The organism is Christiangramia sabulilitoris, assembly GCF_007050985.1.
Classification (GTDB): Bacteria; Bacteroidota; Bacteroidia; order Flavobacteriales; family Flavobacteriaceae; genus Christiangramia; species Christiangramia sabulilitoris.
This window is the reverse complement of the sequence record NZ_VHSF01000003.1, coordinates 229,389-287,059: the sequence shown is the minus strand read 5'-3', so window position 1 is coordinate 287,059 and position 57,671 is coordinate 229,389. Positions and strand designations below refer to the sequence as shown.

Annotated in this window: 54 protein-coding genes and 1 riboswitch (2 of these 55 cut by a window edge); of the genes, 41 read left to right on the top strand and 13 right to left on the bottom strand. The window is 39.7% G+C overall.

Annotated elements, in window-relative coordinates:
- The 4 genes from FGM01_RS11490 to FGM01_RS11475 form a co-directional block, all read left to right on the top strand.
- On the top strand, nucleotides 1-427 hold the 3' end of the coding sequence (locus tag FGM01_RS11490) for a pyruvate dehydrogenase complex E1 component subunit beta (RefSeq protein ID WP_143411319.1). It extends 551 nt beyond the left edge of the window; only the last 427 of its 978 coding nucleotides appear in the window; the start codon falls outside the window, past its left edge; it ends in the stop codon at nucleotides 425-427.
- Between the two features lie 59 nt (nucleotides 428-486).
- A complete protein-coding gene (locus FGM01_RS11485; protein ID WP_166435221.1) occupies nucleotides 487-2,979 on the top strand; it encodes a DUF5686 family protein in 2,493 nt (830 codons plus the stop codon).
- A 68-nt stretch (nucleotides 2,980-3,047) separates the two neighbouring features.
- Nucleotides 3,048-3,560, top strand: a complete 513-nt coding sequence (locus FGM01_RS11480; protein ID WP_143411317.1) for an inorganic diphosphatase — start codon at nucleotides 3,048-3,050, stop codon at nucleotides 3,558-3,560.
- Nucleotides 3,561-3,693: 133 nt separating this feature from the next.
- The gene (locus FGM01_RS11475; protein WP_143411316.1) at nucleotides 3,694-6,102 is read left to right on the top strand and encodes a sodium-translocating pyrophosphatase; all 2,409 of its coding nucleotides are present in this window, start codon (nucleotides 3,694-3,696) and stop codon (nucleotides 6,100-6,102) included.
- 56 nt (nucleotides 6,103-6,158) lie between these two features.
- On the opposite strand, the gene FGM01_RS11470 is transcribed toward FGM01_RS11475, so the two are convergent.
- On the bottom strand, nucleotides 6,159-6,626 hold the full coding sequence (locus FGM01_RS11470; RefSeq protein ID WP_143411315.1) for a hypothetical protein: 468 nt from the start codon (nucleotides 6,624-6,626) through the stop codon (nucleotides 6,159-6,161).
- A gap of 323 nt (nucleotides 6,627-6,949) precedes the next feature.
- Between FGM01_RS11470 and FGM01_RS11465 the strand changes: the two genes are divergently transcribed.
- From FGM01_RS11465 to FGM01_RS11450, 4 genes are all read left to right on the top strand, one after another.
- Nucleotides 6,950-7,198, top strand: coding sequence for a DUF7218 family protein (locus FGM01_RS11465; RefSeq protein ID WP_143411314.1), 249 nt, complete (start codon nucleotides 6,950-6,952; stop codon nucleotides 7,196-7,198).
- Nucleotide 7,199: 1 nt separating this feature from the next.
- Nucleotides 7,200-7,970 (top strand): non-homologous end joining protein Ku, encoded by a 771-nt coding sequence (gene ku / locus FGM01_RS11460; protein ID WP_143411313.1) that lies wholly within the window; start codon nucleotides 7,200-7,202, stop codon nucleotides 7,968-7,970.
- A 3-nt stretch (nucleotides 7,971-7,973) separates the two neighbouring features.
- On the top strand, nucleotides 7,974-10,397 hold the full coding sequence (gene ligD / locus FGM01_RS11455; protein ID WP_143411312.1) for a DNA ligase D: 2,424 nt from the start codon (nucleotides 7,974-7,976) through the stop codon (nucleotides 10,395-10,397).
- 82 nt (nucleotides 10,398-10,479) lie between these two features.
- Complete coding sequence (locus FGM01_RS11450; RefSeq protein WP_143411311.1) at nucleotides 10,480-11,517, top strand: App1 family protein; 1,038 nt, start codon at nucleotides 10,480-10,482, stop codon at nucleotides 11,515-11,517.
- A gap of 55 nt (nucleotides 11,518-11,572) precedes the next feature.
- Here the strand turns inward: FGM01_RS11450 and FGM01_RS11445 are convergent, their stop codons facing one another.
- The 5 genes from FGM01_RS11445 to FGM01_RS11425 all read right to left on the bottom strand — a co-directional run bounded on the left by FGM01_RS11445 (nucleotide 11,573) and on the right by FGM01_RS11425 (nucleotide 15,631).
- Nucleotides 11,573-12,241: a sterol desaturase family protein gene (locus FGM01_RS11445; RefSeq protein ID WP_143411310.1), complete on the bottom strand. Its 669-nt coding sequence runs from the start codon at nucleotides 12,239-12,241 to the stop codon at nucleotides 11,573-11,575.
- Nucleotides 12,242-12,253: 12 nt separating this feature from the next.
- Nucleotides 12,254-12,868 carry a deoxynucleoside kinase gene (locus FGM01_RS11440; protein ID WP_143411309.1) on the bottom strand — a complete coding sequence of 205 codons (615 nt, stop codon included), beginning with the start codon at nucleotides 12,866-12,868 and terminating at the stop codon, nucleotides 12,254-12,256.
- A gap of 257 nt (nucleotides 12,869-13,125) precedes the next feature.
- Entirely contained in the window at nucleotides 13,126-13,476 is a 351-nt protein-coding gene (locus tag FGM01_RS11435; protein WP_143411308.1) for a DUF6122 family protein, read from the bottom strand.
- A 20-nt stretch (nucleotides 13,477-13,496) separates the two neighbouring features.
- Nucleotides 13,497-13,823, bottom strand: a complete 327-nt coding sequence (locus FGM01_RS11430; protein ID WP_143411307.1) for a DUF202 domain-containing protein — start codon at nucleotides 13,821-13,823, stop codon at nucleotides 13,497-13,499.
- The gene (locus FGM01_RS11425; RefSeq protein WP_143411306.1) at nucleotides 13,820-15,631 is read right to left on the bottom strand and encodes an SLC13 family permease; all 1,812 of its coding nucleotides are present in this window, start codon (nucleotides 15,629-15,631) and stop codon (nucleotides 13,820-13,822) included. The genes FGM01_RS11430 and FGM01_RS11425 overlap by 4 nt, the downstream gene beginning before the upstream one ends.
- 103 nt (nucleotides 15,632-15,734) lie before the next feature.
- Here FGM01_RS11425 and FGM01_RS11420 point away from each other — a divergent pair, with 103 nt between their 5' ends.
- On the top strand, nucleotides 15,735-16,253 hold the full coding sequence (locus tag FGM01_RS11420; RefSeq protein ID WP_143411305.1) for a DinB family protein: 519 nt from the start codon (nucleotides 15,735-15,737) through the stop codon (nucleotides 16,251-16,253).
- Here FGM01_RS11420 and FGM01_RS11415 read toward each other — a convergent pair.
- The 5 genes from FGM01_RS11415 to metK all read right to left on the bottom strand — a co-directional run bounded on the left by FGM01_RS11415 (nucleotide 16,250) and on the right by metK (nucleotide 21,418).
- The gene (locus FGM01_RS11415; protein WP_143411304.1) at nucleotides 16,250-17,191 is read right to left on the bottom strand and encodes a pyridoxal-phosphate dependent enzyme; all 942 of its coding nucleotides are present in this window, start codon (nucleotides 17,189-17,191) and stop codon (nucleotides 16,250-16,252) included. The two genes, FGM01_RS11420 and FGM01_RS11415, sit on opposite strands and share 4 nt — an antisense overlap.
- A 62-nt stretch (nucleotides 17,192-17,253) precedes the next feature.
- The gene (locus FGM01_RS11410) at nucleotides 17,254-17,700 is read right to left on the bottom strand and encodes a universal stress protein (RefSeq protein ID WP_143411303.1); all 447 of its coding nucleotides are present in this window, start codon (nucleotides 17,698-17,700) and stop codon (nucleotides 17,254-17,256) included.
- Between the two features lie 18 nt (nucleotides 17,701-17,718).
- Nucleotides 17,719-18,648: a 2-hydroxyacid dehydrogenase gene (locus FGM01_RS11405; RefSeq protein ID WP_143411302.1), complete on the bottom strand. Its 930-nt coding sequence runs from the start codon at nucleotides 18,646-18,648 to the stop codon at nucleotides 17,719-17,721.
- Between the two features lie 17 nt (nucleotides 18,649-18,665).
- Nucleotides 18,666-20,030 (bottom strand): acyl-CoA dehydrogenase family protein, encoded by a 1,365-nt coding sequence (locus tag FGM01_RS11400; RefSeq protein WP_143411301.1) that lies wholly within the window; start codon nucleotides 20,028-20,030, stop codon nucleotides 18,666-18,668.
- Between the two features lie 125 nt (nucleotides 20,031-20,155).
- Nucleotides 20,156-21,418 carry a methionine adenosyltransferase gene (metK, locus tag FGM01_RS11395; protein WP_143411300.1) on the bottom strand — a complete coding sequence of 421 codons (1,263 nt, stop codon included), beginning with the start codon at nucleotides 21,416-21,418 and terminating at the stop codon, nucleotides 20,156-20,158.
- Between the two features lie 181 nt (nucleotides 21,419-21,599).
- Here metK and FGM01_RS11390 point away from each other — a divergent pair, with 181 nt between their 5' ends.
- The 19 genes from FGM01_RS11390 to FGM01_RS11300 all read left to right on the top strand — a co-directional run bounded on the left by FGM01_RS11390 (nucleotide 21,600) and on the right by FGM01_RS11300 (nucleotide 42,413).
- Nucleotides 21,600-21,938 carry a hypothetical protein gene (locus FGM01_RS11390; protein WP_143411299.1) on the top strand — a complete coding sequence of 113 codons (339 nt, stop codon included), beginning with the start codon at nucleotides 21,600-21,602 and terminating at the stop codon, nucleotides 21,936-21,938.
- A gap of 416 nt (nucleotides 21,939-22,354) precedes the next feature.
- A complete protein-coding gene (locus FGM01_RS11385) occupies nucleotides 22,355-23,647 on the top strand; it encodes an O-acetylhomoserine aminocarboxypropyltransferase/cysteine synthase family protein (protein ID WP_143411298.1) in 1,293 nt (430 codons plus the stop codon).
- 205 nt (nucleotides 23,648-23,852) lie between these two features.
- Nucleotides 23,853-24,896, top strand: coding sequence for an alpha/beta fold hydrolase (locus FGM01_RS11380; protein WP_143411297.1), 1,044 nt, complete (start codon nucleotides 23,853-23,855; stop codon nucleotides 24,894-24,896).
- 13 nt (nucleotides 24,897-24,909) lie between these two features.
- Complete coding sequence (locus FGM01_RS11375; RefSeq protein WP_143411296.1) at nucleotides 24,910-26,127, top strand: trans-sulfuration enzyme family protein; 1,218 nt, start codon at nucleotides 24,910-24,912, stop codon at nucleotides 26,125-26,127.
- A gap of 34 nt (nucleotides 26,128-26,161) precedes the next feature.
- Complete coding sequence (locus tag FGM01_RS11370) at nucleotides 26,162-26,578, top strand: RrF2 family transcriptional regulator (protein WP_143411295.1); 417 nt, start codon at nucleotides 26,162-26,164, stop codon at nucleotides 26,576-26,578.
- A 197-nt stretch (nucleotides 26,579-26,775) separates the two neighbouring features.
- Nucleotides 26,776-26,952 (top strand): DUF2061 domain-containing protein, encoded by a 177-nt coding sequence (locus FGM01_RS11365; RefSeq protein ID WP_341476478.1) that lies wholly within the window; start codon nucleotides 26,776-26,778, stop codon nucleotides 26,950-26,952.
- Nucleotides 26,953-26,954: 2 nt separating this feature from the next.
- Nucleotides 26,955-27,584: a phosphoadenosine phosphosulfate reductase domain-containing protein gene (locus FGM01_RS11360; RefSeq protein ID WP_143411293.1), complete on the top strand. Its 630-nt coding sequence runs from the start codon at nucleotides 26,955-26,957 to the stop codon at nucleotides 27,582-27,584.
- Nucleotides 27,585-27,594: 10 nt separating this feature from the next.
- The gene (gene cysD / locus FGM01_RS11355) at nucleotides 27,595-28,494 is read left to right on the top strand and encodes a sulfate adenylyltransferase subunit CysD (protein ID WP_143411292.1); all 900 of its coding nucleotides are present in this window, start codon (nucleotides 27,595-27,597) and stop codon (nucleotides 28,492-28,494) included.
- Nucleotides 28,495-28,604: 110 nt separating this feature from the next.
- Nucleotides 28,605-29,849 (top strand): sulfate adenylyltransferase subunit 1, encoded by a 1,245-nt coding sequence (locus FGM01_RS11350; protein WP_143411291.1) that lies wholly within the window; start codon nucleotides 28,605-28,607, stop codon nucleotides 29,847-29,849.
- 340 nt (nucleotides 29,850-30,189) lie between these two features.
- Nucleotides 30,190-32,283, top strand: coding sequence for a HEPN domain-containing protein (locus FGM01_RS11345; protein ID WP_143411290.1), 2,094 nt, complete (start codon nucleotides 30,190-30,192; stop codon nucleotides 32,281-32,283).
- Nucleotides 32,276-33,067 (top strand): uroporphyrinogen-III C-methyltransferase, encoded by a 792-nt coding sequence (gene cobA, locus FGM01_RS11340; protein ID WP_143411289.1) that lies wholly within the window; start codon nucleotides 32,276-32,278, stop codon nucleotides 33,065-33,067. The genes FGM01_RS11345 and cobA overlap by 8 nt, the downstream gene beginning before the upstream one ends.
- Before the next feature lie 92 nt (nucleotides 33,068-33,159).
- Nucleotides 33,160-33,753, top strand: coding sequence for a precorrin-2 dehydrogenase/sirohydrochlorin ferrochelatase family protein (locus tag FGM01_RS11335; RefSeq protein WP_143411288.1), 594 nt, complete (start codon nucleotides 33,160-33,162; stop codon nucleotides 33,751-33,753).
- Nucleotides 33,746-34,810 carry an NAD(P)/FAD-dependent oxidoreductase gene (locus tag FGM01_RS11330; protein ID WP_143411287.1) on the top strand — a complete coding sequence of 355 codons (1,065 nt, stop codon included), beginning with the start codon at nucleotides 33,746-33,748 and terminating at the stop codon, nucleotides 34,808-34,810. Before FGM01_RS11335 ends, FGM01_RS11330 begins: the two co-directional genes overlap by 8 nt.
- A gap of 155 nt (nucleotides 34,811-34,965) precedes the next feature.
- On the top strand, nucleotides 34,966-35,388 hold the full coding sequence (locus tag FGM01_RS11325) for an OsmC family protein (RefSeq protein WP_143411286.1): 423 nt from the start codon (nucleotides 34,966-34,968) through the stop codon (nucleotides 35,386-35,388).
- Between the two features lie 76 nt (nucleotides 35,389-35,464).
- Nucleotides 35,465-35,568, top strand: a riboswitch (SAM riboswitch).
- Nucleotides 35,569-35,619: 51 nt separating this feature from the next.
- The gene (locus FGM01_RS11320; RefSeq protein WP_143411285.1) at nucleotides 35,620-36,636 is read left to right on the top strand and encodes a homocysteine S-methyltransferase family protein; all 1,017 of its coding nucleotides are present in this window, start codon (nucleotides 35,620-35,622) and stop codon (nucleotides 36,634-36,636) included.
- Between the two features lie 2 nt (nucleotides 36,637-36,638).
- Entirely contained in the window at nucleotides 36,639-39,317 is a 2,679-nt protein-coding gene (gene metH, locus FGM01_RS11315) for a methionine synthase (protein WP_143411284.1), read from the top strand.
- 223 nt (nucleotides 39,318-39,540) lie between these two features.
- Nucleotides 39,541-40,497, top strand: coding sequence for a methylenetetrahydrofolate reductase [NAD(P)H] (metF, locus tag FGM01_RS11310; RefSeq protein ID WP_143411283.1), 957 nt, complete (start codon nucleotides 39,541-39,543; stop codon nucleotides 40,495-40,497).
- Between the two features lie 60 nt (nucleotides 40,498-40,557).
- On the top strand, nucleotides 40,558-41,661 hold the full coding sequence (locus tag FGM01_RS11305; RefSeq protein ID WP_143411282.1) for an acyloxyacyl hydrolase: 1,104 nt from the start codon (nucleotides 40,558-40,560) through the stop codon (nucleotides 41,659-41,661).
- Complete coding sequence (locus tag FGM01_RS11300) at nucleotides 41,658-42,413, top strand: head GIN domain-containing protein (RefSeq protein ID WP_143411281.1); 756 nt, start codon at nucleotides 41,658-41,660, stop codon at nucleotides 42,411-42,413. Before FGM01_RS11305 ends, FGM01_RS11300 begins: the two co-directional genes overlap by 4 nt.
- 149 nt (nucleotides 42,414-42,562) lie before the next feature.
- On the opposite strand, the gene gldA is transcribed toward FGM01_RS11300, so the two are convergent.
- On the bottom strand, nucleotides 42,563-43,483 hold the full coding sequence (gene gldA / locus FGM01_RS11295) for a gliding motility-associated ABC transporter ATP-binding subunit GldA (protein WP_143411734.1): 921 nt from the start codon (nucleotides 43,481-43,483) through the stop codon (nucleotides 42,563-42,565).
- A 344-nt stretch (nucleotides 43,484-43,827) separates the two neighbouring features.
- On the opposite strand from gldA, the gene FGM01_RS11290 reads away from it, so the two are divergent.
- The 4 genes from FGM01_RS11290 to FGM01_RS11275 are packed head-to-tail and all read left to right on the top strand — an operon-like array spanning nucleotide 43,828 to nucleotide 47,756.
- A complete protein-coding gene (locus FGM01_RS11290) occupies nucleotides 43,828-44,655 on the top strand; it encodes a prephenate dehydratase (protein ID WP_143411280.1) in 828 nt (275 codons plus the stop codon).
- A complete protein-coding gene (locus FGM01_RS11285; RefSeq protein WP_143411279.1) occupies nucleotides 44,652-45,797 on the top strand; it encodes a pyridoxal phosphate-dependent aminotransferase in 1,146 nt (381 codons plus the stop codon). The genes FGM01_RS11290 and FGM01_RS11285 overlap by 4 nt, the downstream gene beginning before the upstream one ends.
- Nucleotides 45,794-46,678, top strand: coding sequence for a prephenate dehydrogenase (locus tag FGM01_RS11280; protein ID WP_143411278.1), 885 nt, complete (start codon nucleotides 45,794-45,796; stop codon nucleotides 46,676-46,678). Before FGM01_RS11285 ends, FGM01_RS11280 begins: the two co-directional genes overlap by 4 nt.
- Nucleotides 46,668-47,756: a bifunctional 3-deoxy-7-phosphoheptulonate synthase/chorismate mutase type II gene (locus tag FGM01_RS11275; RefSeq protein WP_143411277.1), complete on the top strand. Its 1,089-nt coding sequence runs from the start codon at nucleotides 46,668-46,670 to the stop codon at nucleotides 47,754-47,756. The genes FGM01_RS11280 and FGM01_RS11275 overlap by 11 nt, the downstream gene beginning before the upstream one ends.
- Before the next feature lie 55 nt (nucleotides 47,757-47,811).
- On the opposite strand, the gene FGM01_RS11270 is transcribed toward FGM01_RS11275, so the two are convergent.
- Nucleotides 47,812-48,459, bottom strand: coding sequence for a hypothetical protein (locus tag FGM01_RS11270; RefSeq protein WP_143411276.1), 648 nt, complete (start codon nucleotides 48,457-48,459; stop codon nucleotides 47,812-47,814).
- A gap of 85 nt (nucleotides 48,460-48,544) precedes the next feature.
- Between FGM01_RS11270 and rsgA the strand changes: the two genes are divergently transcribed.
- The 9 genes from rsgA to rlmN form a co-directional block, all read left to right on the top strand.
- The gene (rsgA, locus tag FGM01_RS11265) at nucleotides 48,545-49,492 is read left to right on the top strand and encodes a ribosome small subunit-dependent GTPase A (protein ID WP_143411275.1); all 948 of its coding nucleotides are present in this window, start codon (nucleotides 48,545-48,547) and stop codon (nucleotides 49,490-49,492) included.
- The gene (gene dtd / locus FGM01_RS11260; RefSeq protein WP_143411274.1) at nucleotides 49,493-49,945 is read left to right on the top strand and encodes a D-aminoacyl-tRNA deacylase; all 453 of its coding nucleotides are present in this window, start codon (nucleotides 49,493-49,495) and stop codon (nucleotides 49,943-49,945) included. It begins immediately after the preceding gene.
- Nucleotides 49,946-49,997: 52 nt separating this feature from the next.
- Nucleotides 49,998-51,914 carry a transglutaminase family protein gene (locus tag FGM01_RS11255; RefSeq protein WP_143411273.1) on the top strand — a complete coding sequence of 639 codons (1,917 nt, stop codon included), beginning with the start codon at nucleotides 49,998-50,000 and terminating at the stop codon, nucleotides 51,912-51,914.
- Nucleotides 51,915-51,917: 3 nt separating this feature from the next.
- A complete protein-coding gene (locus tag FGM01_RS11250) occupies nucleotides 51,918-53,978 on the top strand; it encodes a DUF3857 domain-containing protein (protein WP_143411272.1) in 2,061 nt (686 codons plus the stop codon).
- Nucleotides 53,944-54,270, top strand: a complete 327-nt coding sequence (locus tag FGM01_RS11245; RefSeq protein ID WP_143411271.1) for a nucleotide pyrophosphohydrolase — start codon at nucleotides 53,944-53,946, stop codon at nucleotides 54,268-54,270. Before FGM01_RS11250 ends, FGM01_RS11245 begins: the two co-directional genes overlap by 35 nt.
- Nucleotides 54,270-54,524, top strand: a complete 255-nt coding sequence (locus tag FGM01_RS11240; protein WP_143411270.1) for a hypothetical protein — start codon at nucleotides 54,270-54,272, stop codon at nucleotides 54,522-54,524. The genes FGM01_RS11245 and FGM01_RS11240 overlap by 1 nt, the downstream gene beginning before the upstream one ends.
- A gap of 29 nt (nucleotides 54,525-54,553) precedes the next feature.
- A complete protein-coding gene (locus tag FGM01_RS11235; RefSeq protein WP_143411269.1) occupies nucleotides 54,554-55,780 on the top strand; it encodes a 3-phosphoshikimate 1-carboxyvinyltransferase in 1,227 nt (408 codons plus the stop codon).
- A gap of 84 nt (nucleotides 55,781-55,864) precedes the next feature.
- Nucleotides 55,865-56,914: a tRNA preQ1(34) S-adenosylmethionine ribosyltransferase-isomerase QueA gene (gene queA, locus FGM01_RS11230; RefSeq protein ID WP_143411733.1), complete on the top strand. Its 1,050-nt coding sequence runs from the start codon at nucleotides 55,865-55,867 to the stop codon at nucleotides 56,912-56,914.
- 116 nt (nucleotides 56,915-57,030) lie between these two features.
- Nucleotides 57,031-57,671, top strand: the 5' portion of a protein-coding gene (gene rlmN, locus FGM01_RS11225) for a dual-specificity RNA methyltransferase RlmN (RefSeq protein WP_143411268.1). 403 nt of this gene lie beyond the right edge of the window; only the first 641 of its 1,044 coding nucleotides appear in the window; its start codon is at nucleotides 57,031-57,033; its stop codon lies beyond the right edge, outside the window.

Below are 57,671 nucleotides of genomic sequence, written 5' to 3'. Positions count from 1 at the left end.
CGAGGATGAATACCTAATAGAAATAGGTAAAGCAGATATTAAAAGAGAAGGTAGTGATGTAACCATCGTTTCATTTGGTAAGATCATTAAAGAAGCATATAAAGCGGCAGATCAACTGGCAGAAGAAAATATTTCCTGTGAGATCATCGATCTTAGAACGATTCGTCCAATGGATCATGATGCCATTCTGGAGTCGGTTAAAAAAACCAACCGCCTGGTAATCCTGGAAGAGGCCTGGCCATTTGGAAACGTAGCTACAGAGATCACTTATCAGGTGCAATCCAAAGCATTTGACTATTTGGATGCTCCAATTGTTAAACTTAATACCGCAGATACACCTGCTCCTTATTCACCTGTTCTTTTAGAAGAATGGTTGCCAAACAGCGAAGATGTTGTTAAAGCTGTGAAAAAGGTAATGTATAAGTAAGCTTAATCAACTTATCTTTGAAACTTCATCTTCACGATGAAGTTTTTTTTTATCCTATAATGAACAGATACACTTATTTTTTCCTAATTCTTCTTTTTGGTTTCAGCGGTCTAAATGCACAGACGAAGGTGGGAGGCGTGGTTAACGACAACACGGGAAAAACAGTACCCTTTGCCAATGTGGTCTTTGCGAATTCCACTACCGGTACCACTACTAATGAGGAAGGAGAGTTCTATCTGCAGGCCGACGACAATTTTGATACCCTTGTGGTCTCCTTTATAGGTTATGAGACTTTGAGAATTCCTTTAGATTCCAGGGTGAATCTAAATATGGAAATTACCCTGGAAGAATCTGCTTCTACTTTGGAAGAGGTGGTCATCTATCGCGGAAAGACCTCCAAGAAGAACAATCCTGCCATAGATATTCTCAAAAAGGTCTGGGCCAACCGGCGAAGTAACGGAATAAGAGCTTTCGATCAATATTCATATAAGGAATACGAAAAACTGGAGTTCGATATAAATACTATAGACAGTACACTCATTAATAGCAGGATCTTCAACGGGATGGAGTTCATCTTCGACTATGCCGATACTAATAAAGTTACCGGGAAAACTTACCTGCCAATGTTTATCAATGAGTCTGTAAATAAGGTCTACGGCGATAATATTCTGAATGAAGAAAAAGAAGTGTTGCTGGGAAATAAAAATTCCGGATTTAACCAGAACAGGAACCTTATTGATTTTGTAAAGGATATCTATGATGATTATGACATATATAAGAACTACATAAAATTTTTTGATAAGAGTTTTGTAAGTCCTATCTCAACAACCGGGATAGATACATATAATTATATATTATCGGACAGTGCATATGTAGATAATAAGTGGTGTTACAACATTGTTTATTATCCCCGCCGAGAAAATGAACTAACTTTTAAAGGTGATTTCTGGGTGAATGATACAACCTGGGCAGTCAAAAATATAAACCTGGAGACTACGAAAGATGTAAATATTAACTGGATCAAACAGGTTTATATTGAGCAGGATTTCAAAGTTCTAAGTGATTCGGTATTCCTCATCACCAGGGACTTTTTTATGGCAGATTTCGGCTTAAACAAAAAGAAAAGTTCCCGGGGTGTTTATGCCAAGCGTACCATGCTTTATGATGAATATGAGTTTAATAATAAGCGACCGGCTTCATTTTATCAGCAACCAGTTTATAACCCGCAATCGCAGGCATACAACCAAAGCGAGGAATTCTGGTCTGCAAACCGTCTGGAAAAACTGAACGAGGATGAAGAAGGTATTTATATAATGCTGGATAGTCTTACCAAGACAAAAGCATTTAACCGGCTTTACAATGTCGCCACGATCGTACAATCCGGATATGTTGAGTTTGATGGCTGGGATTATGGCCCGATCTATTCCACGTTTGGTTTCAACGATGTGGAGGGGGTGAGAACGAGATTTGGAGGGCGTACCTATTTTGGCCAGAGCGATCCCTGGCGAATTGAAGCATACGGTGCTTATGGTTTCAAAGATCAGAAATTTAAATATGGCATATCGGGAAAGGTATTGCTGGATCCTAAATCACGATTGATCATTAGTGGCGGAAACAGAAGAGATGTGGAGCAACTTGGAACCAGCCTTACCAATTCTACAGATGTTCTGGGACGCAGTCTTGCCTCATCCTCCCTTTTGAATATTGGAGATACCGATAAATTAAGTAGTATCAACCTGAGTGTTTTTTCTGTAGAAATGGAACCTCTCAAGAATTTTACGGTAAGATTTGGTGCGAATTATCGCGAGCTTAGTCCGGCTTCCCCAGATTTCAGCCTGGATTATTATGTAAATGAGGAAAGAACTGAAATCGCTTCAGAAATTCACCAGACTGAATTCTCTACTATACTTACCTGGATGCCGGGTAGAAAGGTCTCCGGGTATGGGGTGGAAAGGAATGTGGTGAATGAAGAGGATTTTCCAACACTGTTCCTCAATTACAGCCTGGGCGTTAAAGACGTGTTTGATAGTGATTTCGACTACAAAAAAATCCAATTCTTTTATAATCAGCCATTGCTAATCGGGGGCGTAGGGTTCTCAAATATTAGCCTGGAAGCAGGTAAGACCTTTGGCGCTGTACCTTTAGGGCTTTTAAGTGTGGTTCCCGGAAACCAGACCTATTTTGAACTTTATAATACATTTCCCACCCTTGATTTCTATGAGTTCGTAACCGATAGTTATTCTGCAATTCATATTGGCCATAATTTTAACGGTAGGATTTTTTCCAGGATACCTCTTCTAAGAGAACTCGATCTACGGGAATTAATTGGCTTTAGGGCAGTTTACGGAGACATCTCAGAAGAAAGTAAAAAGATAGATGCTTCCGGTTTGCCACTAACAGCTCCAGATTCCGATCCCTTTTACGAATACAGTGTAGGTATAGGAAATATCTTAAAAGTGATGAGGTTTGATGTGCACTTCAGAGGTAACTATTTCCAGAATCCAGACGCCAGATCTATGGCATTTACAATTGATTTCGGATTTCACTTTTAGTTAATGATTTAACAATCAGAAATAACTATATTTGCAGCCCTTAATTTTAATGAAGAAAACAAAGAAAAATGTCTGATACTTTTGATGTATTGATCGAGATCCCAAAAGGGAGTAGAAACAAATACGAATATGATTTTGAACTGAAAAAAGTTCGCTACGACAGGATGATCTTCTCTTCGATGATGTATCCTGCAGATTATGGCTTCATTCCTAACACTTTAGCTTTGGATCAGGATCCTTTGGATGTACTGGTATTGGTTTCAGAACCAACATTCCCGGGGATTGTAATGGAGGTAAAACCTATTGGTGTATTCCATATGGCCGATGAAAAAGGACCGGATGAGAAGATTATCTGTGTACCGGTTTCAGATCCTATCTGGAACAGGCTAAACGATCTTAAAGAATTGAACGGTCACATGATTAAGGAGATCGAGCATTTCTTTAAAGTATATAAAGATCTTGAAAAGAAAAAAGTGGATACCGGAGATTTCGGTGATGCAGAAGAAGCCAGAGAGATTATCAGACAATGCGTAGAGCGTTTTGAGAATTATGAAGGCGATAAATCACGCTTCGGTATATAATCATAAATATTCTCCCTTTATTTTGAGAAATTAAAAGCAATAACCTTAAAAAGTTATTGCTTTTTTAATTATTGCCAATTTTACTACATTAGCGGGCATTAATAATTTATTAACAAATTAACCTAGCTAATATATGGAAGCAATAATGATTTATATGCCAGTAGTACTGGCGATAATCGGACTCATTTTTATGTGGGTCAAAAGATCCTGGGTCATGAAACAGGATGCCGGAGACGGAAAAATGAAAGATATTTCAAACCATATCTATGAAGGCGCCCTGGCCTTTTTAAATGCAGAATATAAATTATTGGCCATCTTCGTGGTCGGCGCCAGTATCGCTCTGGCTGCAATTGCTTATTTCGTCCCAACTACACATTATCTAATTATTGTTGCATTCATTTTTGGAGCATTCTTTTCTGCCCTCGCAGGAAATATGGGAATGAAGATCGCAACCCAAACAAACGTGCGTACCACCCAGGCTGCACGTACCAGTTTACCTAAAGCCCTGAATATCTCTTTTGGTGGTGGAACAGTAATGGGACTTGGGGTTGCCGGTCTCGCAGTTTTAGGTCTTACAGGATTCTTTATCCTCTTTTTCCATTATTTCATGGGTGGAGAATGGACCAATACAGATCAAATGACCATAGTGCTGGAAACTCTGGCAGGTTTCTCTTTAGGCGCAGAATCCATCGCTCTTTTTGCCCGTGTGGGTGGAGGTATCTATACCAAGGCGGCAGATGTTGGAGCCGACCTTGTAGGTAAAGTGGAAGCTGGAATCCCAGAGGATGATCCGCGGAATCCTGCTACGATCGCAGATAATGTTGGTGACAATGTTGGGGATGTGGCCGGGATGGGAGCCGATCTTTTTGGTAGTTATGTAGCGACTGTCCTTGCCGCGATGGTTCTTGGTAACTATATTATTAAGGATATGGGAGGTGATATTACTGCGGAAGGTTTCGGCGGAATAGGACCAATTCTTTTACCTATGGCCATTTCCGGTGCGGGAATTATCATTTCTATCATTGGTACCTTACTGGTAAGAATAAGTTCCAATGACGCCAAAGAAGCCGAGGTTCAAAAGGCACTGAATATCGGGAACTGGGTTTCTATTATTTTAGTGGCTATTGCCAGTTATTTCCTGGTAACCTGGATGCTTCCGGCAAATTCCATGACCATGGGATTCTTTGTTGGGGGTGAAGCAGGTTTCGAAATGAAAACGATTAGCTCTCTAAACGTTTTTTATGCCTCTTTAGTAGGAATAATCGTAGGAGGAGTGATCTCAGCCGTTACCGAATACTATACCGGGCTTGGTAAAAAACCGGTAATGAGTATCGTTCAGAATTCAAGTACAGGGGCGGCGACCAATATAATCGCAGGACTTTCCACCGGTATGATCTCTACGTTCTACTCAATTTTATTATTTGCTATTGCGATCTGGGCATCTTATGCTTTTGCAGGTTTCTATGGTGTAGCACTTGCTGCTTCTGCTATGATGGCCACTACAGCCATGCAGCTGGCCATTGATGCTTTTGGACCTATCGCAGATAATGCGGGTGGTATTGCAGAAATGAGCGATCAGGAACCAATAGTTAGAGAGCGTACAGATATTCTGGATTCAGTAGGAAATACTACTGCCGCTACCGGTAAAGGATTCGCGATCGCATCTGCAGCGCTTACTTCACTGGCTCTTTTTGCAGCTTATGTGACTTTCACCGGTATAGACGGGATCAATATATTCAAAGCACCTGTACTGGCAATGCTATTTATTGGTGGAATGGTTCCGGTAGTATTTTCAGCATTAGCGATGAGCTCTGTTGGAAAAGCAGCCATGCAAATGGTGCGCGAAGTTAGAAGGCAGTTTAAAGAAATTCCAGGTATCATGGAAGGAACCGGAAAGCCTGAATATGATAAATGTGTTGCTATATCTACGGAAGCTGCGCTTAAGGAAATGCTTTTACCGGGTGTGATAACCATTGGATTCCCGATTTTGATCGCTTTCCTGCCGAAGATCTTTGGATACGAAAATATGTTAATTGCCGAAATGCTAGGTGGATATATGGCCGGAGTAACGGTTAGTGGTGTATTATGGGCGATCTTTCAGAACAATGCCGGAGGGGCATGGGACAATGCAAAAAAGTCTTTTGAGGCTGGTGTGATGATCAATGGTGAAATGACCTACAAGGGTTCAGATGCTCACAAAGCTGCCGTTACAGGTGATACCGTGGGAGATCCATTTAAAGATACTTCCGGGCCATCCATGAATATTCTAATTAAACTAACCTGTTTGATCGGCTTAGTTCTGGCCCCGATTTTGGGTGGACATACTGAGGGTGATATTCCTAATCTTGAAGAAACTGCCGTGGTGCAGTCTTCTGAAGTACTGGTTGAAAAAGAGATGAAAGTGGATATGTATACTGAAGATGGGCAAACGGTGGCAGATGTAGAAGTTATTACCACGAAAGATGGCGCTTCTGAATCCAAAGAATATACTTTTAAAGGAACCGAGGAAGAAGTTAAAGCTAAAGTAGATGCTTTGAAATAGACTTTAGTCCTTAAATGAAAAATAAGAACTCCGCTTTTTGAGCGGAGTTTTTCTTTTTAGGCGATAGGGAATTTCATAACCGAGGAAACCTGCATTTGGTTGAGGTTCTCTTTTATTTTATGCTTATGATCCAAAAATAGTTCCCGTACACAGGCATGACTGGTTTTAGAAAGATATTTCTGGTATTTTTCGAAGCCTTTTAATTCCCTTTTCTGAATATCAGCAAAACGAAGCCTCAATTTATATTTCAGGTAATTTTTGCCTAAAATACATTTCCTTCTCTGGTAAAACGAAAGTAATTTTGGATCCTTAAGAGGTGATATTTCTTTTTTTAGCTGTTCTATAGTGTCCTCGATTTCTTCAAGAAATTTTACTTTCTGCTCATACAGTTTATAATACATATTTTTTAAGAGCAAACGTTTTTCCCGTTCCATGGTAATCTTATAAATGTAAGCGCTCTTTTTGTTAAATACTCTCAGTTTTTCCAGCAATTCAATGGTTCTCTTCTTCTCAACTGTTCGCATGATTTTTTCCTCCAGTAAGTTGGTTTATAAATTACATTTTGTAAGGAATTCAGTTAGGCAGTAAATATAGTTTCAGACTTTCAATCGAACTAAAAATTTAACCTAATTAACTGATTTTAATAATTTTGACAGTTCGTTTTAAGTTACGGCTTCCCCCTAATTCAGTGGCTATACAGTTTTCCAGAAGTATTGACTTTAACATGCTCTTAAGGAATGTTTAAAGTTGTTAAAATTCATAGTTAAACTCTAGTTAATCAGGTTTTTAAACCTAACGCTTTAGGGACTAAAATCGTAGTTTTAAAGAGTAACTAAAACGCATAAAAATGGCAAAAGATCACGGTCCAAGTATTAAAAATGATGAACAGTATGAGAAATTGGTCGATGAGGGCATGAGCAGGGAAAAAGCTGCTAGGATCGCCAATGATCCAAATTCCGGAAAGAAAGGTGGCAAGGCTTCAAAATATGAAGATAGAACTAAGGAAGAATTATACGAAAAAGCCAAAGAAATTGGAATAGAGGGCAGAGGTGACATGACTAAGGATGAATTAATAGAAGCCTTAAGAAATCACTAAGATGAGATCGATCTGGAATGGTTCAATTAGCTTCGGGTTGGTTTCTATCCCTATCAAGATGTATTCAGGTTCAGAAGACAGGAAACTGGATCTTGATATGCTGGATAGAAGGGATAATGCACGCATACGGTATAAACGTGTAAATGAAGACACAGGTAAAGAAGTGGAATGGAAAGATATCGTAAAGGGTTTTAAAAAGGATGAGGATTATGTCGTGCTTGAAAAAGAAGATTTTGAGCAGGCGAATATGAAGAAAAGTAAAACCATAGATATCGAGGAATTTATAGATGAAGCTGAGGTTGCCGATGTTTTATTTAAGAAACCATACTTTCTGGAACCACAGAAGGAAGGGGGTAAGTCTTATAATCTCTTACGGGATGCCTTAAAGAAAACCGGCAAGCTGGGTGTTGCTACTTTTGTGATGCGGCAAAAAGAACATTTAAGTTTAATCGGGGTATACAAAAATGCCCTCGTTTTACATGTGATAAGGTTCGTGGATGAAATCAGAGATCCGGGCGATCTTAAATTACCAGATACCAAAATCAGTAAGAAGGAGGTAGATATGGCAGTATCCCTGATCGAGCAGTATACTTCAGATTTCGATTTCGATAAATATAAAGATGTCTATAATGATCAATTAATGAAGATCATCAATTCTAAAGCTACGGGGAAAATAGCAAAACCGGAGAAATTCGAAAGCAAACCTACTCCGGCCAAGGATCTTATGGCGCAACTTAAAGCAAGTCTGGAAAAAAAGAAAAAGGCTTCCTGATAAATGGGATTAGATGAGTATATAAAAAAGAGAAATTTCTCTGATACTCCAGAACCTGGCGGCGATTATGACAAATCTGATAAACACAGGTTCGTTTTTCAAAGACATCGAGCCAGCAGGTTACATTATGATCTGCGTTTAGAAATGGAAGGAGTTCTTAAAAGCTGGGCAGTTCCCAAAGGTCCTTCAATGAACCCCGGTGATAAACGCCTGGCAGTACAAACTGAAGATCACCCCATCAAATACCTCACATTTGAAGGTGTAATACCCAAAGGAAACTATGGCGCTGGCAAAATGAAGATCTGGGATTCCGGAACTTTCAGATCTGCAATTAGTGAAAAATCATTATCCCAACAATATAAGGAAGGCAATCTCAAACTTTTGTTCCGTGGAGAGAAGGTTAAAGGGGAATTTGCCCTGTTAAAAACAGAAAGGGAAGGCCAGCAGAATCATTGGTTACTCATAAAGAAAAAAGACACCTATTCTACTGATCTCTTATATGATGCCGAAGATTATCGTGGAGATATTACCGAAGAAAACAGAATTGACCCCAAAGTTAAGAAGCTGGATCCTAGGGCCGTAATCAAACCTATGCTGGCCACTACAGCTAAAAAAATTTTTAATCATCCCGACTGGATCTACGAATTGAAATGGGATGGTTACCGAATGATCGCTCATATTGAAAATTCTAAGGTTTCCCTGACTTCACGAAACGGAATTTCTTATGATTCCAGGTTTCCAGATCTGGTGCGGGACCTGCAATCTATTCCCCATGAAGTCATCCTGGACGGGGAGGTTGTGGCATTGAATGAAAAAGGATTACCTGCTTTTCAGGAATTACAGAATTATTCTGAATCCTCGGGATATGAACTGAAATATTATGTTTTTGATATGCTTTACCTGAATGGTCATAGTATGCTCGACCTTCCCTTATTGGATAGAAAAAGTCTGATCCCGGAAATTCTTCAGGATACAAGTCTTAGTCTTTATTGCGATCATATTGAAACTATGGGTACTGCTTTTTATGAAAAAGCAATTGAAGCAGGCATGGAAGGAATTATTGCTAAAAAAGCCAGTTCAACTTATGTGCCGGGATACCGCTCTGAGAACTGGTTAAAGGTGAAAGCTTTTGAAAGTCAGGAGGCGCTTATCTGTGGATATACCGAAAGTAAGGGAGCTTTGTTCGGTTCCCTCATACTTGGAATGTATAAAAATGGTAAACTTGAATATATAGGTAACGTTGGAACGGGATTTTCGGCAAAAGATCAAAAGGATATTCTTGAAAAACTTCAGTCTTCTAAAACCGGAAGGAGTCCTTTTGAGGAAAAGATAAACTTAAAGGGGAGAATTGCCCATTGGGTTAATCCACAATTAATCTGCGAGGTTCGTTTTTCTGAATGGACCAGGACCGGAAAAATGAGGCATCCGATATTTAAGGGTTTAAGGGAAGACAAAGAAATTACCGAGGTAACAAAGGAGAATCAGGCCGACCAAACCCAGGATACGCCGGTATCCATATCATCCAACTCTCTGGAGATTGGCGGTCGTAAAGTAAATATTACCAATCTGGAAAAAATATACTGGCCGGATTCCGGCCTTAGAAAATATGACCTTATTGATTATTACCTTCATGTTTCTGATTATATCCTGCCGTATTTAATAGACCGTCCCCAGAATTTACACCGGCATCCAAACGGGATCAACAAACCGGGGTTTTATCAAAAGGACAATGAAGGCTTACTTGCAAAATGGTTGAACACCTTTAAGATCTATTCAGCATCTTCAAAAAGGGATATTGACTACCTGCTTTGTCAGGATGAGGCCAGTCTTTTATATATGGCCAATCTTGGTTGTATAGAACTAAATCCCTGGAACTCAAAAATTAATGAGCTGGATTCACCAGATTATGCTGTAATAGACCTGGATCCTTCGCCAAAGAATACTTTTAAGCAGGTTATAGAAGTGGCTCAGGTATCCAAAGAAATTCTGGATGCTGCAGATATTCCTGCTTTTTGTAAAACCAGTGGTTCCAGCGGACTGCATATTTATATTCCCTTAAATGCAAAATACAGTTATGACGAAGCCAGGGATTTTATTAAGCTACTTTGTTATTTTATTAATGAGCGCACCAGGGATTTGACTACGATGGAGCGCGCACTAAAAAAGAGAAATGGAAAGATTTACCTGGATTATTTGCAGAACCGTCGTGGACAGACTTTAGCTTCTGCCTATTGTGTGAGACCTAGACCTGGAGCGCCGGTATCTGCCCCTATACAATGGGATGAGTTAAATACAGACTTGAGAATTAAGGATTTTAATATTCAGAACATGCCGGCGAGATTGCAGGATAAAGGGGATCTTTTCCAGGGTGTTTTATCTGGTAATATTGATATGGAGGCAGCGTTGGAACGCCTTAACCGCCTGTAAATATTAAATATTCCCTAAATCTGGGGAACTCCTAAAAGAATTTTTGCAATAAAAACTAACTTGAAAAAAACTAACCACCTTAATGCGAAAACGTTTCAAAAAAGTACTTGGCAGGTATAAAAATCTGGATCAGGTTTATATTTTGCCTTATAGAAGTTACGGTACTTATTCCCATTTATATATAAAAGGCCGGGTTCTGGATAATGAACCTTTACATATCATTAAAGACCAATCTCTGTGGAAAACGATTAAAAATACCTGGAAGCAATTTGATAGTTTCGAGATTCCCGATGCCAAGATGCAATTGATACTGCGGGATAAAGTTAATCTCACGGGAACTACAAATGATGAAGGCTATTTTATTTTTGATAAAACTATTGAAAAGAATTTAGCCGAACATGCAGACCGGGAAGGCTGGTTAGAATATGAAATTTATTATAAAAATAACCTCGCTCCAAAAACTGAATTATTGAATGATCCCGCCATAGGTGAATTTCTGGTGCCTCAGGTAGATGCTGAATATGGTGTTATTAGTGATATTGATGATACAATTTTACAAACGGGGGTGACCTCATTTTTAAAACTACGTCTGCTCAAAAATTCACTTTTAACCAATGCCTATGAAAGGATTTCTTTTAAAGGTGCTCCGGGTCTCTATCAAAAATTACATGAGGGTGTTAAGAAAGAATCCAAAAACCCTATTTTTTATTTAAGCAACAGTCCCTGGAACCTTTACGAATACCTTAAACTATTTTTAGACCATAATGGCTTTCCTAAAGGGCCAATTCTTTTAAGAGATTTTGTCACTCCATTCGATAGAACTCTGAAACCTGAAAAACCTCATAAGCAAAAGGAGATCACCAATATTTTAAAAACCTATCCTGATATGAAATTTATCTTGATAGGGGATAGTGGAGAGCATGATGCAAGTATATACACTGATATCGCCGCACAGTACTCAGACAGGATCCTGGCGATTTACCTTCGAAGCGTGAAGCATAAAAAGCAAATGGCAAGGGTGCGTAGCTTAATAGATAATTTTGATACTGTACCGGTACTTATGGCTGAAAATTCTACCGAAGCCGAAAAGCACGCCCGTGAAAATGGTTTCATTCAGTAGAAAAAAAAAAGATCCCGGCGTTACCAGGATCTTAAATACATTTTATTTTTAAATTTTAACTTGGATCAATATTGGTTCCTACGGCTGCACGCTGGCTACCAGGTGCTTTTCTGGGCATGGTTCTAAAGATCTGATCCCATAATGGAGAAGAAACTCCAAAAGCCCTGTCGGGCTCACGGTAATGGTGGATGCTGTGATGGTGCCATAAGATCTTCAAAAAGTTATTAGGAACCTTGAAAGCGTGCACAGAATAATGTACCGCCAGGTATCCGGCATATCCAATCAGGAATCCGGCCAGAAATCCAAAAACATAATCTCCCAGTACTGCGCGGTAAATAATAAATAATATGGTTGCGATCACCAGACTTAAAACAGGTGGCATTGCCAACCTTGATTTATCTTTTGGATAATCATGATGCACCCCATGCATTGTATAGGATAATTTTTGTTTTCTAGGAGTTGTTGCCGGGATATGATAAAGATATCTGTGCATCACATATTCGATAAAGGTAAAGAAGAACAGCCCGGCGAGAAACAATCCAACCATTGCAGGTACTTCAAATCCCTTCTCGATAATTCCGTAATAAATCAGGGCTGCCGCGATCACCCCAAAGATGATCAGGGGGATCGATATATGGGTGTGGGTTAGCTTTTCAAGAATAGGATTATTGAAAAGTTTAGGCGAACCTTTATGTTTTGGCCTTTTCAGTTTGGTCGATTCCATAGTCTTATACTTTTAAAAAAGTCCGTGTAACTCACCATCGATCCTGTTAATAATATCCCCAAGATCTTCAGGATTGTCTACAAAGTTAATATTATCTACATCAATAATTAATAAATTTCCCTTGTCATAGTTATGTACCCAGGCTTCATATCTTTCATTAAGTCTGCTTAAATAATCAATAGAGATCGTATTTTCATAATCCCTCCCGCGGCTATGAATCTGAGCTACCAGGTTGGGAATACTACTTCTAAGATATATTAGCAGATCTGGTCCCTGTACCACGCTTTCCATCAGGTCAAAAAGAGATTTATAATTTTCAAAATCCCGGTTGGTCATCAGTCCCATCGCATGCAGGTTAGGGGCGAAAATATATGCATCCTCGTAGATCGTTCTGTCCTGGATAATCTTTCTGCCACTTTCCCTGATCTGTAAGATCTGTCTGAACCTGCTATTTAAGAAATAGATCTGCAGATTGAACGACCAGCGTTCCATTTTGTTGTAAAAATCCTCCAAATATGGATTCTCCAGAACGTCTTCAAATTGTGGTTCCCAATTGTAATGTTTGGCTAATAATCTTGTGAGAGTGGTCTTTCCTGCACCAATGTTTCCGGCGATGGCTACATGCATAATTTTGTTTTCTTAGGCTGAATTAAGGTCTGTAAATATAAAATAATTGATTTAAAATTGGTGCTCTATTATACATAGTGCAGAGATTTTATCTAAGCTGATTTGTAATTCACAGGTAATTTTTTACAGATTCCTGAAAAATAGAAATTTAAAGCTGAAAGTGCCTGTAAAATCTGAAAATCATATCATAAGATCTAAGATTTTCTTATGATGCTAGATTCAGTAAAAAATATTTTGTGACGGTTATTACTGAAAATTCAAAAGATATCTTGCAGGCAGGTGGCACATTTTGCATAAGTCCAGATACAGTCAATAAAATCTGTAAGCATGTGAAAGAAAAGACCTATACAGATCAATCTTATGACCCTCTGTTTGATAAAGATCATACCCAGAACATAAACAGTGATGGCGATTTGCGAATGTAGGGGATGAAAACCTATGCTGCACCTCTCTGAATCAAACATTGGTACAGCCAGTAGGTGATCCAGGTCAACAAGCATTGTAGCTGCGAGAACGATCCAGTATTTAATCCAGTTGTTTTTATCGTAGAAGTAGGCGATGAGGCCTATGACCAGAAAATGGAGGGAATAGTGTACTATTTGTTGCAAAAGTGCTTCTTATTTAGAAATTATTTATCCCTTTCCAGCTCTTCATCCGGTTGAAGTAATTTATTTAGTTTTCTTTCCAGGGCAATATACCTTGAAAATCCAACGATAATGAAAAGTACACATATAAAAAGGGAGAGATAACCTACCCACATCAGGCTTATACCTTGATATTCCTTGATTTGTAATAGTGCCAGCCCGCTAATGAGGAGATAGATTGAAGCTCTGATATATGAAAGTAAGGTACGTTCATTAGCCAGCTTTGTCCTTTCTAAAGCGAGGTGTTCCCGTACCAGTTTTTCATCAATGATCCTTGTCTTAAAAGGATTATGCAATTTTACTCTTCTCATACTTCAAACGGAAAAAAGATTGGTATAACAAAGGATGCTGCGATCCAGATGATAAAGTTAAGTGGTGTGCCGAACTTTATGAAATCCCTGAACCTATAATTTCCGGGAGCATATACCATGGTGTTGACCGGATAACTTACCGGGGTCATAAATGTTAGGGAACAGGCAAACATCACCCCGATCAAAAAGGGTTTCTCGCTTACCTGCATAGCCGCCGCGAGACTAATCACAATGGGCGTCATTAAGGCGGCAGCAGCTTTACTGGAGAGGACGTTGGTGGATAAGAAGGTAAACAGAAAGATCAGGCTTAGCGTCCACCGGGGATCGAGTCCGCCGAGAGACTCATAGATATACTGGGAAATGATCTCTGAGCCACCGGTCTTTTCCAGAGCCTTACCCATAGAGAGTACTCCTGCGATCATAAATATTACTTTCCACTCAATGGCCTCATAAGCTTCCTGAGGTTTTAAAATGGTAAGGGTTACCAGTAGTAAACTTCCAATCATGGCACTTATCAGGATTGAGGTAATATTAAATGCGGCTGCACTTACCACTCCAATAACGATCAATAATGCCGGAATGGCTTTTTTATAATTCACACTTCTTCCCTGGTATTCTGAGAGGGTGACGATCAGTTTCTCTGAAGCTAACAGTGAAATAGCCTTTTCTGAAGCGAATAGAAGCATCATGTCTCCTTCCCTTAGAACGACCTGGGACACGTCTTCTGTAATAGTTTCTTTTCTGTGTCTAATGGCAAGGACCGAAGCATAGTAGGTACTTCTGAAATTTATTTGTTTAATAGATCTTCCCGCGAGTTCAGATCCATAAGGAATCATAACTTCATAGATCTTTTTTTCTTCTGTTGGCGGGGTGGAGTTTGGAGTAAGGGTGTCTTTGGGTTCAGCAATGTGTACATTTTCTTTGTCTCCCTTTACAGAAAGGCCTTTTTTTACTTTTAGCTTGGCCAGGTTTACAGGGTCCACCAAAATTCTAACGAGGTCGTTTTCCCTTAATACCGTTTCCCCGTTAATTTCGTATACCCGGTAATGCTTCCGCTTTATCCTGAGAATTTGGACTTTATAATCATTTACTAGTTTTGATTCTGAAATAGATCTGTCTACATCGTCACTATCTTCAAGTAGTTCGATCTCGGCCATATATTTTTCTGCTTCTTTCTTTAGCCCGGCATCATTTGGAGAATCTCGCTTTGGGAGCATTATAGGTCCTACGATAAAAATATAGGCCATCCCTATAGACAGAAGGCATAAGGCTGCCAGTGAGAATTCGAACATCCCAAACGCCTCAGAACCCAGTTTTTCAGCATAACTGCTTACAAGGATATTAGTAGAAGTACCAATTAATGTACAGGTGCCACCAAAAAGAGCCGAAAAAGATATTGGAATTAGCAACCTCGCGGGACTTATCCCTGCTTCCCTGCATACCAGTAGAGCGACCGGTATTAATATGGCTACTACCGCAGAATCATTGATGAATGCCGAAAGTACTGCCGAGGTGACACAAAGTGAAACCAGGGCAAAAAAGTAGTTGATCCTGGCAATTTTTATCAATTTTGCGCTTAAACCATCTATAAGCCCAGATTTAAATACAGCTGCACTTACTACAAACATACAACCCAGTGTGATCGTAGCGGGATGATTAAAACCTGAAAAACCTTCCTCTGGACTTAATACTCCAGATACAATAAAAAGTGCCATGATTACAATGGAAGTAGTATCTATCGAAAAATAATCACGCACAAAGAGAATGATCCCTATGATAATAATTGCGACGGTTAGATATAATTCCATTTGCTAACAGGTTGATAGTTGGGCCTGTAGGCCTACTTAAAGATAGCATTTCTTTTATATCCCAATCCTAAAAACTAAATTTCAGCCAAAAAAATAAGGTAGGATGGAGAAAAATACAGAATTGGAGAACTGGCTTCGGGGTCCGGTACCGGGTGTCAACAGATTGCTGCAGCCTGCAGCGCATGCCTTTTTACAATCAAAGGAAGAAGCATCTGTATATTTAAAAGATTTTCCAATTCATCTTTTATGGATAACGCCCGCGGGCAGAGCATCATTAGGGTTTCATCTTCAGCATATTGCCGGTGTAACCGATAGATTGATCACATATTCTCAGGGAATGGAATTGACCAAAGAACAATTTGATCAATTCAGAAGGGAAGGTGAACCAAATAATAAAATCACCCCAGAACAGCTTTTAATGAATCTTGAACAATCTATTCAAAATGCGCTGGAACATTTAAAAAATATAGAGGAGGATGAATTGCTGGATACAGTTGAAATAGGCAGGAAAAAGATTCCATCTACCAGGATTGGAGTTTTATTTCATGCTGCAGAACACTCGCAGAGACATATAGGACAGATGCTGGTAACTATTTCCGTTTTAAAAGAAGGATTATTTTAGAAAGGTAAATTTTCCAGGTCTACATTTCCACCAGAAATGATTATTCCTATCTTCTTATGCTTAAATCTTTCTTTCTCTTTAATAACAGCAGCAAGGGCCACAGCGCTTGAGGGTTCAACAATGATCTTCATACGTTCCCAGATAATTCTAAGCGCCTCTTTGATTTCTGCTTCGCTAACCCGTATTATTTCCTGGACATGCTCCTTAATAAAAGGAAAATTTTTATCTCCTAATTGTGTTTTAAGACCGTCGGCAATGGTATTTACGGTTTGATTAGTTTCAATTTTGCCGCTTTTTAGTGAACGCCATGCATCATCTGCTTCCTCCGGTTCTGCCCCGATACAGGTACAATTATGACCAAAATGTTTTGCTGCCAGTGCCGTTCCTGCGATCAATCCACCACCACCAACAGGAGTGAAAATGAAATTCAGTTCCGGTTTGTCTTCAAGCAATTCCATGGCCGCTGTTCCCTGGCCTAATATAACGTCCATATCATTGGAAGGATGAATAAAGGTGGCCCCGGTGTTTTTCTGGATCATGGCAGCCGTTTCTTCACGATCTTTTATTGTTGCAGGGCATTCGGTAATGATTCCTCCATAAGATCTAACGGCCGCTTTTTTTACCGCCGGTGCAGAATCTGGCATAACGATGTATGCAGGAACACCAAGGCTTTTTGCAGCCAGGGATAGCGCCTGAGCGAAATTACCGGAAGAATGGGTGACCACACCTTTGTTTTTCTGCTCTTCCGTTAAATTTAAGATCGCGTTGGTAGCTCCACGCATTTTAAATGCTCCCATTTTCTGAAAATTCTCGCATTTAAAAAAAAGATCGGCCTCTGCGATTTCGTTGATTAAACCTGAGGTAAGCACCGGGGTACGGTGAATGTATGGTTTTATTTTTTTTGAAACCTCTTCCAGTTCTGACTTTCCTACTTTCAAAATTTCTCAATTTTGACTGAAAATAAAAAATCCCCGGGACTTCCAGGGATCTTTCTATTCTTTTAATCTTCGATTGGAATGGTGAGCATGGGTATTTCTGCCTGCTTAAATAGCTCCAGAGAAATACTTTCCTGTAGTAAATTGTGCAGGAAGCTATATTTATGTGTTCCCACGATCAACAGGTCTATATTCAATTTCTGAGCTTCTTCTAAAACAGTTTCCACGGTGGATCCCTGGATTAATAAGGCTTCAGATTTAATTTCGGCACTTATGAAATTTTTGCAAATTTCCTGAAGTGCTCTGTGCTCTTCACGGTATTCCTCGGCTTTTATATCGCGAATATATTGCGGTCCTGGTTCGTAACCTACAAAATCCGGTTCTGGTTCAGCGACGTGTAAAACCCATATTTTTGATTCAAATTTCTGAGCCAGACTTTCTGCATAAACCATTAACTCCCCAATGCTGTCATTAAAATCTACAGCGACCATAATATTTTTAAAAGTGTCCATCCGCAATTATTTAAATTATCAATAACCTTTCTCCATCTCCACTTTGTTTTTGAGTGGTTCATCTTCCTTCATCCGGTCATAGTTCTCAGCGATCTGGGCTACGACAGATTCAGGCTTGGTTAAGCTTGCAATATGGGGTGTAATATTGATTCTAGGGTGATCCCAAAATGGGTGTTCATCCGGCAATGGCTCTTCTCTGAAAACATCCAGAGAAGCTCCTGATAAATGACCGTTATCGATCATTTTCATCAGGTCGTGTTCCACCAGGTGTTCTCCCCTGGCCACATTAATTATATACGCACCTTCCGGCAACATGTCAAAAAGGTCTGCATTAAGAATATCACAGGTATCGTCTGTTAAAGGTAATAAACAAACCAGAATTTCAGAATTTTCCAGAAATTCCTGTAATTGATCCTTACCGTGAAAGCTGGTCACATTGTCACAATTCTTCTCTGTTCGGGACCATCCGTATACTTTGAAAAAATTTTTATGGAGCTTATCTGCAACGGCATTTCCCAGTACTCCCAGTCCCATGATACCAACTTTTGTATTTTGGGGTCTTTTATACTGGAACTTTTCCCATTGCTTTTTCTGTTGATTTTTCACATAATGATGTAATCCTCGAATATGGTTCATGACCTGGCTTAACACAAAATCTCCCATATCTTCGGTTAGGGTATCATCCACAATTTTGGTAACCTCCACATTGTCTGGTAATGCGGCATCACTTAAAATATGATCTACTCCCGCTCCCATACTGGCGATGACCTTAAGATTTGGATAATTTTTAAATAAACCTCTGGGATGATTCCAGGTGATAGCAAATTCCACTTCTTCTGTATCATGCTCCTCCGGGTAGACATATACATTCATTCCCGGATGTTGATTTTTTAAAGCTTTTACCCAATTTTCCGGATCCTTTCCGGGACATACTACTAATACTGACATAAATTTTTCTTTTCATTTTAGCTCACAAACGCGCTGTAACCGGTAATTGCACGGCCCACGATTAGTGAATTAATTTCTTTTGTTCCTTCATAACTGTAGATCGCTTCGGCATCTGCCACAAAACGAGCCACATCATATTCCAGTAAAATTCCGTTTCCTCCCATTACTTCCCGGGCCTGGCTAACCACGTCCCTCATTCTCATACTACAGTATACTTTTGCCAGGCTTGCATGCTCATCCTTTAGCATATCCTGGTCCTGCATTTCTGAAAGCCTGAAGCATAAAGTCTGCATAGAAGTAAGGTTGGATAGCATTTCCACGAGGTGATTCTGTATTAATTGAAAGGATGCGATAGGCCTTCCAAACTGCTCCCTCTTTTTTGTGTATTTTAAGGCGCTCTCATAGGCTCCTCGGGCACATCCTACCGCCTGCCAGGCTACCCCAGCTCGGGTCATTCTTAGGACATTTGCCGTATCTTTAAAAGAGTTAGCGTTCTGGAGCCGGTCGCTTTCGGGAATTTTACAATCGGTCAAAGTAATAATGGCATTCTGTACAATTCTCAGCGCCATTTTATCTTTGATCTTTTCGGTTTTAAAACCAGGATTTTCTTTCCTTACCAGGAATCCTTTTACCTGGTTAGAATCAAGGTCTCTCGCCCAGATGATCGTAACATCGGCAAAAGTGGCGTTACCAATCCATTTTTTCTGACCGTTTAACACCCAGTTCTCTCCGTCAAATTTACAGGTGGTTTCAAGGCCGCCGGCGACTCCCGAGCCTACATTAGGTTCAGTTAGGCCAAAAGCACCAATCTTTTCCATTTTTTGCATTTTTGGTAGCCATTCCTGCTTTTGCTCTTCGCTTCCGCAGAGATAGATCGAGCCCATAGCCAGGCCGCTATGCACCCCGAAAAATGTTGAAATGGATACATCTACTCTGGCGATCTCCTGAGCCACGATACCTTCCATCAAAAACGGAAGGTTGGGGCAGCCATACCCTTCATAAGGTACACCTACAATATTTAGATCGCGGAATTTCTCTATAACCTCAAATGGGAATTGATCCTTTTTCCAGTATTCATTTACTAATGGTCTGATCTCGTCTTCCATGAAATTGCGGACTTTCAACTGGATTTCCCTCTGTTTTTCCGTCAATTTCAGGTCCAGGTTATAAAAATCGCCGTCAATGGGAGGGAGGTCGTGCTGGCCTTTTTTCCGTTTGGTTTTTAACATTTTCATCAATCCGGCCAATTGACGGTCATCTAAATTCCCTAATGTCTTCATTGCATCGGCCAGATCAATTTTTTGATTAATCCTGGCTAATTGATCCATGTCAACCGACTTTAGGAGGTTGATCGTGTTTCTTACTTTTTTAAATAAAGACATAGGAAAACCGGTTGGTGAGTTTTAAAAGTAGGAATTAATAGAGCTCACCGCTGTTAAGGTTTTCCGAAGAAATTATAAAAAAAGCCACGCAATTGCGTGGCTTCAGAATTTATACCTGTTATTTTTTAATTGTTGAGGGTAATCGCTTCTTTCACTTTATCTACATAATCCAGTTTCTCCCAGGTGAATAATTCTACCTCCTTGGTGATTTTCCCATTATACGGACTTTCAAAAACCTTTGAAACTGTTCTAGATTCTTTACCCATATGGCCATAAGCAGCAGTTTCGCGATAGATAGGATTTCTTAGCTTCAACCGGTCTTCGATAGCAGCCGGACGCATGTCAAAGATCTCCTTCACTTTTTCGGCGATCTGGCCATCGCTTAAGTCTGTATTTTTCTTTCCGTAGGTATATACCGAAATCGAAGTTGGCTCTACCACTCCTATGGCATAAGATACCTGAACCAGAATTTCCGGAGCAACGCCTGCGGCAACCAGATTTTTAGCGATATGTCTGGATGCATAGGCTGCAGAGCGATCTACCTTGGAAGGATCTTTCCCGGAAAATGCTCCACCACCGTGTGCCCCTTTTCCACCGTAAGTATCTACAATGATCTTTCTACCGGTTAATCCTGCGTCCCCATGTGGTCCGCCAATTACAAATTTCCCGGTTGGATTAATGTGGTAAACAATATCGTCATTAAACAATTCCTGCACATATTCCGGCAATTGTTGTTTTACTCTCGGGATAAGAATTTCAAGCATGTCTTTCTTGATCTTCGCCAGCATCTTCTCATCATCAGGATCAAAATCATCATGCTGGGTAGAAACCACGATCGCTACTATTCTTTGCGGAACATTATCATCGCTGTATTCAATAGTCACCTGGCTCTTAGAATCGGGTCTCAGGTATTCAATATCTTTACCTTCACGTCTAAGTTTGGCCAGTTCTATTAGAATTTTATGAGAGATGTCCAGGGCCAGTGGCATGTAATTTTCAGTTTCGTTGGTTGCGTAGCCAAACATCATTCCCTGGTCTCCGGCACCTTGCTCTTCTTTTTTTCCACGGTCAACTCCCTGGTAAATATCCTGAGATTGCTCATGTATCAAAGAGATCACCCCACAGGAGTCACCGCTAAATTTATATGCGCCTTTAGTATATCCAATATCATTGATCACATCCCGGGCAATATTCTGTACGTCTAAATAGGTATTACTTCTCACTTCACCAGCAAGCACGACCTGTCCCGTAGTTACCATCGTTTCACAGGCAACTTTAGACTCACCGTCAAAGGCAAGAAAATTATCTAGTAAAGCATCACTAATCTGATCTGCAATTTTATCTGGGTGCCCTTCAGAAACACTTTCTGAAGTAAATAAATAAGCCATTCAATTACTTTTTTAATTATAAGAATGGAAAAATTTGACGTGAAGAGCTAAGTGGAGTGTAGTATACATTCTGCTTTAGCATTTTAAAATACTTCTTCAAAGTATAATAGGGTTGCAATCAGTCAAATCTATCCCTTTCAATATGTTGGGTACAAATGTATAAAAATTCAATTCATGGCAAATGCATTTAACGGCATTTTATCCAATTTGGATCTTTTATAGGTTTTGTTCAACCCCGGTTACTATATTATCAAAGCTAATGCGGGCGTTGCGCGACGCCTTAAGCGGCTTGCGCCGGGCTTTTGCGGCTCGCTTCCCAATGAAAAAATTGGGAGAGCTCAAACAAACCGCTCAATCCCTAACGCAAAAAAGATTTTCAGATAACTCAAAGAAACCACAAAAAAATTCCGGAATGATCAGTAAAATGAATAATTACGTTATTTTCAATAATTCTTTTCTAATTGCTTGGATATTAAAAATTTCCGTGCATATCTTTGTAATTCAGATAGTGAAAAAATGATCAGTAGAATTTGTAATATGATGTGTATGATGCCGGAAAACTCCGCAGCGCATTCTATTGCATAGAAACTGAAAAGATATACATGCAAAAAGCCGCTGCCAACCGTAGCGGCTTTTTTTGTACCCGAAATTGTCATCCTGAGCGTAGTCGAAGGATTTCTTAAAAAATTGAATTAACGTAACTCGGAGCTCAGGCGAAGGGAAGCCAAAGTATAAAAGCAAAAAATGAAAAATAGAGTAATAGCAAATATGATGATGTGTATGGACGTGATGTGTATGTGTCGCATGCGTAGCTATTACCAAAACTTGAGAATTTAGAATCTGGTTAAAATATTCAATTCATAAAGTCCCCCTGGTAATAGCAAATCAAGGGGACTTTTTTATTAGTGAAATAATCAACTTTAAAAATCAAATATTATGAGTACTAAAAATTTTTCAACCAAGGCTTTACATGCAGGACACGATGTTACACAGAACGGAGGAACCAGAGCAGTTCCAATTTATCAGACCACTTCTTACGTGTTCAATAATTCAGACCATGCCGCTAATCTTTTTTCATTAGCCGAACCGGGATTTATTTACACCAGGATCAATAATCCAACCCTGGATATTCTTGAGCAGCGACTGGCGGCACTGGAAGGTGGGATAGCCGCAGTAGTTACCGCCTCGGGAACAGCTGCAACCAGTACGGCGTTGCTAACTCTATTAAAAGCAGGGGATCACATAGTTTCCTCGAATAGTCTTTATGGCGGAACTTACAATCTTTTCAAGAATACCCTGCCTCGCCTGGGCATTACCACCACCTTCGTAGATCCTACAGATCCTGAAAATTTTACCAAAGCAGCCCGGGAAAATACAAGAGTATTTTTTGCTGAATCTGTGGGGAATCCAAAACTTGATGTGCTGGATCTTAAAGGCATTTCAAAAGAAGCAAAAGCTTTCAAAGTTCCATTTATTGTGGATAACACGGTCGCTACTCCATATCTGCTGAACCCTATCGAGCATGGTGCAGATATAGTGCTGCATTCACTAACGAAATATATCAATGGTAACGGAACTGCCCTGGGTGGAGCGATCATCGATGCCGGGAACTTTGACTGGGCCAATGGAAAATTCCCTGAATTCACCGAGCCTTCTCCAGGTTATCATGGCCTGGTTTATCACGAAGCTCTTGAGGAAGCAGCCTTTATTGCCAAGGTTAGAATTGAAGGCTTAAGGGATTACGGTGCGGCCTTGAGTCCGTTCAATGCTTTCCAGATAATTCAGGGACTAGAAACTTTAAAGATCAGGATCAAAGAGCACAGTAAAAATGCCCTGGAACTGGCGAAATGGCTTCAGGAGCAGGAAGAAGTGGAATGGGTGAATTACCCGGGGCTTGAAAACAGTAAATATTATAAACTGGCTAAAGAATACCTGCCAGAGGGCCAAAGCGGACTTGTGACCTTCGGGGTGAAAGGCGGGTTTGAAGCTGCAAAAACTGTGGTAGATGAAGCTAAGGTATTTTCCTTGCTCGCCAATATTGGGGACACCAAATCTCTAATTATTCATCCGGCGAGTACTACGCATCAGCAGTTAACCGAGGAGGAGCAGGCGTCTACGGGAGTGACTCCAGATCTAATCAGGTTATCTGTTGGATTGGAAGATGTGGAAGATCTTAAGTCTGATCTAAAAGAAGCTTTCGCCCAAATTAAAAAGAGATCATTGGTTTAATGAATGTCATTAAAAGCGTAGCGAAGTAGAGCGATGAATTTCTTAGAATTTGGCTTTTCAGGAGATTCCTCACTTCGTTCGGAATGACACGATAAAAAATTGTCATTCAGAGTGTAATGAAAAAAGCGAAGAATCTCTAATATGCTTTTGATTATTCAAAGAGATTCTTCGCTTCGTTCCAAATGACATAAATATAATTACTTAGATGCTTCAAGAGATTAAAATAGAAAACTTTAAAAATTCCGCAGGAACGGTTCAGGATATCCACCTGAGTTACCAGTTTTTCGGAAAAAAACCAACGGATGCCCCCATTATTCTCGTGAATCATGCACTTACCGGGAACTCACTGGTGACCGGTAGTAAAGGCTGGTGGAAAGATCTTATTGGTAAGAATAGATGTATCGATATTGATAGGTTTTGTGTGCTGGCTTTTAATATTCCGGGAAACGGATTTAAAGGACATGAAGATCAGTTCTTTGAAAATTATAAGGAATTCAGATTAAGAGATATTGCTGAGATACAGGCCCAGGCTTTGGAAAAGCTGAATATCCTTAAACTTTTTGCAATCATAGGCGGAAGCATAGGTGGAGCATTGGCCTGGGAGCTGGCAGCGCTTAAACCGGAATTAGCTGAAAATATAATTCCCATTGCCTGCGATTATAAGTCGACAGACTGGCTGGTGGCGAATTGCAGGATCCAGGATCATATTCTGAATAATTCTTTAGATCCGGTTCACGATGCAAGGATGCATGCGATGACCTTTTACCGCACTCCGCAGTCGCTGGCCCAAAAATTTGAAGGTAAACGAAATAAGGACAACCAGGCTTTTGAGGTAGAGAACTGGCTTTTACATCATGGGGAAAAGCTTAAGAACAGGTTTACCCTTCCTTCCTATAAACTGATGAACCATTTGCTCACCACTATAGATATAAGTGACGGCTCCCAGAATTACCTGGAAGCGGCGAGCAGGATCAAAGGTGATATCCATATTGTAACAGTGAATTCAGACCTTTTTTTCCTGGCCGAGGAGAACTGGAATACCTATGTGGAACTATCGCTGTTAAAAGGTAATATCAGCATTCATGAGATCAGGTCTATTCATGGTCATGATGCTTTTTTGATCGAAACCGGGCAGTTGAATAGTTTTTTAAAACCGGTTTTTCAGCAAACGAAGGCAATACTGAATAATAACTCATCACGGATTACGCGAGATGGCAGCATTGATACTGTAAATATAACTACACGATAAAATTGAAATTATCATGGAAAACCTACAAGCTATAGAAACTGAGAAGAACGGACTTAATGCTCATCATGAGGAACATTTTGAGACCATCGCTGTTCGTACTCAAAGTGAAAGAACGCAATATCAGGAGCATTCGGTGCCGCTATATCTAACTTCGAGTTATGTGTTTGAGGATTCAGAAGATATGCGGGCGAGTTTTGCGGAAGAGAAAGAGCGTAATATATACAGTAGGTTTACCAACCCCAATACCTCGGAGTTTGTAGAGAAAATAGTGAAAATGGAATCTGCAGAAGCAGGTTATGCTTTTGCTACCGGAATGTCCGCAGTATTTTCCACTTTGGCCGCCTTGCTGAATAGTGGAGATCATATAGTTGCGGCGAGATCTGTTTTTGGATCGACTCATGGCCTGTTCACGAAGTATTTTCCGAAATGGAATATTTCCCATTCCTATTTTGATGTGAATGAACCGGAAACGATCGAGAGTTTCATTAAACCTGAAACTAAAATCTTGTTTGCAGAGTCACCAACAAATCCCGGTGTGGATATTCTGGATCTTGAAAACCTGGGTAAGATTGCGAAAAAGCATGATTTGATTTTGATCATCGATAACTGCTTTGCCACACCCTATATTCAGAACCCGATAAAATTTGGAGCAGACTTGGTTATACATTCGGCTACAAAATTAATCGACGGTCAAGGTAGAGTTCTTGGAGGCGTTACCGTGGGAAGGGAAGATCTTATTAGAGAGATTTATTTGTTCAGCAGAAATACCGGGCCGGCGCTTTCACCATTTAATGCCTGGATACTATCAAAAAGCCTGGAAACCTTATCGGTTCGTTTAGAAAAGCATTGCGAAAATGCGCTGAAAGTGGCCGGGTTTCTAGAAGAAATAGAGCAAAAGGAGCATGTGAAATATCCATTTCTAAAGTCGCATCCGCAATATGAAGTTGCTAAAAAACAGATGAGATTAGGCGGGAATGTAGTAGCCTTTGAGATCAAAGGAGGAATTGATGCAGGTCGCAGGTTTATTGATAAACTTCAGCTTTGCACACGCTCCGCAAACCTGGGAGATACGCGGACCATAGTGACGCATCCGGCTTCAACAACTCATAGTAAACTGAGTGAAAATGAGCGCCTGGAAGCAGGGATAACTGACGGACTGGTAAGGATATCGGTAGGACTGGAATATATAGAAGATATTATTAATGATTTAAAGACAGCATTAAAGAATTAAGGAAGGCAAGTGAAAATATTTTTATATTCGTCCCATGCTTTCCAAAAAAACCAAGTACGGTATAAAGGCCCTGGCGTATATCGCCAGGAAAAAAGACAGGAAACCGGTCCAGGCTTCAGAGATTTCAGAAAATGAGAATATTTCACAGAAATTTCTGGAGAGCATCATGCTTGAGTTGAGAAAATCGGGATTTCTCGGATCTAAAAAAGGTAAGGGCGGAGGCTATTATCTTATTAAAGAACCTGGTGAAATAAGGATGACCGCTGTAATCCGTGTGCTGGAAGGTCCCATAGCAATGGTCCCTTGTGTGAGCCTTAATTACTATGAAAAATGTGATGATTGCCCGGATGAGAACACCTGTTCAGTTCATAAGTTGATGATCCAGGTTCGGGACGCCTCACTACAGGTACTTGGTGAAAACACTTTGGAAGATATTGCCAGCCTGCAATAGGGAGAAGTGTTAAAATAAGATTTTTATTAGAGAAATAATTGGTGTTTAAAATAGTGAAGTCTAGTTTTGTTTAAAACCTAGTAAACCGATAGGATTATAGTTTTAATGAAGAGAATATGTTGATGTTACTAAATCATACAAACGCAAAAAGCACATATAAAAAGGATAAAACAACTGAACGCCCTTTTCGAAGTATTTTGAAAACGATAAGTTGGAGAATAGTTGGAACTATAGATACTATAATCATATCATGGATCCTTACCGGGCAGATAGAGACCGCCCTAGCTATTGGTTCAGTAGAACTGGTAACAAAAATGATCCTGTATTTCGGGCATGAAAGGATTTGGAATCTAATACCATATGGGAAAGAATAGTTATGAAAAGGATAAATGATACAGAGCTAAAAGAGCTGAATAAAAAATTCAAAAAGGCTAAACCTGAAGAGATTATCAGGTGGGCAACTAAGGAAGCAAAATCACCTGTGGTTACAACTAATTTTCGTCCTTATGAAGCTGCAATAATTTATGCCTGTAATTCGGTAGGACCAGGTATTAAAGTGATCTGGTGTGATACCGGTTACAATACACCACAAACCTACAAACATGCCAAGGAATTAATCGATTCTTTGGAACTGAACATTTTCTTGTATACTCCTGTTGAAACAGCCGCCTACAGAGATGCAGTTAATGGAGGGATTCCATCAGTAGATAGTTCTTTTCATGCTGAATTTACAAAACAGGTGAAGCTGGAGCCTTTTCAAAGAGCAATGGCAGAACATGAACCGGATGTTTGGTTCACCAATTTGAGAAAGGGTCAGACTGCTTTCAGAGACAGTATAGATATTTTGAGTTATAGTAAAGATGGAGTATTAAAGGTTAGTCCATTTTATCATTATTCAGATAATCAACTTGATGAATATTTAAAGGAAAATGAATTACCGAACGAATTCAAATATTTCGATCCAACTAAAGTATTAGATAACAGAGAATGTGGTTTACACGCGTAAAAAGATATAAATGAGTTCAATTTTAAATCAAAATACACTAGAAAGCGAAGCTATATACATTTTCAGGGAAGTGGTAGCGCAATTTGAAAATCCGGTACTCTTATTTTCAGGAGGGAAAGATTCTATAACACTGGTTAGACTTGCCCAAAAGGCTTTCTACCCGGCAAAAATCCCCTTTCCGTTAATGCATATAGATACGGGGCATAATTTTCCGGAAACTATAGAATTCAGGAATCGCCTTGTTAAAGAACTTGGATTGAATCTGATCGTAAGAAGAGTTCAGGACGATATTGATAAAGGAATTTCTATTGAAGAAAAAGGAAAATATTCCAGTCGGAATTCTCTTCAAACCAATACCCTCTTGAATGCGATCGAAGAATTCAAATTTGATGCTTGTATAGGCGGAGCCCGAAGGGATGAAGAAAAGGCAAGAGCTAAAGAACGGATTTTTTCAGTTAGAAATGATTTTGGAGAGTGGGATGAAAAGAACCAGCGTCCGGAAGTTTTTGACATGCTTAATGGGAGAATTGATATTGGCCAGAATGTTAGAGTTTTTCCAATTTCAAACTGGACTGAACTGGATGTTTGGAGTTATATAGAATCGGAAAACATTGATATACCATCCATCTATTTTGCTCATGACCGGGAAATATTTGAAAGAGATGGTTTGATCTGGACAGCCTCAGAATATGTTTACAAAGAAGATCACGAAACCACACAAACAAAACGTGTGAGATTCAGAACTGTTGGTGATATAACCTGTACAGCGGCTGTAGAGTCTGATGCTGATACAGTTCAAAAGATCATACAGGAAGTAAGAGATTCAGCAATTTCAGAAAGAGGAGCCAGGATTGACGATAAAAGATCTGAAGCCGCGATGGAAACAAGAAAACAACAGGGGTATTTCTAATGCCTCTAAATCCCCCAAGGGGACTATATAAAACCTATTAAAATGATATTATTAACTATAAAAAATACCCATAAAACTCCCTCTCTTCTGGAGAGGGCCGGGGAGAGGCTATGGAAGTTTTAAAAATAGCAACAGCAGGAAGTGTAGACGATGGTAAAAGTACCCTTATTGGAAGGTTGCTTTACGATACAAAATCGCTTACTTCAGATAAAATTGAGGCAATTGACAGAGTGAGTAAGAAAAATGGGCTTGATTATCTTGATTTTTCACTTGCTACAGATGGTCTCGTAGCCGAAAGAGAGCAAGGTATAACCATAGACGTAGCCCATATTTATTTTTCGACACCTAAAAAAAGTTACATAATTGCCGATACTCCAGGACATATTGAATACACAAGAAACATGGTGACCGGAGCTTCTACTTCTCAGACATCGATCATTTTAATTGATGCCAGGAAAGGGGTGATCGAACAGACTTACAGGCATTTCTTCATTAATAATTTATTGAGAATAAAAGAAGTGATCGTGGCTGTAAATAAGATGGACCTGGTGAATTATTCCGAAGAGGTATTTAATGAAATTGTTCAGGACTTTGAAGAATTGAGAGCGAAAAGTGATTTTAAAGATCAGAAGATAACTTTTATTCCTGTAAGTGCACTTTGGGGTGAGAATATTGCGGAAAAATCTACTGCGATGCCATGGTATAATGGTCAAACAATTCTGGAACATTTGGAGGCACTAAAAGCTGAAGATTTTGAAGAACAAAGTCAGGCCAGATTTTCAGTTCAAACAGTGATCAGGCCAAAAACCGATGAATTTCATGACTACCGTGGATATGCCGGTAAAATTAGTGGGAATAGCTTTAGAATTGGTGACGAGATAACAGTACTTCCATCTTTAACTACTTCTACTATTAAGGATATTCAGTTTTTTACTGAATCTTTTAATGAAGCTCCCGCAGGTAGTTCAGTTACTATAAGCCTTGCAGACGATATTAATGTTGCTAGAGGGGATATGTTGGTGAAATCGAATGAAGTACCTCAAGAAACTAAAGTCCTCGATGCAATGGTTTGCTGGATGGACAATAAGGCCTTGGTTCCGGGAACTAAATATGTGCTACAGCACAATACAAATGGTATACTGGCTAAGATCGATAAAGTTGAAGGTCATGTTGATACCAATTTTGGAGCGGAAGAAGAAGTGTCATCTTTAAGTTTAAATGATATTGGTAGCGTAAAGATCAAATTAAGCAAACCAATTTTTGCAGATAGTTATCATGATAATCGAGCTAATGGAAGGTTTATTCTAGTTGATACCCTTACTAATACAACCGCAGGAGTTGGCTTTATAAAATAAAATCAGGAAACAGTGAAACTATTCATTATGAACATTTTGTCTAATATGTGTATGTGCTATTCGCCTCACACTTAGAAGCCTATTTTATAAACTGAATTATAAAAAGTCCTTTTAAGTGATCCACCTAAAAGGACTTTTTTCATTTAAAGAGTTTTGAATAGTAAGAAGCGTCATGCTGAATTTATTTCAGCATCTCAGCTAGATGAAATCGATTAGTGAAAATGACGGTCGGGAAAAGAAGTGGGAAGCTCTAGAAAAATAACGTCATGCTGAACTTGTTTCAGCATCTCATTAAAAGCTGATTAGAACATTAAGAGACAAGAATTTAAATAATAAGATAATGCAAAGTTTTAGAACCGAAATTGAAAATCCCATTGTCGAACAGGACATTCTGGATTTAGAAAAGAAGATAAGGTTGTTCCGGGAAGGAAAGGCTGATGAAGAGAAATTCCGAAGCCTGCGTCTTGCACGTGGAGTTTACGGGCAAAGACAATCGGGTGTACAAATGGTTCGTATAAAACTGCCCTTTGGAAAAGTAACTTCAGAACAGCTACATCGAATCGCTGATGTTTCCGATGAATATTCCAAAGGACGATTGCATATAACCACCCGGCAGGATATCCAGATCCATTATGTGAGTCTTGATAGAACTCCGGAGCTTTGGGCACAGCTGGAAAAAGATGATGTTACCTTAAGGGAGGCCTGTGGAAATACGGTAAGAAATATTACCGCCTCTCCAACCGCGGGCATAGACCCAAATGAACCGTTTGATGTGTCCCCCTATGCTCACGCTGCCTTTCAATTCTTTCTTCGGAATCCGATCTGTCAGGAAATGGGAAGAAAATTTAAAATGTCATTCTCATCTTCAGATGAGGATACAGCCTTAAGTTATATACATGATCTTGGTTTTATTGCCAAGCTGAAAGATGGAAAACGCGGTTTTAAAGTGATGCTAGGTGGCGGTCTAGGTTCCCAGCCGAGACATGCCGATGAACTTTATGATTTTCTTCCTGCTGAAGAGATCATTCCCCTAATTGAAGGTGTGCTTCGAGTTTTTGATCGTCATGGCGAACGTGCAAAACGATTGAAAGCAAGAATGAAATTCCTGATCAAGGATATAGGGAAAGATGCTTTTATGGAACTGGTGGAAGCTCAGAAAACAGCTTTGTCTCAAAAACAACCAAAGTTCGAAATTGAGAAATTTGAAGCTGCTCCGCCATTACAGGACGTAAAAGTTCCTTCAGTGGAAATTGAAGATCAGAAAGATTTTGAAACCTGGAGGCAAACCAATGTCTTTAAACAGAAGCAGGAAGGTTTATATGCTATTGGAATCCGGGTTCCGTTAGGTGATTTTTACACAGGTGGCGCCAGGCAGCTGGCAGATCTGGTGAAAAAATATGCTGGTAATGAGCTAAGGTTAACCCTTAGACAGGATATTTTGATCCGCCATGTGCGCGAAGAATTTCTGGCATTCTTCTATTCGGAATTAAAAAAACTGGGCTATGCTGAAACCGGTTATAATAAAACAGTCGATATCACCGCCTGCCCTGGAACCGATACCTGTAATCTTGGAATTGCCAGTAGTACCGGAATTGCAGATGTACTTGAAGATGTTTTAAAAGAAGAATATCCTCAATTTATCAACGGTAAGGATATTACCATAAAGATTAGCGGATGTATGAATGCCTGCGGGCAGCATAATATGGCTGAAATTGGATTCCAGGGAATGTCTATCAAGGTTGGAAAAACTGTGGCTCCCGCACTTCAGGTGTTGCTTGGTGGTGGAACTTTAGGAAATGGTCAGGGAAGATTTGCAGATAAAGTGGTGAAAGTCCCGAGTAAAAGAGGACCGGAGGCACTAAGGCTCTTACTAAACGATTTTGAAGCGAATTTAAATGCAGATGAAAAATTTGCGGAATATTATGACCGTAAGCAGAAAACCTATTTCTATGATCTGCTGAAAGACCTTGCTGATACTTCAAATCTCAGCGAGAATGATTTTGTTGACTGGGGCCATGAATCTCCATATATAAAGGCGGTTGGCGTTGGTGAATGTGCGGGAGTGGTGATCGATTTGATAGCGACGCTTTTATTCGAAAGTGAAGAAAAGATCGATAATGCAAAATCTGCATTGGAGAGAAAGGATTGGTCAGATAGTATTTACCATTCCTATACTTCAATTGTGAATTCCGCTAAGGCATTATTGCTGGCTGAAGATGTAAAAACCAATACACAGGCCGGGATCATTGCACAATTTGATGAGCTTTTTGTAGAAACCGGAAAGATCGAGTTGTCGACCACTTTCAAGGAATTCACTTATCAATTGAATGAAAATGAGCCAACAGAGGCTTTTGCAAATAAATATTTAGAGGACGCGCATTTGTTCCTGAAGAGGGTGGATGCATTTAGAACAAAGGAGGTACAAAATGTATAATTCACCAAAACTAACCGTCGTTGGAGCAGGACCTGGAGATCCGGAATTGATCACCGTAAAAGCTTTGAATACATTGAAATCGGCCAGTGTAATTCTTTACGATGCCTTGATCAATCGGGATCTGCTGGAATATGCGCCACAAGCGGAACATATTTTTGTAGGGAAACGAAAAGACAAACATCGTTTTTCGCAGGACGAGATCAATGAATTGATCGTGAAATATGCTTTGGAACGTGGCCACGTAGTAAGACTCAAGGGTGGTGACCCATTTATTTTTGGAAGAGGATCAGAAGAGATCAGCTACGCCAGGAAAAACGGAGTGGAAACCGCTGTAGTTTCGGGAATCACTTCTTCCATTGCAGTGCCGGCAAATGTCGGAATCCCGCTTACGCAAAGAGGAACATCGGAGAGTTTCTGGGTGATCACAGGAACAACGTCTCAGAAGAATTTATCAAATGACGTTCGCCTGGCGGCTCAATCTACGGCAACGGTTGTGATATTAATGGGAATGGGAAAACTCCCGGAAATTGTTGAGGTTTTCAAAGGCTTTGGAAAACAGGATATTCCGGTGGGAATTATTCAGAATGGAACTACCGTAAATGAAAGATCAGGTTTTGGAACGATCAATTCCATTGAAAAGATCGCTTCAGAAAAAAAACTTGGCGCACCTGCCATTATTGTAATTGGTGAGGTGGTAAAGGAAGCGAATGCTTTGCAGGAAGTTTTTCAGAATGTTCAGCGCATTCCAAAGCGATCAAAATTTATAAATGCAGGAGCGGCTTAAATAAAACCACGTCAAGCTGAACTTGTTTCAGCTTCTCTATTTGAGATCCTGAAACAAGTTCAGGATGACGAATCAATAATAGTTGTGAAATAATGGAAGAAAGAAACGAACTATACCCTGTTTTTCTAAAGGTCAATAAACTGAACATCCTGGTAGTTGGGGGCGGAAATGTGGGACATGAAAAACTTCATTTCCTGTTCAAATCAAGTCCGAATGCACAGGTTGAGATCGTAGCAAAATGGTTTTTACCGGAAACGGAAGAACTGGCAAAGAAACACGGTGCGAAATTGATCAAAGGCAGGTATAAAAAGAAGTATCTGAGAAAAAAACATTTCGTGATCGCCGCAACCAACGATGCGAAACTTAATAAACGGGTTCACCGCCACGCCAAAAAGAGATTTTTGCTGGCTAATATCGCCGACACACCTGAACTCTGTGATTTCTATATGGGCGGAATTGTAAATAAAGGTCATGTGAAAATCGCGATTTCAACCAACGGGAAGTCCCCAACCACAGCGAAGCGCTTACGCCAGTTCTTCGAAGAGGTGATCCCTGAGAATGTGAACCAGATGGTCGAAAATTTAAATGAATATAGAAAATCCATTAAAGGTGATTTTGAAGCCAAGGTGGAACAAATGAATACAATAACAGAATCCTTAATCGTAAAAAAAGAGAGTAATGATTAAAACAGATATCCTGATAATCGGGGCCGGGCCTACCGGATTATTTACCGTTTTTGAAGCGGGATTATTAAAGCTGAAAACACATTTGATAGATGCGCTTCCACAACCTGGTGGGCAATGTTCAGAAATTTATCCAAAAAAACCCATTTATGATATTCCGGCTTTTCCGGAGATCCTGGCGGGAGATCTGGTGAAAAATCTCATGGAACAGATTAAGCCTTTCGAACCCGGATTCACTCTTGGTGAACGTGCGGAAACTCTGGAAAAGCTGGATGACGGAACTTTTATTGTGACTACTAATAAGGGAACTCAGCATCATGCACCTGTAGTAGCAATTGCTGGTGGGCTTGGATCTTTTGAGCCTAGAAAACCACCTATTGCCAATATTTCAGATTTTGAAGATAAAGGAGTTTCCTATTTTATTAAAGATCCTGAAGTGTATCGCGATCGAAAAGTGGTAATTGCCGGTGGTGGAGATTCTGCTTTAGACTGGGCTATTTATTTATCTGATGTGGCTTCAGAAGTTTCCTTGGTACACAGAAGGGAAGAATTTCGTGGTGCTCTGGATTCCGTAGAAAGGGTTTCTGAACTGGCGAAGCTGGGTAAAATTGAAATGATCACTAATGCTGAGGTAGTTGGTTTAAAAGGAGAAGATGAACTTGAAAAGGTGGTAATTCGTCATAAAGACAAGGCACGAGGAGAAGAATTCAGGGAGGTAGATGATTTTATCCCGCTTTTTGGATTATCACCAAAACTGGGGCCTATTGGTAACTGGGGATTGGAGATTGAAAAAAATGCCATAAAAGTTGATAATTCTTATGATTACCAAACAAATATTCCCGGAGTTTATGCGATCGGCGATGTGAATACTTATAAAGGAAAACTGAAACTTATCCTTTCCGGTTTTCATGAGGCTGCTATCATGTGTCAGAGTGCATATCAACGAATTTTCCCAGATAAGAAATATGTATTGAAATACACTACTGTTGGCGGTGTGGAAGGATTTGATGGTTCAAAGAAAGAGGCTAAAAGGGAAGTTGTGCAGAGCATCAGTGTTTAGAATGTCATCCTGTCCCGAAGCTTCGGGAGGTTCAGGACCTCAAGCAGAGAAGCCGAAACAAAATCAGCTTGACGGCTTTTGAGAAAAATTTAAAGGTAACCTTTGTTACCCGCGGGAAAAAGCAGAATTCATATCTTTGATGAAAATTCGAAACCATGAAGATCAGCTTAAAACGTATCAACGATAATTACCTTTTTGAAACCGTAAACGAACGAGGGAACATTGTTCTTCTAGACAATAAAACCGATGATGAACCAAAAGGGGCTAGCCCTATGGATCTTTTGCTTCGCGGTATTGCAGGTTGCAGTAGCATTGATATCGTGATGATCCTGAGAAAGCAGAATCATGAACTGGAAGATCTTAGGGTAGAGGTAGACGGTTACCGTGAAGATGGCAATATTCCAAATGTATTCAAGAAGATTCACCTGGACTTTATTCTGAAAGGAGATATTCCGCCAGCCAAAGTAGAAAGAGCGGTAAAATTATCGATGGATAAGTATTGTTCCGTTTCCAAAATGCTGGAAAAAGCTGCTGAGATCAGTTACACCATCACCTTGAATGGAGAGAAGGTTTTATAGAAAATTTTCTTAAAACCTTGCTATTGGGTTTATTATAACTGTATATTTGCCCAGTAAGTTCATTGTTTACTAACAATCGTTATCAAGAAAGGTTGAGGGAATAGACCCTGTGAAACCTTAGCAACCCTCCTTTGGAGAAGGTGCTACATTCTACTGAGTTCAGTCTCGGATAGATAACAAACAAGAATTCTTTCCTGTCTTCTTTTTTTGATAACGTTCATTTTATAGAACATGTCGAAAATAGAAGAGTTACTCTCACAAAAAATATTAATACTTGATGGTGCCATGGGGACCATGCTTCAGGAATATAAATTTTCTGAAGAGGATTTCCGCGGAAAACGTTTTACCGACTGGCCTGTTTCTCTAAAGGGAAATAACGACCTGCTGTCTATTACGCAACCTGAAGCCATCGCTACCATCCACCGGAAGTATTTCGATGCCGGAGCCGATATTGTGGAAACCAATACCTTCTCGGGAACTACCATCGCCATGGGCGATTATCAAATGGAAGAGCTGGTCTATGAGCTCAATTATGAATCGGCCAGGATCGCCAAAAAGGCCGCGGAAGAAGTCACTGCTGAAAATCCTCAAAAACCGAGATTTGTCGTCGGGGCAATGGGACCTACCAACAAAACGGCTAGTATGAGTCCTGATGTGAACGATCCTGGTTTTCGTGCTATTTCATTTGAAGAACTGAAAGTGGCTTACAAACAGCAGGCAAAAGCCTTGATAGATGGTGGGGTAGATGTGCTTTTGGTGGAAACAGTTTTTGATACCCTGAATGCCAAGGCAGCTCTTTTTGCAATAGACGAATTAAAGGAAGAACTGAATGTGGATATTCCGGTAATGGTAAGCGGAACAATTACAGATGCTTCCGGAAGAACATTGTCAGGCCAGACTGCCGAAGCATTTCTGATCTCAATTTCTCATATTCCGCTTTTAAGCATTGGGTTTAATTGCGCTTTAGGAGCCAAGCAATTGACTCCTCATCTGGAAGCGGTTGCCAGGAATACCGAATTTGGTGTTTCAGCCTATCCCAATGCCGGACTTCCCAATGCCTTTGGAGAGTACGATCAGGATGCGCAGGAAATGTCAAATCAGATCCGTGAGTACCTGGAAAAAGGTCTCGTGAATATTCTCGGCGGTTGCTGCGGAACCACTCCGTCTCACATTAAAGCGATCGCGGAAATTGCCAAGGATTACCAGCCAAGAAAACTTAAAAGAACTCTTCAAACTCAAAGTATTTAAGAATGTCAGAAATCAGACCCTTAAAATTATCCGGACTGGAACCTCTGGTGATCTTCCCGGAGAGCAATTTTATAAATGTTGGGGAACGAACCAACGTGGCTGGTTCTCGTAAATTTTTGAGACTTATCAAGGAAGAGAAATATGACGAAGCCCTTGAAGTTGCCCGCGAACAGGTAGAAAATGGAGCGCAGATCATCGATGTAAATATGGATGATGGCCTTATTGAAGGCAAGGAAGCCATGGTCAAATTCCTGAACCTGGTTGTGGCAGAACCTGATATTTCGAGGGTTCCTATTATGATTGATAGTTCCAAATGGGAAATTATCGAAGCCGGGCTACAGGTAGTACAGGGAAAATGTGTGGTGAATTCTATCAGTTTAAAGGAGGGTGAAGAAGAATTTATAAGTCATGCGAATAAGATCAGGCGTTATGGTGCGGCTGTGATCGTAATGGCGTTTGATGAAGTTGGCCAGGCAGATAATTATGAGAGACGAATTGAGATCGCGAAAAGATCCTATGATATTTTGGTCAATAAGGTGAAATTCCCTCCTGAGGATATCATTTTCGATCTCAATATTTTCCCGGTTGGAACGGGGATGGACGAGCATAAGAGAAATGCGATAGATTTTATCGAAGGAGCGCGTTGGGTAAAACAGAACCTTCCTCATTGCAGTGTGAGCGGTGGAGTTAGTAATGTGTCATTTTCTTTCCGCGGGAATAATCCTGTGCGGGAAGCTATGCATTCAGTATTCCTATATCATGCTATTAAAGCCGGAATGAATATAGGGATCGTAAATCCATCTATGCTGGAAGTTTATGACGAGATCCCGAAAGATCTACTGGAACATGTGGAAGATGTGATTCTCGACCGAAGAGATGACGCGACCGAGAGACTTCTCGATTTTGCTGAAAACGTAGTAGGAAGAAAAAAAGAGAATAAAATTGATCTTTCCTGGCGGGAAAAGCCACTTCAGGATAGGATCACTCATGCCCTGGTAAAAGGAGTTGACGCATATATTTTAGAAGATATCGAGCAGGCACGTATTGAAGCTGAAAAGCCTCTGGATGTTATTGAAGGTCCTCTTATGATAGGAATGAATGTGGTTGGAGACCTTTTTGGAAGCGGGAAAATGTTCCTGCCACAGGTGGTGAAGTCGGCAAGGGTTATGAAAAAGGCGGTAGCCCATCTTTTACCATATATCGAAGCCGATAAATCGAATAAAAGACAATCGGCTGGTCGTATTTTAATGGCTACGGTAAAAGGCGATGTACATGATATTGGTAAAAATATCGTGAGCGTGGTATTGGGCTGTAATAATTATGAGATCATTGATCTTGGGGTGATGGTGCCGCCGGAAAAAATTATTGAAACTGCCAAAAAAGAGAATGTAGATGTGATAGGTCTTAGCGGACTTATTACTCCGTCACTCGATGAGATGGTTTTCCTGGCTAAGGAAATGGAGCGTCAGGATTTTTCTGTTCCGCTTTTGATTGGTGGTGCAACCACATCCAAAGCTCATACCGCGGTAAAGATAGATCCGCAATATAAACACGCGGTCGCTCATGTAAACGATGCATCCCGGGCGGTGACCGTAGTCGGAGATCTGCTAAAGGATAGTACACGTGAGAAATATAAGAACGACCTGAAAGTTCAGTATGACGAATTCAGGAAGAATTTTAGCAAAAGGAGTAAGGTCAAGTCTTTTTTAAGTATCCAGGAGGCCAGGGAAAACAAATTCCAGATCGATTGGGATAAAACGCAAATAACTAAGCCTGCTAAATTAGGAATCCAGGTGATTGAAGATTTTGATCTGCATAAACTGGTGGATTATATAGATTGGAGTCCGTTTTTTAGAAGCTGGGATCTGCATGGGAGATATCCAGATATTCTAAAGGATGAGATTGTTGGTGAGCAAGCGCAAAGTCTATTCGATGATGCCCAGGTTTTGCTTCAACGAATTCTTGATGAAAAGTTGCTGAAGGCGAAAGCGATCTTTGGATTGTTTGAAGCGAATACGGTCAATCACGACGATATCGAAGTGAAATTTAAGCAGGATTCTGTTGAGAAAACAGCAATTTTCAGAACACTCAGGCAGCAATTAAAGAAACACGGGGATCAGCCGAATTTCGCCTTGGCAGATTTTATTTCACCTAAGGAATCCGGAATCAATGATTATATAGGCTGTTTTTGTGTGACTACCGGGTTCGGAACCCAGGAATTGGCTGCGAAGTTTGAAAAAGATCATGACGATTACAATTCGATCATGATCAAGGCCCTGGCCGATCGTCTGGCCGAAGCATTTGCGGAATACCTGCATAAAGAGGTAAGGACTCAGCATTGGGGATATGCTTCAGACGAAAGTCTGAGCAACGAAGAACTGATCAAAGAAGTCTACAAAGGAATTCGTCCCGCACCGGGTTATCCTGCCTGTCCAGATCATCTGGAGAAAATTACTATTTGGGAAATTTTGCAGGTTAAGGAAAAAATTGGTGTAGAACTTACCGAAAGCCTGGCGATGTGGCCGGCGGCCAGCGTAAGTGGTTATTATTTCGCGAATCCTGAAGCGAGGTATTTTGGACTTGGGAAAATCAAGGAAGACCAGGTAAGGGATTTTGCTAATAGAAAAGGTATAGAATATAAGAAGGCGGAAAAATGGCTTAATCCCAATATTGCTGATTAAAAAATACGTTAAGTTGAAACTCCCGAAGCTTCGGGAGTTTTAGCTTCTCTTGAGATTCTGAAACAAGTTCAGAATGACGAGAAATTAAAAAAAGGAAATGCGTTAGGGATTGCAGCGGCATCCTTTTACCGCAATGCTGAGCCTGTCGAAGCATGAAGGTAAAAGATACAGCGAAAAGCCCGGCCCGAAGGGCAACGCCCAGATAATAAAAGAAAAAATTTTAATGAAAATCACCGAACATTTAGAAGCAGCCAAGGAGAAAACCTTGTTCTCTTTCGAGATCCTACCGCCATTGAAGGGTTACAATATTAATTCGATCTATGAAAATATAGATCCATTGATGGAATTTGATCCACCGTTTATTGATGTGACCTACCACCGGGAGGAATACGTATATTCTGAAAAGGAGAACGGACTGCTGGAAAAAAAGATCGTGAGAAAACGTCCCGGAACCGTGGGCATCTGTGCTGCTATCCAGAGCAAATATGGAGTTGATGCCGTACCGCATATCCTTTGTGGTGGATTCTCTAAGGAAGATACCGAAAATTTCCTGATCGACCTGGATTTCCTGGGAATTAAAAATGTGATGGCCTTGCGCGGGGATGCGGTAAAAAGTGAGACTTACTTTAAACCCGAGAAGAACGGGAATTGCTTCGCCAAAGATCTGGTATACCAGATCTACGACCTTAATTCGGGGAAATATCTTGATGAGGTTATTGAAAAAGGTCATAACACCGATTTTTGCGTGGGTGTTGCCGGTTATCCTGAGAAGCATATGGAAGCCCCAAGTATAGATAAGGACATTCAACGGTTAAAAGAAAAGATCGAGGCCGGTGCGGAATATGTGGTAACCCAAATGTTCTTTGAGAATAACAGGTATTTCGAATTCATTGAAAAATGTCGGGAGAGCGGTATTGATGTTCCCATCATTCCCGGTTTAAAACCAATTGCCACCAAAAAACAGTTAAGCGTTATTCCGCATAGATTTCATGTGGATATGCCAGATTGTTTGATCAGGGAAGTGGAAAAGTGTAAGGATAATGCTGCGGTAAGGCAGGTAGGGATAGAATGGTGCATACAGCAGAGCAAGGAACTTATTGCCGGCGGAGTCCCGGTACTACATTATTATTCTATGGGAAAAAGCACGAATATTCAGAAAATTGCCACCGCGGTTTTTTAGGATTTTATGCTTTCAACTAAAAGGCAGTTTTTTTCGTAAATATGTTAGATTTGCTTTCGTATGAAAAGAATTGCCCCGTTCCTGCTCTTTCTATGCAGTTTTATATCCCTGGCCCAGGAAGAAAAACCTGAAAAGTATTTTTCTTTAGATGCCAGTTATTATTATGGTACTATCCTGGAGCATAATCCTGATATCGCTCATTTGATCACCGATCATCCTAATGGTATTTTACTAAGCCTGAACAGGAAGACCTACGGTCTGGAAAAATGGGAAAGGCGATATAATTATCCCGATTATGGTTTTTCATTTATATACCAGGATCTGAAAAACACCTATTTAGGAGAAAATTATTCTATGTATGGGCATTTCAGCTTCTATTTTATAAAGAGATTACTTATGATAAGGATAGGACAGGGCGTTGCATACACAACCAATCCTTATGATGCCGATACTAATTATTTCAATAACGCTTTTGGAACGCGATTTCTAAGTTCTACCTATTTAATGGGTAATCTGCAAAAAGAGAATATTATTGGAGGTTTGGGAATAAATGCCGGAATTACCGTGATCCATTATTCTAATGCAGATACCGGTTCGCCAAACCACAGTACAAACACCTTTACCTTTAATGTAGGGTTGAATTATACACTGGATCATGAAAATCATCCGGATTATATCCTGCGAGAAGAAAATGAAAAATACACTGAACCGGTGCGTTATAATTTTGCGGTAAGGAGCGGTTTCAATACCGCGGGTGTGGTGGGTTCTCCTAAATTGCCTTTTTTAACGCTGGCTGCGTATGCAGATAAGGTTATTAACCATAAAAGTACTCTACAGGCGGGAACTGAATTATTTTTTTCAAGATCTATGGAAGAGTTTATAAATTATCAGGCCTCGGCCTTCCCCTCAAAAGGTACCCGGGGCGATGAAGATGCAAAAAGGATCGGGGTTTTCCTTGGACATAAGCTTACCTTCAACAAAATGGCCCTGATCACCCAGTTAGGGTATTATGCTTATTATCCTTATACAGATTATGTAGAGCAGGTTTATAATCGAATGGGCCTGGAAAGAAAGATTACAGATGATTGGTGGGCTTCTGTAACCGTAAGATCTCACGGTGCAAATGCTGAAGCGGTTGAATTTTCAATAGGATACAGGTTATGAGAAAGATTTTAATCCTGATGATTTTGGTAGGTTTTCTTAGTTGTGATTCTGAAGATGCGGGAAATTGTCTCCAGACAACCGGAGATATTGTCAGCAGGAACGTAACGGTGGAAGCTTTTCAGGAAATTATGGTTTACGATAAGATAAAACTATTTATTACCCAGGGAGCTGAACATAAAGTGATCATAGAAAGTGGAGAAAATCTGCTTAACGAGATAACGGCAGAAGTAGTTGATAATCGTCTGGTCCTGAGAAACGAAAATCGATGTAACTTATTCCGGGATTATGGGGTCACTAAAATTTACGTTACCACACCAGAATTGACTTATATACGCCATGCTGGAAATATTCCTTTGGAAAGTATCGGAACTCTGGAACTGGACAACCTATGGCTGGTTTCCGAAAATCAGGCCGTAGATCCTGAAATTCATACGAATGGTGCTTTTATTTTAGATCTGAAGGTGAAAAACCTCAGGATTACCAATGATAATTATTCTCACTTTTTCCTATCTGGAAGCGTGCAAAATTTCGACGGGTTCTTTGCTGCGGGTGATGGCAGACTTGAGGCGAGGGATCTGATTGTACAGAATTATGAACTTTTTCATCGCGGGACCAATAAATTGATCGTCAATCCTCAACAAAGTTTGAAAGGGAATATTTTTAGCTACGGAGATATAATTTCAGTGAACCGGCCACCGGTTGTGGATGTGGAAGAACATTTTAGGGGAAGGTTGATTTTCGAGGCCCCCTAAATCCCCTAAAATGGGGACTTTTTGAAGCTCATTATTCAGAAGGCTTTGATAAGCTGTCCAATTGCCTCTGGAGTTTCAACTTCTTTTCACGAGATCCTTAAACTCCCAATATTTCGGGACATGATGAGGATTCTCTAGTTAGATTTTAGTTATTGTGAAGCCGTTAATTCAGCAAAAAGGCTTTCCAGGTTCTTGGTCTTCTGGTTTAGCTGAAGTGTCTTTAATCCGTTGTCGTGAGCAAAATCAAAAACTGCCGGTCGCATATCTTTTTTAGTATTAAAGATCAACTCATAAGTAAAACCGCCCGTGTTTTTAGCAGATCTAAGTTGGGGTATGTCCTTAAGCGCAATTTCTTCGATCCTATAATCAAATTCCACAAAAATAACCTGTTCATTTTCCTCGCGCAGATCTTTAAGTTTTTTGTCTGCCACTATTTTTCCGTTATTAATAATAATAACCCGGTCACAGATTGCCTCCACTTCCTGCATAATATGAGTGGAGAGAAAAACTGTTTTACCAGGTTTGCCGTCTGCTTTAGCTTTTCCAATATTCCTGATTAAAGATCTGATCTCTACCAGTTGATTTGGATCAAGTCCCGTGGTAGGTTCGTCCAGAATAAGCACCTGTGGGTCGTGTAAAAGCGCTGCAGCCAGGCCAACTCTCTGCCGGTATCCTTTGGATAGTTGCTCTATTTTTTTGTTCGCTTCCGGGGTTAAGCCGGTTAGTTTGATAACTTCTTCGACACGTTTCTTATCTGCATGGTAAACCGAAGCATTAAAATTTAAATATTCCCTTACGAACATTTCAAGATATAATGGATTATGTTCCGGGAGATAGCCAATCTGGCTTTGGATTGCTGAAATGTTAGTTTTGGTATTATACCCACAAACTTCTGCGAAACCGGAATCTGGGGTGAGGAAGCCCGTCAGGATCTTCATCAACGTGGATTTTCCAGCGCCGTTAGGTCCAAGAAATCCAACGATCTCCCCGCTGCCTATTTTAAAACTAACGTCATTCAGAGCCTTTTGGCTGCCAAATTGTTTGGTGATATTTTCTACAGATACAGACATATTCTTCAGTTTCAAAATTAGGAATAAATAATCAGGGAAACTGCTGATTATTTTTCAAAATTTCAACGTTTAAGTAGCAGATTAATTATAAATCGTTGGTATTTATCACTGATTTTCCGAAATTCAGAAAACTAAAGATTTTGATGCTAATTAATTTTGATTATAAAATTTAAGCATTACTTTAGTCTTTCGTAATTATTCGAAATGAAAGGTTTAATCACTTGGAACGCATTCTATTATTTTTATTTCTATACCAGAAATAGGATCGGGAATGCTATATGATTAACATCAACATAAAATTATAGTAAAGTCTCGATCTTAGATCGGGACTTTTTTTTTGATATATGAATAAAAAAGTAGGCATACAGGGGATTCAAGGTTCCTTTCATCATCTGGTAGCGATGGATTATTACCACAAGGATATTGCGGTAATGGAGCATTTGTCTTTCCACGAGCTTGCTCAAAAGCTTGCAGGCAGAGAAACCAATGAAGCGGTCATGGCCATTGAGAATAGTATTGCCGGTTCAATTTTGCCAAATTATGCCCTTATTGATGAATATAATTTGAGTGTGATTGGGGAGCATTATACGCCGGTAAATATGAATTTGATGGCGATTGAAGGACAGAAAATTGAGGAAATAAAAAAGGTGTTTTCTCATCCTATGGCTTTACTACAATGCAAGGAGTTCTTCAAAAAACATCCGCATATTAAATTGATAGAAGACGCAGATACTGCGGAAGCTGCCAGAAGGATTTCAGAAGAAGGAAAATTGAAGGTCGCTGCCGTGGCCAGCCCAGCCGCTGCAGAAATGTATGGTCTGGAAATTCTGGCGAAAGAAATACATACTATAAAAAGCAATGCTACCCGGTTTCTGGTTTTGGGTACTGAAAAGCAAAAACCTAACGGAGAAAAACTGGATAAGGCATCACTTAAATTTGATCTGAAAAGCGAACGGGGGAGCCTGGTTTCGGTTTTAAATATCCTCCGGGATTGTTGCCTGGATATGACCAAAATCCAGTCTCTTCCCATAATCGATGAACCCTGGAAATATTCATTTTTCGTAGATGTGATTTTTGAGAAGTTTGACGATCTGGAAAAAGCGATTAACGTATTAAAATTAATGACCGAAGAACTTAAAGTTCTGGGCATCTATAAAAATAAGCTTGTATGATAACGGCAAAAAGACTTGATACAGTTCAGGAATACTACTTTTCGAAAAAACTTCGGGAAGTTGCCGGGCTAAGGGAGCAGGGAAGGCCAATTATTAATCTTGGGATAGGCAGCCCCGATCTCGCACCACCACCAGAGGTGGTAAAGGCTTTAAATTCTGCCCTGAGTTCTAACGGCGCTCATCAATATCAGCCCTATAAAGGGGTGAATGAATTGAGGAATGGAATTTCCAGATTTTATGAAAAATTCTACGATCTTAAGTTGGATCCTGAAACTGAAATTCTTCCGCTCATGGGAAGTAAAGAGGGAATCATGCATATATCCATGGCTTTTTTAAACCCTGGAGATGAAGTATTGCTGCCTAATCCCGGGTATCCAACTTATAGTTCTGTTTCTAAACTTCTGGAGGCTAAGGAACGAAATTATGAATTGAATGCCGAAAATAACTGGCTGCCAGACCTGCAAGAACTCGCGAAAAAAGATCTTGGTAAAGTTAAAATTATGTGGGTGAATTATCCTCATATGCCTACCGGAGCGACAGCTTCAGAAAAGTTTTTCAGGGAACTAACAGAATTTGCCGAAACACACGAGATCCTGGTGATCAATGATAATCCCTATAGTTTTATTCAGAATGATGAACCCAGAAGTATTCTTAAAAAAAATGAGTTAAGTGATTATGTGATGGAGCTAAACTCCCTGAGCAAGAGTTTTAATATGGCCGGATGGAGGGTCGGAATTTTAGCCGGGAGCCAGAAAAATATAAACGCTGTTTTAAAGGTGAAATCAAATATGGACAGCGGTATGTTTTATCCAGTGCAGGCAGGAGCTATCGAGGCGCTTAAGCTTGGAATTTCCTGGTTTGATGAGCAGAATAAGGTTTATGCCCTGAGGAAAGAGAAAATTCTGGCATTGATAGAAGAGATGAACTGTGAGGTAAGTGACAAACAGGTTGGTCTTTTCATTTGGGCCAAAACTCCGGAAGGGAAAACCTCTGAAGAAGTAGTAAACGAATTGCTTTATGAATATGATATTTTTATTTCTCCCGGGTTTATTTTTGGATCTCAGGGAGAGGGATATGTACGGTTTTCTCTTTGTGCGAGTGAAGAATTGATCGATGAAGCATTTAAAAGAATAAAGAAATGAAGGTTTTTATAATTGGAGTTGGCCTTATAGGAGGATCATTTGCCCTGGATCTCAAATCGGTTTTGGAGCAGGTAGAGATTTATGGGATAGACAGTGATGAACATCACCTGGATAAAGCTCTGGAATTAGGTTTAATAGATCATAAAGCAAAATTTGAAGACCTTATAGGTGCAGATCTGGTCTACCTGGCGATTCCGGTAGATGCCTCGCTGGAAGTTTTGCCTATAATCCTGGACCTTGTAAATGATAATTGTGTGGTTACCGATGCCGGTTCTACCAAAGAACATCTCTGTGCAAAAGTAGCTGATCATCCAAAGCGTAGAAATTTCCTGGCTGGGCATCCAATTTCAGGGACAGAATTTTCTGGACCTACCGCAGCCATTCATGGATTATTTAAAGATAAGACCAGTATAATATGCGAGGTGGAAAAAACTGCCTTCAAATTACAGGAAAGAGCCCTGGAGATCTTTAAGGCGATAGGGATGAGGATCAGGTATATGGATCCAAAATCCCATGACCGTCACATAGCTTATGTTTCACACTTATCGCATATAAGTTCATTTATGCTGGGGAAAACCGTATTGGACAAGGAAAAAAACGAACGGGATATATTTGACCTGGCAGGAAGTGGTTTTGCTTCCACCGTAAGATTAGCAAAGAGTTCTCCGGCCATGTGGACGCCTATTTTCAATCTTAATAAGAAAAATGTAATAGAAACCCTGGACGAATATATATCGAATTTGAAGTATTTCAGAAAACTAATGCAGGAAGATAATTTTGAGGAGGTTTTTAACGAAATGGAAAAAACGAACCATATAAGAGAGGTGCTAAACGGAATAAGTAATAACGAAGAATTAAAAATACTGGAAAATGGAAAATAAAAAGGAACTCAGAACGTGGTTGGATGATTTTGGATTATCGCATCCATTGGTAATTGCCGGACCTTGCAGTGCCGAAACTGAAGAACAGGTACTAACGATCGCACACCAATTAAAAGATAGCGATGCTACCGTGCTAAGAGCTGGAATATGGAAGCCAAGAACAAGGCCAGGTAATTTTGAAGGAGTTGGAGCTTTAGGTTTAAAATGGCTTCAGAAGGCAAAAGAAGAAACAGGAATGCTTACTACTACAGAAGTGGCAAACCCGAATCACGTAGATCTTGCTTTAAAACATGATGTTGATATTCTTTGGATAGGTGCTAGAACCACTGTCTCTCCCTTCATCGTACAGGAAATTGCAGATGCCTTGAAAGGTACAGATAAGATAGTTCTGGTTAAAAATCCGGTAAATCCTGATCTTTCTCTATGGCTTGGTGCCGTAGAAAGGCTTCATACAGCTAATATCAATAAGCTTGGAGTGATCCACCGTGGATTTTCAGCCTATGAAAAGACCAAATACAGAAACAATCCGGAATGGCAGATACCTATCGAGCTTCAGAATAAGTTTCCAGATCTGCCTCTAATCCTGGATCCATCTCATATTGCAGGAAGAAGGGATATAATCTTTGATCTATGCCAGACCGCGCTGGATCTTAATTATGACGGACTTATGGTGGAAACTCATCATACTCCCGATAAAGCATGGAGTGATGCCGCCCAACAAATCACCCCGGAAACTCTTATAAAAATGATGGAAGACCTTAAAGTACGTAAAGAAATTTCTGCAAGTGAAGAATTTCAGAACAAGTTAACTGCTCTAAGATCCAAGATAGATATAACCGATACTCAAATCCTGGAGATCCTTTCGAAACGAATGAAGATCGCCGAAGAGATTGGACAGGTTAAGAAAGAAAAGAATGTAGCGATCCTGCAAACTAAAAGATGGAATGAGATCCTGGGTAAAATGGTGCTGGAAGGTGAGGAGAAAGGTCTTAGTGAAGAATTTGTATTAAGGATGTTCAAGGCAATTCACCAGGAATCGATCAACCACCAGCAAAAGATCCTTGACGGGATACGGTAAGGTATAAAAAAAGCTGTCAGATTTTGACAGCTTTTTTATTCTATGGTGATATTTGCTAATCTGTATATCCCAAACGCCTTGATGCTTTACGCATTAAGGTGTTTATAAGGGTGTCATTATCACTACCCAGACTGCCTCTGACCTTTTTATTATAATTCCAAAGCAGCTCTCCACTTTCAGCATTATTTACGCTCATATTTATCACCGCAGTATTGGTGCTACCCCAGAAACCAATAAGCAGACCAAGGGCAATTGAAGCACCTTCAGACATTGGTTTGTCTGTCTCGAATGTTCCTGAAATTACTGCATCAACGCCCAGTATTGCTGCGATTTCTTCAGGGGTATGCAAATTAAGATCTGTAAAATCTGCCTGGTGAAGAAGTGCATTTGTCCTTTTGGGATCCTGTACGTCTACCTTTAAGTCACCACGTTTTTTGCGCTTGAGAAACCAGGAATACATAGCTGCCTGGATCGATAAACCTTCGCTCTCTTCCAGCTTAGCTAATTGCTCTGGGGTCATGTCTTTCATTTGTTTAGGTCGTAGATTGACACTTGCCTCGAATGGCACAATGGCAATAATTTTGTGACCGGCGGTTAATTGATCAAATTGTGGATGTTGATACAGATTGGTTTGGGCCATCGCTGTATTCAAATTAAATAAGAATAGCATGGCCATGAATAATTTAAAAGTAAATTTGTACATGGTAATAGGTTAATTATTGGATGCGACAAATATATCTTAAAAAATTTAACATAAAACATCAGGATTTTAATTTTATATCATTTTAATGCAGGGAACGGTTTATAAATCTACAGGAAGCTGGTATCAGGTAAAAGCTGAGAATGGAGAATTCTTTGAATGCCGTATAAAAGGAAAATTCAGGATTCAGGGTATCAAAAGTACAAATCCGGTTGCCGTGGGAGATAAGGTTTCTTTTGATTTAGAGGAAGGTGTCGAAGGAAATACCGGGGTCATCAAAAAGATCACGGAGCGCGATAATTATATTATTCGTAAATCTGTAAATCTCTCGAAGCAAACCCATATCATAGCTTCTAATATTGACCAGGTATTTTTGCTCATTACCTTAAATAATCCACCTACACTTACCACCTTCATAGATCGTTTTTTAGTGACGGCAGAGGCCTACGAGATTAAAGCAGTACTTTTATTTAATAAGGTGGATACCTATTCTCCGGAAGAATTGGGTGAGGTAAAATACCTTGCTAAAATGTACCGGGGTGCAGGTTACGAATGCATCGGGATCTCGGCCAAACTGGGTAAAAATGTGGATAAGGTTAAGGATAAAATGACCGGTAAAACCAGCATGATCTCGGGGCATAGTGGTACCGGGAAATCTACCCTGATAAATGCTATTGAACCCAGCCTCGATCTCAAAACTTCAGAAATTTCCAGGCAGCATAGCCAGGGACAGCATACTACCACCTTTGCCGAGATGTTCGACCTGAGTTTTGATGCCCGCATAATAGATACCCCCGGAATTAAAGGTTTTGGGGTCGTAGATATGGACCGAGAGGAAATTGGTGATTATTTTCCGGAATTCTTTGAGCGCAAACAGGATTGCAAATTTCATAATTGCCTGCATGTTGAGGAACCTAAATGTGCGGTAAAAGATGCTCTGGAGGAAGGCGAGATCGCCTGGTCCAGATATAAAAGTTATTTGCAGATCATGAAGGGCGAAGATGATAATTACCGGGTAGATCAATATCAAAAATAGATGAAAGCTGTTATTCAACGTGTTTCCGAAGCTTCGGTCATGGTAGATCAAAAAGTATGCGCGGTAATGCGAAAAGGTTTATTGATTTTACTGGGAATTGAGGATGAAGATGGGGATGAGGATATTGATTGGCTGTGCAGGAAAATTATAAATATGCGCATCTTCAATGACGAGGATGGAGTGATGAATGAATCTTTACAAAGTATTGGGGGTGAGGCAATCATTGTAAGCCAGTTTACCTTACATGCGAGTACTAAAAAAGGAAACAGGCCAAGTTACATAAAAGCTGCTAAGCCCGAATTTGCAGAACCTATGTATGAAAAATTCATAAGAATCTTCGAAGAACGTTTTGAAAAATTTGTAGGTTCAGGAGTTTTTGGCGGAGATATGAAAGTTAGTTTAATAAATGATGGTCCTGTAACAATTTTACTAGATTCTAAAGACAAACGTTAAAAAACGTTAATTTTTTATATATTGCGCCAAACTTTAAAGCCAGCCCCCCGGAATGCGCAATTTTTTTATTGTGGTTTTCCTTGGACTTTTTTCTACCCTACAAAGCCAGGAAACCTATAAGGTGAATTCTATTGACCTTAAATTACTTGTTAATGCTAATGCCGTTGTTCGCAAACAACACACAGAAATAGAAGTCAAAGCTGTTGACGATGTGGAAATATCAACCCACAGAGTGGTCACAGTGCTGAATAAATCTGGAGAAAAATTTATTAATGCCTACGAGAATTTCGATAAAGGTCTAATAATTAAAGAGCAAAAGGCGGTAATTCTTGATTTTAACGGCAAGGAAATCAGAAAATTTAAACAAAGAGATTTTTCTGTTAGCAGCAATTTCCAGGATTTTATACTCTTTTCAGATAATAAAGTAAGTTATCTTGATTATACCCCTCAAAAGTATCCGTATACGGTTATTTATACCTCCAGGATCAGAACCAGGAACTCAGTGTTTTTGCCAGATTGGTGGCCACAGGAAGGTTATAAAGTAAGTATAGAAAATTCTTCTTACCGTCTTTTAAATGATGCTCAGATCCCTTTAAGATTTACCGAACGTAATCTGGAAACACTGGATTATAGTTCTAACAATTCTGAATTTGACCTGGATTATTCAGCAACAAACATAGCTGCAGATACTTTTGAACCTTTGGGACCTTCATTTAGAAGCAAAAGTGCACAGGTAATTGTTGCCCTGGATAAATTTTCTCTGGAAGGAATTGACGGGGAATCCCGCGATTGGAAAGAATTTGGGAAATGGCAATATCAAAACCTGGTAGCAGGGCAGGGAGTTTTGTCAGATGTAATCGTTAGTAAGGTAGAAGAATTAACCAAAGGAGTTTCATCAAAAGAAGAAAAAGCACGCATCATATATAAATATGTGCAGGATAATACGCGCTATATAGCAGTTATGCTTGGGATTGGGGGATGGAAACCCTACAGTGCTATGGAGGTAGACAGATTGGGTTATGGGGACTGTAAAGGTTTAACCAATTATACCAAAGCTCTCCTGGCAAGTCAGGGTATTGAATCTGACTATACCGTGATCTATGGAGGTACTAAAAGAAATATAGATCCTGAATTTACCAAAATGCAGGGTAATCATGTCATCCTGAGCATTCCCCGGGAGAATGATGAGGATATCTGGTTGGAATGCACCAGCCAGGATATTCCATTTGGTTACCTGGGTGATTTTACAGACGATAGATATGCTGTTAAAATAAAACCCGAAGGTGGAGAAATCGTGAGAACGAGAAAATATACTACCGGGGAAAATTTACAAAAAGTCAGGGTTGATATTGAACTTAATAGCGGTGGAGGATTTAATGCACAATTTCAAAGAAAGAGTTACGGAGTTCCCTACGGAGATATTTACCTGTTGGAAAACCAGCCAGAAGACCGCCGGAAATCATTTTACCAGGAAAACTGGGCACACTTCCAGAGTCTGAATTTTGAAAGCATAGATTTTCAAAATGATAAGAAGAATGTCGAATTTATAGAAAATCTGAGTTTTAATGCAGATAATTTTTGCAGCACTGCGGGAGAAAGATTGTTGATGCCCTTAAATTTTATAAATGGTTTTGATCTTAAGGTGGCGAAGGATAAAGAAAGGAAAACTGAGATTATAATCAAGAGAGGCAGGACGTTCCAGGAGAATTTCAATTATAGCCTGCCGGTGGGATATGAAGTTGAAGCTTTACCGGAAAGTAAACTTATAAAAACAGAATTTGGTAGTATTTCTTTGGAGGTTTCAGTTGTAAATAAAAATGAAATACAGCAGATCGTCGTGCAAAGAAATGTACAGTTATTAGAAGGTGTTTGGCCTCCGGAAAAATTTAAAAAGTTCAGAAATTTTATAAGCCAGGTTCATCAAATAACTAACCAAAGAGCCGTAATTGTCCCAGTAAATAAAGCGTAAATCATGTCCAGGAATTTTATCATCATTTGTCTGCTGTTTTTTTGTTTTCAACATGGAAACAGCCAGAATTATAAATTTGGGAAGGTCTCGAAAAAAGAGGTTCTCCAAAAAGAACATCCAATAAAGAAAGATGCAGATGCTGCCGTATTATACCGTAGCCAGAATGTATACTATGATCTTGATAAGAATGATGGTTTTATACTGATTACAGAGGTACATGAGCGAATAAAAATCTATAATAAAGAGGGTTTTGAGTGGGCAAATAAAAAAATAAGTAGGTACAATGGAAGTAGTGATGAGGAGAAGATTTACTATCTAAAAGGGATTACCTATAATATGGTAGATGGCAAATTAGAGGAAGAAAAGTTAAGAAAAGATGAGATTTTTGAAGAGGAAAGCTCAAAATACTGGAGAATTACCTCATTTACAATGCCGGCGGTAAAAGAGGGTAGTGTAATAGAATACATCTATAAAATACGCTCTCCATATCTGGGTTCTATTGGTAGAACTCCGTTGCAATACACGATTCCAATTGATAAACTGGAGGTGGATGTAACGATTCCGGAGTATTTTTATTTTAGTAAATACCAGAATTTACGATCCTCATTGGTGATAGATATTCAGGAAGAGAGAAAAAATGCCAAATATAATTTTTCCAGCTTCAACAGAGAGACAAATTCATTTGGTGTTATTGTTTCTAATACAACTTCCAACAATGTTGTAGAATATGTTAATTTAAAATATTCGGTCAATAAGGAGAATATTCCAGCTTTAAAGCAGGAATCTTATGTAGAACATTTGCACAATTATGCCGCTTTTCTTGATTGGGAGTTACAGTATACGAAATTCCCGAATTCTACGGTAAAAAACTATTCTGAATCCTGGGAAGGTGTGGCTAAATCTATCTACTATGATCTGGGCATAGGTAATGACTTATCCAGGGATAATTATTATGATGAAGAATTAGACCAGTTGCTGGCCGGGATTTCAGATCCTTTGATGAAGACCAATAAGATTTTCAATTTCCTGAAACAAAAAGTGAAATGGAATGGTAATGCTGGATATTATCCGGATAACGGCCTTAAAAAAGCCTTCAAAGAGGGTTCAGGAAATATAGGTGATATTAATTTGCTTTTAATTTCAATGTTGAAATATGCGAACCTTAATGCAAATCCTGTTTTAGTGAGTACTCCTTCTAATGGAGTACCGCTTTATCCAACCAGGGATGGCTTTAATTATGTTATCGCCGGTCTGCAGATTGGACAATCGATATATCTGCTGGATGCTACAGATCCTTTCGCCGGGATTGGAGAATTACCAAAAAGAGCCCGGAACTGGCAGGGAAGATTAATCAGGGATGATAAAACTTCTTTATGGATCAATTTAATGCCGACCTATCAATCCCAGACTGCGGTAAGTATGAATATCAAGATAACAGATGCAGGTGCAGAAGGAATTGAAAGAAAATTATATACCGGCCTTTTCGCGAAAGAATTTAGGGGAGATCACTACATGCCAGAGCCTGATAACGGGATTGCCAAAAGATGGCCAAACTTTGAGGATCTGGAGATTTCTGATTATACCTCAGAGAATGATAAGGACCTGGGTGCCGAGCTTATTGAAAATTTCGATTTCAAAATTCCATCAGCTACATCCGTGATAGGAGATAAGATCTATTTTCAACCGCTTTTGTTTGAAGGCCTTCAGGAAAATCCTTTTAAAGATGATGAAAGAATTTATCCCATTCTCTTTGACTTTCCAGAGTCAAAAATTCACACTGTGAATATTTTGTTGCCAGATGGTTACGAAATTTCCTCTCTTCCAGAAAGTATACATTTCAGTCTTGGGAAAGATGTAGGTGAATTCAAATTTATCGTTAACGGTGCAGGAAATACTATCAGGATCTCATCGCTGATAAGTTTAAAAAAATCGGCGTTTCAGGCAGAAGAGTATGATTTATTGAAAAAGTTTTATTCGAATATTATTAAAAAACATAGCGAAGCTATAGTTTTGGAGAAAACTTTAGAAGATGGACATAGCGAACGCGCAGAAAGCGGTAGATAACTGGATAAAGGAACATGGTGTTCGTTACTTTAATGAACTAACCAATATGGCCCAGCTAACTGAAGAGGTGGGCGAAGTTGCCAGGATCATAGCAAGACGCTACGGTGAACAGAGTGAAAAGGAAAGCGATAGGAATAAAGACCTTGGCGAAGAACTGGCAGATGTTGTATTTGTAGTTCTTTGCCTGGCTAACCAAACCGGGGTGGATCTGCAGGAGGCCTTTGACCGTAAATTGGATCTCAAAACAAAACGGGATAAAGACAGGCATAAGAATAATGAAAAACTTAGGTAATGCAGTTTAAATCCATAATATCTCAAAACGCATTTTGGAAATCTGTATTCTGGCTGGGACTCTCATTCTTAATTCTGTATAACGTAATTAGTATGCTCTTTGAATACGGAGGGTTTGAGTTTAGAGCATTTTTTGAGGAAAGAACCGCGAATGGTAAGCTTATACGTTTTATAATCGGTCAGTTACTGGCAGCATTTTTATATGGTTTTATTTTAGCCTTCGGTCAGTTTCGTGGGAAGCAAAAGAAAGATTAATTTAGTAATCTATTCTTTTAATTTCCAAGATGAATCTATCCCTAATCAATGAAAATACAGAAGTAAAGGCAGATCTTAAGATCACAGGATCTAAAAGTGAATCTAACCGTCTGCTTATTCTCAAGGCTTTATATCCTGAAATTAGCATAGAGAACCTTTCCAACAGCGATGATACGGTTGTTCTTAAAGCAGCTCTGGAAAAAGGCGATGGTCTTATTGATATTCACCATGCCGGAACAGCCATGAGATTCTTAACTGCCTATTTTGCAGCAAAAGAAGGATGCGAGGTAGAGCTTACCGGCAGTAAAAGAATGCAGGAAAGACCTGTCAGGTTACTTGTTGATGCCTTGCAGAGAATGGGCGCTGATATTCAGTATAAAAATCAAGTAGGATTTCCTCCGCTGATCATAAAAGGGAAACGTTTACATGCAGATTCGGTAAAGTTAAAAGCCAATATTAGCAGCCAGTATATTTCTGCTCTTATGCTAATTGGATCTTCCCTACCCAATGGTCTGGAGATCATTTTAGAAGGGCAGGTTACCTCGACTCCTTATATACTTATGACTCTTGAAATTCTACAGCAGGCTGGTATAAAAGGTAATTTCAGAGACGAGAGGATTTATATTGAACCTGTTGAGACCGTAGACCCGGTCACTGTGGCTGTGGAGTCTGACTGGAGTTCTGCTTCTTACTTTTATAGTATAGCCGCGATTTCAGAATCTGCAGAGATCACCTTATCCAATTACCGCAAAGATAGCAGACAGGGAGATTCCTGCCTGGCGAAAATTTATGAGCATTTCGGCGTTCGAACAGAATTCGGAAAAAATACGATTATCCTTAGAAAGGAGGGTAGAAAGCGGTCTTTCCGTATTTACGAAAACCTGAGAAATTCACCAGATATTGCTCAAACCATTGCCGTTACCTGCCTTGCCTTAGGTATGGAATGTAAATTAGACGGATTACACACCCTTAAGATAAAGGAAACAGACAGGTTGCAGGCACTTAAAAATGAAATGGAAAAGTTTGGGGCTATGGTGGAGATCACAGATGATTGTCTGAAACTTTTGTCCACAGGGAGCCTGAACCGGGATGTTTTAGTAAAAACGTATAACGATCATAGGATGGCTATGGCTTTTGCGCCGCTTGCGTTTAAAACTTCTTTCTCCATCGAGGACGCCGGAGTGGTCTCAAAATCTTACCCGGACTTCTGGAAAGATCTCAAAAAATTGGGTTTCAACGCACGCGAAATTATTTAATTTCCAAATAAACCGTCATTTACTTGACAACCCCTATGTTGAGATTGTATATTTGCAGCCTTTAAAACAGGAACAACTATGGGAATGAAACTTTCTAATTTCAATTTTGAACTGCCTAAAGAACTTTTGGCTGAATATCCATCTGAAAACAGGGATGAAGCCAGGTTAATGGTACTTAACCGCAAAGAGCAGACGATTGAACATAAAAAATTCAAAGATATAATCGATTATTTCGAGCCTGAAGATGTAATGGTTCTTAATAATACTAAAGTTTTTCCCGCCAGATTATACGGAAACAAAGAAAAGACAGGTGCCAGGATAGAAGTTTTCTTATTAAGAGAATTAAACCCGGAAACTAAACTTTGGGATGTTCTTGTGGACCCAGCCCGAAAAATAAGAATTGGAAATAAACTTTATTTTGGTGAAGATGAAAGTCTGGTAGCCGAAGTAATAGATAATACAACTTCCCGTGGTAGAACCCTAAGATTTTTATATGATGGTTCTTATAGTGATTTCAGAATGAAACTGAAAGAACTGGGGCAAACTCCACTGCCAAAATATATTAAAAGAGAGGTAGAGCCGGAAGATGAGGAGAGATACCAGACCATTTATGCTAAAAAAGAAGGCGCAGTAGCAGCACCAACTGCCGGTCTGCATTTTTCCAAGCATTTATTAAAGAGACTGGAGATCAAAGGTGTTGATTTTGCTGAGGTTACTTTACATGTTGGTTTAGGTACTTTTAGTCCGGTTGAGGTAGAAGATCTTTCCAAGCATAAGATGGACAGTGAAGAGGCATTTATTCAGAAAGATGCCACAGAAATTATCAACAAGGCGAAACAGGAAAGAAGAAGAGTTTGCGCAGTTGGGACGACGGTTATGAGAGTTCTGGAAAGTGCTGTCTCTTCAGACCAGACTTTGAACGAATTTGGTGGCTGGACTAATAAATTTATTTTCCCGCCTTACGATTTTAACATCGCCAATTGTATGATCACCAATTTCCATACTCCAAAATCTACTTTGCTTATGATGGTATCTGCTTTTGCAGGTCACGATTTTATGAAGAAGGCCTATGAAGAGGCGGTAAAGGAAAAATACAGATTCTATACTTACGGAGATGCAATGCTGATTCTTTAATCAGTCATCCTGAAACTTAAAGGCCATAAACTGATGATACGGTTTATGGCCTTTTTTGTAAGCTATAGATATTTAAAAGACTGAAGCATTCGGTTTTAACTTTGTAATTTAGCAGCGTGAAAGACAAGAAGAAAGATATACGGGCATTAACGAAAGAACAACTGCAGAAATTTTTTGTTTCTGAAGGGGACAAATCTTTTCGTGGAACCCAGGTATATGAATGGTTATGGAACAAGGCTGCTCATTCCTTTGACGATATGACCAATATATCGAAGGAAACCAGGCAAAAGCTAAAGGATAATTTTGTGATTAACCATATTCGCGTAGACCGTATGCAGCGAAGCAGTGATGGTACTATTAAAAATGCGGTTAAACTTCACGATTCCTTAACCGTTGAGTCGGTTTTGATACCTACCAAAACAAGGACCACAGCATGTGTGTCATCTCAGGTAGGTTGTAGTCTGGATTGCCAGTTTTGCGCCACAGCTAAGTTGAAAAGAATGCGTAATCTTAATCCGGATGAGATTTATGATCAGGTAGTAGCCATAGATAATGAAAGCCGACTTTATTTTGACAGACCGCTTTCTAATATTGTTTTTATGGGCATGGGTGAGCCTTTGATGAATTATAATAACGTGATGAAAGCGGTGGAGAAGATCACTTCTCCTGAAGGATTAGGGATGTCGCCGAAAAGGATCACGATTTCAACTTCGGGAGTTCCTAAAATGATCAAGAAGCTGGCAGATGATGAGGCTAA

Excerpts from the sequence above, each read along its gene's own strand:
- FGM01_RS11345 (WP_143411290.1), top strand. The coding sequence starts at position 30,190 with ATGCAAAGTTTTAGAACCGAAATTGAAAATCCCATTGTCGAACAGGAC.
- FGM01_RS11375 (WP_143411296.1), top strand. The coding sequence starts at position 24,910 with ATGGAAAACCTACAAGCTATAGAAACTGAGAAGAACGGACTTAATGCT.
- FGM01_RS11270 (WP_143411276.1), bottom strand. The coding sequence starts at position 48,459 with ATGTACAAATTTACTTTTAAATTATTCATGGCCATGCTATTCTTATTT.
- dtd (WP_143411274.1), top strand. The coding sequence starts at position 49,493 with ATGAAAGCTGTTATTCAACGTGTTTCCGAAGCTTCGGTCATGGTAGAT.
- FGM01_RS11285 (WP_143411279.1), top strand. The coding sequence starts at position 44,652 with ATGATAACGGCAAAAAGACTTGATACAGTTCAGGAATACTACTTTTCG.
- FGM01_RS11470 (WP_143411315.1), bottom strand. The coding sequence starts at position 6,626 with ATGCGAACAGTTGAGAAGAAGAGAACCATTGAATTGCTGGAAAAACTG.
- FGM01_RS11245 (WP_143411271.1), top strand. The coding sequence starts at position 53,944 with ATGGACATAGCGAACGCGCAGAAAGCGGTAGATAACTGGATAAAGGAA.
- FGM01_RS11305 (WP_143411282.1), top strand. The coding sequence starts at position 40,558 with ATGAAAAGAATTGCCCCGTTCCTGCTCTTTCTATGCAGTTTTATATCC.
- FGM01_RS11480 (WP_143411317.1), top strand. The coding sequence starts at position 3,048 with ATGTCTGATACTTTTGATGTATTGATCGAGATCCCAAAAGGGAGTAGA.
- FGM01_RS11325 (WP_143411286.1), top strand. The coding sequence starts at position 34,966 with ATGAAGATCAGCTTAAAACGTATCAACGATAATTACCTTTTTGAAACC.
- FGM01_RS11290 (WP_143411280.1), top strand. The coding sequence starts at position 43,828 with ATGAATAAAAAAGTAGGCATACAGGGGATTCAAGGTTCCTTTCATCAT.
- FGM01_RS11300 (WP_143411281.1), top strand. The coding sequence starts at position 41,658 with ATGAGAAAGATTTTAATCCTGATGATTTTGGTAGGTTTTCTTAGTTGT.
- FGM01_RS11380 (WP_143411297.1), top strand. The coding sequence starts at position 23,853 with ATGCTTCAAGAGATTAAAATAGAAAACTTTAAAAATTCCGCAGGAACG.
- ligD (WP_143411312.1), top strand. The coding sequence starts at position 7,974 with ATGGGATTAGATGAGTATATAAAAAAGAGAAATTTCTCTGATACTCCA.
- FGM01_RS11450 (WP_143411311.1), top strand. The coding sequence starts at position 10,480 with ATGCGAAAACGTTTCAAAAAAGTACTTGGCAGGTATAAAAATCTGGAT.
- FGM01_RS11400 (WP_143411301.1), bottom strand. The coding sequence starts at position 20,030 with ATGTCTTTATTTAAAAAAGTAAGAAACACGATCAACCTCCTAAAGTCG.
- FGM01_RS11320 (WP_143411285.1), top strand. The coding sequence starts at position 35,620 with ATGTCGAAAATAGAAGAGTTACTCTCACAAAAAATATTAATACTTGAT.
- FGM01_RS11425 (WP_143411306.1), bottom strand. The coding sequence starts at position 15,631 with ATGGAATTATATCTAACCGTCGCAATTATTATCATAGGGATCATTCTC.
- FGM01_RS11330 (WP_143411287.1), top strand. The coding sequence starts at position 33,746 with ATGATTAAAACAGATATCCTGATAATCGGGGCCGGGCCTACCGGATTA.
- FGM01_RS11235 (WP_143411269.1), top strand. The coding sequence starts at position 54,554 with ATGAATCTATCCCTAATCAATGAAAATACAGAAGTAAAGGCAGATCTT.
- ku (WP_143411313.1), top strand. The coding sequence starts at position 7,200 with ATGAGATCGATCTGGAATGGTTCAATTAGCTTCGGGTTGGTTTCTATC.
- metH (WP_143411284.1), top strand. The coding sequence starts at position 36,639 with ATGTCAGAAATCAGACCCTTAAAATTATCCGGACTGGAACCTCTGGTG.
- FGM01_RS11430 (WP_143411307.1), bottom strand. The coding sequence starts at position 13,823 with ATGAGAAGAGTAAAATTGCATAATCCTTTTAAGACAAGGATCATTGAT.
- FGM01_RS11280 (WP_143411278.1), top strand. The coding sequence starts at position 45,794 with ATGAAGGTTTTTATAATTGGAGTTGGCCTTATAGGAGGATCATTTGCC.
- queA (WP_143411733.1), top strand. The coding sequence starts at position 55,865 with ATGAAACTTTCTAATTTCAATTTTGAACTGCCTAAAGAACTTTTGGCT.
- FGM01_RS11385 (WP_143411298.1), top strand. The coding sequence starts at position 22,355 with ATGAGTACTAAAAATTTTTCAACCAAGGCTTTACATGCAGGACACGAT.
- FGM01_RS11405 (WP_143411302.1), bottom strand. The coding sequence starts at position 18,648 with ATGTCAGTATTAGTAGTATGTCCCGGAAAGGATCCGGAAAATTGGGTA.
- gldA (WP_143411734.1), bottom strand. The coding sequence starts at position 43,483 with ATGTCTGTATCTGTAGAAAATATCACCAAACAATTTGGCAGCCAAAAG.
- FGM01_RS11465 (WP_143411314.1), top strand. The coding sequence starts at position 6,950 with ATGGCAAAAGATCACGGTCCAAGTATTAAAAATGATGAACAGTATGAG.
- FGM01_RS11475 (WP_143411316.1), top strand. The coding sequence starts at position 3,694 with ATGGAAGCAATAATGATTTATATGCCAGTAGTACTGGCGATAATCGGA.
- FGM01_RS11275 (WP_143411277.1), top strand. The coding sequence starts at position 46,668 with ATGGAAAATAAAAAGGAACTCAGAACGTGGTTGGATGATTTTGGATTA.
- FGM01_RS11350 (WP_143411291.1), top strand. The coding sequence starts at position 28,605 with ATGGAAGTTTTAAAAATAGCAACAGCAGGAAGTGTAGACGATGGTAAA.
- FGM01_RS11445 (WP_143411310.1), bottom strand. The coding sequence starts at position 12,241 with ATGGAATCGACCAAACTGAAAAGGCCAAAACATAAAGGTTCGCCTAAA.
- FGM01_RS11240 (WP_143411270.1), top strand. The coding sequence starts at position 54,270 with ATGCAGTTTAAATCCATAATATCTCAAAACGCATTTTGGAAATCTGTA.
- FGM01_RS11420 (WP_143411305.1), top strand. The coding sequence starts at position 15,735 with ATGGAGAAAAATACAGAATTGGAGAACTGGCTTCGGGGTCCGGTACCG.
- FGM01_RS11335 (WP_143411288.1), top strand. The coding sequence starts at position 33,160 with ATGGAAGAAAGAAACGAACTATACCCTGTTTTTCTAAAGGTCAATAAA.
- FGM01_RS11440 (WP_143411309.1), bottom strand. The coding sequence starts at position 12,868 with ATGCATGTAGCCATCGCCGGAAACATTGGTGCAGGAAAGACCACTCTC.
- cysD (WP_143411292.1), top strand. The coding sequence starts at position 27,595 with ATGAGTTCAATTTTAAATCAAAATACACTAGAAAGCGAAGCTATATAC.
- FGM01_RS11250 (WP_143411272.1), top strand. The coding sequence starts at position 51,918 with ATGTCCAGGAATTTTATCATCATTTGTCTGCTGTTTTTTTGTTTTCAA.
- FGM01_RS11410 (WP_143411303.1), bottom strand. The coding sequence starts at position 17,700 with ATGGACACTTTTAAAAATATTATGGTCGCTGTAGATTTTAATGACAGC.
- FGM01_RS11360 (WP_143411293.1), top strand. The coding sequence starts at position 26,955 with ATGAAAAGGATAAATGATACAGAGCTAAAAGAGCTGAATAAAAAATTC.
- cobA (WP_143411289.1), top strand. The coding sequence starts at position 32,276 with ATGTATAATTCACCAAAACTAACCGTCGTTGGAGCAGGACCTGGAGAT.
- metF (WP_143411283.1), top strand. The coding sequence starts at position 39,541 with ATGAAAATCACCGAACATTTAGAAGCAGCCAAGGAGAAAACCTTGTTC.
- rsgA (WP_143411275.1), top strand. The coding sequence starts at position 48,545 with ATGCAGGGAACGGTTTATAAATCTACAGGAAGCTGGTATCAGGTAAAA.
- FGM01_RS11485 (WP_166435221.1), top strand. The coding sequence starts at position 487 with ATGAACAGATACACTTATTTTTTCCTAATTCTTCTTTTTGGTTTCAGC.
- FGM01_RS11390 (WP_143411299.1), top strand. The coding sequence starts at position 21,600 with ATGCATTTAACGGCATTTTATCCAATTTGGATCTTTTATAGGTTTTGT.
- metK (WP_143411300.1), bottom strand. The coding sequence starts at position 21,418 with ATGGCTTATTTATTTACTTCAGAAAGTGTTTCTGAAGGGCACCCAGAT.
- FGM01_RS11255 (WP_143411273.1), top strand. The coding sequence starts at position 49,998 with ATGCGCAATTTTTTTATTGTGGTTTTCCTTGGACTTTTTTCTACCCTA.
- FGM01_RS11370 (WP_143411295.1), top strand. The coding sequence starts at position 26,162 with ATGCTTTCCAAAAAAACCAAGTACGGTATAAAGGCCCTGGCGTATATC.